The sequence below is a fragment of the Streptomyces sp. NPDC051963 genome, assembly GCF_044593495.1.
Lineage (GTDB): Bacteria > Actinomycetota > Actinomycetes > Streptomycetales > Streptomycetaceae > Streptomyces.
Map to the genome: position 1 here is coordinate 450,657 of NZ_JBIUCC010000006.1, position 57,671 is coordinate 508,327.

The 57,671-nt window shown below is 70.5% G+C and carries 47 protein-coding genes (2 of these 47 cut by a window edge); 23 read left to right on the forward strand and 24 right to left on the reverse strand.

All coding sequences use genetic code 11. The features are described from left to right. Positions 1–2,533, reverse strand: partial view of a glycoside hydrolase family 2 TIM barrel-domain containing protein gene (locus tag ACIHFB_RS26635; protein ID WP_400128116.1) — the 5' portion only. The gene continues 2,051 nt to the left of window position 1, outside the view; the window shows 2,533 of its 4,584 coding nt (coding positions 1–2,533); the start codon lies at positions 2,531–2,533; its stop codon lies beyond the left edge, outside the window. Positions 2,534–2,980: 447 nt separating this feature from the next. Between ACIHFB_RS26635 and ACIHFB_RS26640 the strand changes: the two genes are divergently transcribed. Further along, positions 2,981–3,559: a dihydrofolate reductase family protein gene (locus ACIHFB_RS26640; protein WP_400128117.1), complete on the forward strand. Its 579-nt coding sequence runs from the start codon at positions 2,981–2,983 to the stop codon at positions 3,557–3,559. 18 nt (positions 3,560–3,577) lie between these two features. Here ACIHFB_RS26640 and ACIHFB_RS26645 read toward each other — a convergent pair whose 3' ends face one another. Together ACIHFB_RS26645 and ACIHFB_RS26650 are read right to left on the reverse strand one after the other, a co-directional pair. Next, positions 3,578–4,426: a PhzF family phenazine biosynthesis protein gene (locus ACIHFB_RS26645; protein ID WP_400128118.1), complete on the reverse strand. Its 849-nt coding sequence runs from the start codon at positions 4,424–4,426 to the stop codon at positions 3,578–3,580. A gap of 171 nt (positions 4,427–4,597) precedes the next feature. Then, positions 4,598–5,482 carry a LysR family transcriptional regulator gene (locus ACIHFB_RS26650; RefSeq protein ID WP_400128119.1) on the reverse strand — a complete coding sequence of 295 codons (885 nt, stop codon included), beginning with the start codon at positions 5,480–5,482 and terminating at the stop codon, positions 4,598–4,600. A 128-nt stretch (positions 5,483–5,610) separates the two neighbouring features. On the opposite strand from ACIHFB_RS26650, the gene ACIHFB_RS26655 reads away from it, so the two are divergent. Continuing rightward, the gene (locus ACIHFB_RS26655) at positions 5,611–6,258 is read left to right on the forward strand and encodes a dihydrofolate reductase family protein (protein WP_365282945.1); all 648 of its coding nucleotides are present in this window, start codon (positions 5,611–5,613) and stop codon (positions 6,256–6,258) included. 160 nt (positions 6,259–6,418) lie between these two features. On the opposite strand, the gene ACIHFB_RS26660 is transcribed toward ACIHFB_RS26655, so the two are convergent. From ACIHFB_RS26660 to ACIHFB_RS26690, 7 genes are all read right to left on the reverse strand, one after another. Then, complete coding sequence (locus ACIHFB_RS26660; RefSeq protein ID WP_400128120.1) at positions 6,419–7,648, reverse strand: MFS transporter; 1,230 nt, start codon at positions 7,646–7,648, stop codon at positions 6,419–6,421. A 162-nt stretch (positions 7,649–7,810) separates the two neighbouring features. Next, positions 7,811–8,572 carry an Atu4866 domain-containing protein gene (locus ACIHFB_RS26665; RefSeq protein WP_365282943.1) on the reverse strand — a complete coding sequence of 254 codons (762 nt, stop codon included), beginning with the start codon at positions 8,570–8,572 and terminating at the stop codon, positions 7,811–7,813. Positions 8,573–8,653: 81 nt separating this feature from the next. Next, positions 8,654–10,051 (reverse strand): amidohydrolase family protein, encoded by a 1,398-nt coding sequence (locus ACIHFB_RS26670; RefSeq protein WP_400128121.1) that lies wholly within the window; start codon positions 10,049–10,051, stop codon positions 8,654–8,656. A gap of 173 nt (positions 10,052–10,224) precedes the next feature. Beyond that, a complete protein-coding gene (locus tag ACIHFB_RS26675; RefSeq protein WP_400128122.1) occupies positions 10,225–10,791 on the reverse strand; it encodes a flavin reductase family protein in 567 nt (188 codons plus the stop codon). A 177-nt stretch (positions 10,792–10,968) separates the two neighbouring features. Continuing rightward, positions 10,969–11,832 carry a helix-turn-helix transcriptional regulator gene (locus ACIHFB_RS26680; protein WP_400128123.1) on the reverse strand — a complete coding sequence of 288 codons (864 nt, stop codon included), beginning with the start codon at positions 11,830–11,832 and terminating at the stop codon, positions 10,969–10,971. 55 nt (positions 11,833–11,887) lie between these two features. Next, complete coding sequence (locus ACIHFB_RS26685; protein WP_400128124.1) at positions 11,888–12,718, reverse strand: helix-turn-helix transcriptional regulator; 831 nt, start codon at positions 12,716–12,718, stop codon at positions 11,888–11,890. A gap of 159 nt (positions 12,719–12,877) precedes the next feature. Beyond that, positions 12,878–13,753, reverse strand: coding sequence for a helix-turn-helix transcriptional regulator (locus ACIHFB_RS26690; RefSeq protein WP_365282938.1), 876 nt, complete (start codon positions 13,751–13,753; stop codon positions 12,878–12,880). Positions 13,754–13,991: 238 nt separating this feature from the next. Between ACIHFB_RS26690 and ACIHFB_RS26695 the strand changes: the two genes are divergently transcribed. The 4 genes from ACIHFB_RS26695 to ACIHFB_RS26710 all read left to right on the forward strand — a co-directional run bounded on the left by ACIHFB_RS26695 (position 13,992) and on the right by ACIHFB_RS26710 (position 18,943). Continuing rightward, entirely contained in the window at positions 13,992–14,663 is a 672-nt protein-coding gene (locus ACIHFB_RS26695) for a winged helix-turn-helix domain-containing protein (protein ID WP_400128125.1), read from the forward strand. After that, positions 14,660–16,018, forward strand: coding sequence for a sensor histidine kinase (locus ACIHFB_RS26700; RefSeq protein WP_400128126.1), 1,359 nt, complete (start codon positions 14,660–14,662; stop codon positions 16,016–16,018). Before ACIHFB_RS26695 ends, ACIHFB_RS26700 begins: the two co-directional genes overlap by 4 nt. Then, complete coding sequence (locus ACIHFB_RS26705; RefSeq protein ID WP_365282935.1) at positions 16,015–17,949, forward strand: glycoside hydrolase family 9 protein; 1,935 nt, start codon at positions 16,015–16,017, stop codon at positions 17,947–17,949. Before ACIHFB_RS26700 ends, ACIHFB_RS26705 begins: the two co-directional genes overlap by 4 nt. Before the next feature lie 178 nt (positions 17,950–18,127). Beyond that, the gene (locus tag ACIHFB_RS26710; protein ID WP_400128127.1) at positions 18,128–18,943 is read left to right on the forward strand and encodes an SAM-dependent methyltransferase; all 816 of its coding nucleotides are present in this window, start codon (positions 18,128–18,130) and stop codon (positions 18,941–18,943) included. A 39-nt stretch (positions 18,944–18,982) separates the two neighbouring features. Here the strand turns inward: ACIHFB_RS26710 and ACIHFB_RS26715 are convergent, their stop codons facing one another. Together ACIHFB_RS26715 and ACIHFB_RS26720 are read right to left on the reverse strand one after the other, a co-directional pair. Continuing rightward, on the reverse strand, positions 18,983–19,888 hold the full coding sequence (locus tag ACIHFB_RS26715; protein WP_365282933.1) for a helix-turn-helix transcriptional regulator: 906 nt from the start codon (positions 19,886–19,888) through the stop codon (positions 18,983–18,985). Positions 19,889–20,045: 157 nt separating this feature from the next. Beyond that, a complete protein-coding gene (locus ACIHFB_RS26720; protein WP_365282932.1) occupies positions 20,046–20,504 on the reverse strand; it encodes a MarR family transcriptional regulator in 459 nt (152 codons plus the stop codon). A gap of 275 nt (positions 20,505–20,779) precedes the next feature. On the opposite strand from ACIHFB_RS26720, the gene ACIHFB_RS26725 reads away from it, so the two are divergent. Next, on the forward strand, positions 20,780–22,348 hold the full coding sequence (locus tag ACIHFB_RS26725; protein WP_365282931.1) for a metallophosphoesterase family protein: 1,569 nt from the start codon (positions 20,780–20,782) through the stop codon (positions 22,346–22,348). A gap of 23 nt (positions 22,349–22,371) precedes the next feature. Here ACIHFB_RS26725 and ACIHFB_RS26730 read toward each other — a convergent pair whose 3' ends face one another. Then, positions 22,372–23,295: a LysR family transcriptional regulator gene (locus ACIHFB_RS26730; RefSeq protein WP_365282930.1), complete on the reverse strand. Its 924-nt coding sequence runs from the start codon at positions 23,293–23,295 to the stop codon at positions 22,372–22,374. 157 nt (positions 23,296–23,452) lie between these two features. On the opposite strand from ACIHFB_RS26730, the gene ACIHFB_RS26735 reads away from it, so the two are divergent. Genes ACIHFB_RS26735 through ACIHFB_RS26745 form a run of 3 tightly spaced genes read left to right on the forward strand, consistent with a single transcriptional unit; the run spans position 23,453 to position 25,654 of the window. Continuing rightward, complete coding sequence (locus ACIHFB_RS26735) at positions 23,453–23,764, forward strand: muconolactone Delta-isomerase family protein (RefSeq protein ID WP_365282929.1); 312 nt, start codon at positions 23,453–23,455, stop codon at positions 23,762–23,764. Further along, positions 23,761–25,032: a YbfB/YjiJ family MFS transporter gene (locus ACIHFB_RS26740; protein WP_400128128.1), complete on the forward strand. Its 1,272-nt coding sequence runs from the start codon at positions 23,761–23,763 to the stop codon at positions 25,030–25,032. The genes ACIHFB_RS26735 and ACIHFB_RS26740 overlap by 4 nt, the downstream gene beginning before the upstream one ends. A 13-nt stretch (positions 25,033–25,045) precedes the next feature. Then, complete coding sequence (locus tag ACIHFB_RS26745) at positions 25,046–25,654, forward strand: GPP34 family phosphoprotein (protein ID WP_365282928.1); 609 nt, start codon at positions 25,046–25,048, stop codon at positions 25,652–25,654. Positions 25,655–25,666: 12 nt separating this feature from the next. Here the strand turns inward: ACIHFB_RS26745 and ACIHFB_RS26750 are convergent, their stop codons facing one another. Further along, positions 25,667–26,170, reverse strand: coding sequence for a hypothetical protein (locus ACIHFB_RS26750; protein WP_365282927.1), 504 nt, complete (start codon positions 26,168–26,170; stop codon positions 25,667–25,669). Between the two features lie 347 nt (positions 26,171–26,517). On the opposite strand from ACIHFB_RS26750, the gene ACIHFB_RS26755 reads away from it, so the two are divergent. The 7 genes from ACIHFB_RS26755 (at position 26,518) to ACIHFB_RS26785 (ending at position 35,714) form a co-directional block, all read left to right on the forward strand. Then, the gene (locus ACIHFB_RS26755) at positions 26,518–27,633 is read left to right on the forward strand and encodes an aldose 1-epimerase family protein (protein ID WP_400128130.1); all 1,116 of its coding nucleotides are present in this window, start codon (positions 26,518–26,520) and stop codon (positions 27,631–27,633) included. A 32-nt stretch (positions 27,634–27,665) separates the two neighbouring features. After that, positions 27,666–28,574 carry a cyclase family protein gene (locus ACIHFB_RS26760; protein WP_365282925.1) on the forward strand — a complete coding sequence of 303 codons (909 nt, stop codon included), beginning with the start codon at positions 27,666–27,668 and terminating at the stop codon, positions 28,572–28,574. Positions 28,575–28,701: 127 nt separating this feature from the next. Continuing rightward, positions 28,702–30,306, forward strand: a complete 1,605-nt coding sequence (locus ACIHFB_RS26765; protein WP_400128131.1) for a GMC oxidoreductase — start codon at positions 28,702–28,704, stop codon at positions 30,304–30,306. A 170-nt stretch (positions 30,307–30,476) separates the two neighbouring features. Beyond that, positions 30,477–31,316, forward strand: coding sequence for an SDR family oxidoreductase (locus tag ACIHFB_RS26770; protein WP_365282924.1), 840 nt, complete (start codon positions 30,477–30,479; stop codon positions 31,314–31,316). A gap of 37 nt (positions 31,317–31,353) precedes the next feature. Further along, positions 31,354–32,832, forward strand: a complete 1,479-nt coding sequence (locus ACIHFB_RS26775) for a cytochrome ubiquinol oxidase subunit I (RefSeq protein WP_365282923.1) — start codon at positions 31,354–31,356, stop codon at positions 32,830–32,832. Beyond that, entirely contained in the window at positions 32,829–33,887 is a 1,059-nt protein-coding gene (locus ACIHFB_RS26780; protein ID WP_365282922.1) for a cytochrome d ubiquinol oxidase subunit II, read from the forward strand. Before ACIHFB_RS26775 ends, ACIHFB_RS26780 begins: the two co-directional genes overlap by 4 nt. 57 nt (positions 33,888–33,944) lie before the next feature. Next, entirely contained in the window at positions 33,945–35,714 is a 1,770-nt protein-coding gene (locus ACIHFB_RS26785) for a cation:proton antiporter (protein ID WP_365282921.1), read from the forward strand. Positions 35,715–35,739: 25 nt separating this feature from the next. On the opposite strand, the gene ACIHFB_RS26790 is transcribed toward ACIHFB_RS26785, so the two are convergent. Next, positions 35,740–37,587, reverse strand: a complete 1,848-nt coding sequence (locus tag ACIHFB_RS26790) for a glycoside hydrolase family 15 protein (RefSeq protein ID WP_365282920.1) — start codon at positions 37,585–37,587, stop codon at positions 35,740–35,742. Between the two features lie 217 nt (positions 37,588–37,804). Here ACIHFB_RS26790 and ACIHFB_RS26795 point away from each other — a divergent pair, with 217 nt between their 5' ends. The 3 genes from ACIHFB_RS26795 (at position 37,805) to ACIHFB_RS26805 (ending at position 43,120) form a co-directional block, all read left to right on the forward strand. Further along, positions 37,805–39,037 carry a DUF2254 domain-containing protein gene (locus ACIHFB_RS26795; protein ID WP_400128132.1) on the forward strand — a complete coding sequence of 411 codons (1,233 nt, stop codon included), beginning with the start codon at positions 37,805–37,807 and terminating at the stop codon, positions 39,035–39,037. Between the two features lie 208 nt (positions 39,038–39,245). Continuing rightward, positions 39,246–42,116, forward strand: a complete 2,871-nt coding sequence (locus tag ACIHFB_RS26800; RefSeq protein WP_400128133.1) for an AfsR/SARP family transcriptional regulator — start codon at positions 39,246–39,248, stop codon at positions 42,114–42,116. A gap of 89 nt (positions 42,117–42,205) precedes the next feature. Beyond that, a complete protein-coding gene (locus tag ACIHFB_RS26805; protein ID WP_400128134.1) occupies positions 42,206–43,120 on the forward strand; it encodes a hypothetical protein in 915 nt (304 codons plus the stop codon). Between the two features lie 16 nt (positions 43,121–43,136). On the opposite strand, the gene ACIHFB_RS26810 is transcribed toward ACIHFB_RS26805, so the two are convergent. Continuing rightward, entirely contained in the window at positions 43,137–46,943 is a 3,807-nt protein-coding gene (locus ACIHFB_RS26810; protein WP_400128135.1) for a WD40 repeat domain-containing protein, read from the reverse strand. 354 nt (positions 46,944–47,297) lie between these two features. Here ACIHFB_RS26810 and ACIHFB_RS26815 point away from each other — a divergent pair, with 354 nt between their 5' ends. Genes ACIHFB_RS26815 through ACIHFB_RS26825 form a run of 3 tightly spaced genes read left to right on the forward strand, consistent with a single transcriptional unit; the run spans position 47,298 to position 50,080 of the window. Next, positions 47,298–48,146, forward strand: a complete 849-nt coding sequence (locus ACIHFB_RS26815; protein ID WP_365282915.1) for a glycoside hydrolase family 16 protein — start codon at positions 47,298–47,300, stop codon at positions 48,144–48,146. A 6-nt stretch (positions 48,147–48,152) separates the two neighbouring features. Next, the gene (locus ACIHFB_RS26820; protein WP_365282914.1) at positions 48,153–48,635 is read left to right on the forward strand and encodes a hypothetical protein; all 483 of its coding nucleotides are present in this window, start codon (positions 48,153–48,155) and stop codon (positions 48,633–48,635) included. Positions 48,636–48,640: 5 nt separating this feature from the next. Next, a complete protein-coding gene (locus ACIHFB_RS26825) occupies positions 48,641–50,080 on the forward strand; it encodes a hypothetical protein (RefSeq protein ID WP_400128137.1) in 1,440 nt (479 codons plus the stop codon). Here the strand turns inward: ACIHFB_RS26825 and ACIHFB_RS26830 are convergent. The 8 genes from ACIHFB_RS26830 to ACIHFB_RS26865 all read right to left on the reverse strand — a co-directional run. Next, positions 50,070–51,059: a sugar kinase gene (locus ACIHFB_RS26830; RefSeq protein ID WP_365282912.1), complete on the reverse strand. Its 990-nt coding sequence runs from the start codon at positions 51,057–51,059 to the stop codon at positions 50,070–50,072. The two genes, ACIHFB_RS26825 and ACIHFB_RS26830, sit on opposite strands and share 11 nt — an antisense overlap. Then, entirely contained in the window at positions 51,056–51,949 is an 894-nt protein-coding gene (locus ACIHFB_RS26835; protein ID WP_400128138.1) for an SMP-30/gluconolactonase/LRE family protein, read from the reverse strand. Before ACIHFB_RS26835 ends, ACIHFB_RS26830 begins: the two co-directional genes overlap by 4 nt. Then, positions 51,946–52,578 (reverse strand): bifunctional 4-hydroxy-2-oxoglutarate aldolase/2-dehydro-3-deoxy-phosphogluconate aldolase, encoded by a 633-nt coding sequence (locus ACIHFB_RS26840; protein WP_400128139.1) that lies wholly within the window; start codon positions 52,576–52,578, stop codon positions 51,946–51,948. Before ACIHFB_RS26840 ends, ACIHFB_RS26835 begins: the two co-directional genes overlap by 4 nt. A 13-nt stretch (positions 52,579–52,591) precedes the next feature. Next, entirely contained in the window at positions 52,592–53,422 is an 831-nt protein-coding gene (locus ACIHFB_RS26845; RefSeq protein ID WP_400128140.1) for a hypothetical protein, read from the reverse strand. Beyond that, entirely contained in the window at positions 53,419–54,564 is a 1,146-nt protein-coding gene (gene dgoD / locus ACIHFB_RS26850; RefSeq protein ID WP_400128141.1) for a galactonate dehydratase, read from the reverse strand. Before dgoD ends, ACIHFB_RS26845 begins: the two co-directional genes overlap by 4 nt. Beyond that, a complete protein-coding gene (locus ACIHFB_RS26855) occupies positions 54,561–55,295 on the reverse strand; it encodes an FCD domain-containing protein (RefSeq protein WP_365282907.1) in 735 nt (244 codons plus the stop codon). Before ACIHFB_RS26855 ends, dgoD begins: the two co-directional genes overlap by 4 nt. A gap of 40 nt (positions 55,296–55,335) precedes the next feature. Next, positions 55,336–56,106 (reverse strand): SDR family NAD(P)-dependent oxidoreductase, encoded by a 771-nt coding sequence (locus ACIHFB_RS26860; protein ID WP_400128142.1) that lies wholly within the window; start codon positions 56,104–56,106, stop codon positions 55,336–55,338. 74 nt (positions 56,107–56,180) lie between these two features. Further along, on the reverse strand, positions 56,181–57,671 hold the 3' portion of the coding sequence (locus ACIHFB_RS26865) for an alpha-galactosidase (protein WP_400128143.1). Its footprint extends 600 nt past the window's final position; the window shows 1,491 of its 2,091 coding nt (coding positions 601–2,091); its start codon lies off the right edge, out of view — the gene reads right to left on this strand; the stop codon is at positions 56,181–56,183.

The following is a 57,671-nucleotide window of genomic DNA, read 5'->3' on the forward strand; positions in this document are numbered from 1 at the left end:
CGTGCACCGCCGCCATGGCGTGTGCCTCGGGCTGGACGGTGCGGTCGCTTGAGACCACCCCGTCGACGCCGCCGGTGCCGGCGCCGTAGGAGTCGTACTCGCCCTTCTCGGTGAGCCGGTCGAAGTCCAGGGCCAGTACGGCCTGGGAGGCGGGGTCGGCGTCCAGTTGCGCCGGGGTGAGCGCCCGGTGGTAGACGCGGACCTGGTCGATGGTGCCGTGGGCCATCCGGGTGGTGATGTTCTCCTGGCCGGTCTCCGGGTCGCGTCCGATGTTCACCGGCTGGGCGGAGTAGGCGACCGTACCGGCCCAGTCGGTGGCCGCCGCCTGCTTGCCGTCGATGAACAGCTTGACCGAGGTGCCGTCGAAGGTGCCGGAGACGCGGTGCCATGCGCCGTACCAGTCGGCGGGGACGTCCGCCGACGCCGTGTGCCATTCGCCGTCGCCGTAGACGAAGAACTCCAGCGTGTCCTTGTCCGCCATCTTGAGGGCATAGCTGTGGTTCCCCTTGGCGATGACCGTGAAGTCACCCGTCCAGTCGGCGGGTTTGACCCAGGCGTCGAGGGTGAGCGCGTCGGAGACCTGGTCGAGTTCCGGGTCCCGGTAGACCTCCACGAAGTCGTCGAGGCCGGAGAGTTCGAGCGCCCTGCCCTTCTTTCCCGTGACGTGGTCGGGCTTGCCCGTGACGTAGGACAGGATGTCGTTGCCGGAGGAGTCGGGGGTGGTGATCAGGGGCTGGGTGATGTTCTGTTCGGCCCAGTCCCAGATGAAGCCGCCCTGGACCTGGGGATATCGGCGTACGACGTCCCAGAACTCGCGGAAGTTTCCGAGGGAGTTGCCCATGGCGTGCGCGTACTCGCCCATGATGATGGGTTTCGTGGTGGACGCCGCCTTGGCCGCCAGGCCCGACGGCGAGGGATAGCGCGGACCCCAGACATCGGCGAACGGGGCGTCGCCGTCGGGTGAGTTGGACTGGTGGTAGAGCGGGCGACTCGGGTCGTTCGCGGTGAGGAAGTCGGCCATGGCGTAGTGCGCCTTGCCGAGCCCGGCCTCGTTGCCCGTGTCCCACATCAGCACGCTGGGGTGGTTCTTGTCCCGCTCGTACATCGCCGTGAGGCGATCCATGAACGCCTTCTGCCACTCGGGCCGTTCGGCCAGGCAGTTGTCGGGGCAGCCGTCGTGGTGGTGGGTCTCGATGTCCACCTCGTCGGCGATCCACAGGCCCTGAGTGTCGGCCAGTTCATACAGGTACGGGTCCGACGGGTAGTGCGAGGTGCGTACGGCGTTGATGTTGAGCCGCTTCATCAGGGAGACGTCGGACGCGGTGCGCTCGCGGGTCGCGTGGCGGCCGGTCTTCGCGTCGGTCTCGGCGCGGTTGGTGCCCTTCACCAGGATGCGCTCGCCGTTGACCTTGAGCTGTTTGTCCTTGATCTCGATGTCACGGAAGCCGACCGGCTGGGCGGTGGTGTGCGTGACTCTGCCGTCGGAGCCGGCGAGTTGGACGACGAGCGTGTAGAGGTTCGGGGTCTCGTCGCTCCACTTGGCCGGGGCCGCGACGTCGGCGCGAAGGGTGGCGGAGGCGGCACCGTTCTGCGGGTCCACCGAGCCCGACATCGTTGTCACCTCGCGTCCGCGAGCGTCGTACAGCGTTCCGGTGACCTTCCGCGCGCCGGAGGCCTCCTTGGCCGCGACATCCACCTCGGCCGTGAGCTGCGCGTCGCGGTACTCCTCGTCCAGGTCGGTGCCGATCGTGACGTCCCTGAGGTAGGTCCTGGGCGTCGAGTACAGGTCGACCGAGCGGAAGATGCCCGCGAACCTCCACTGGTCGTAGTCCTCCAGATGGGCTCCGGAACCCCAGCGGTGGACCTGGAGCGCGATGGTGTTCTTCCCCGGGTGCAGCCGCTTGCTGATGTCGAACTCGGCCGGGGTGTAGCCGCCTTGGTCGTAGCCGACGTAGGCGCCGTTGACCCAGAGCAGATAGCCGCTCGTCACGCCCTCGAAGCGGAGGAAGGTCTCACGGTCCCTCCAGTTCGCCGGCAGCTCGAACGTGCGCACATAGGCGCCGGTCGGGTTGACGTCGTGCGGCACCTTCGGCGGGTCGTCCGGGTACATCTCGGTCGGTATGTTGCGGAACATCGGATGGTCGAGGCCGTCCGTCTGCCACGTGTGCGGGACGCTCACGCTGCGCCAGCCGCTGCCACCGGTGTCGTAGCCCTCCTTGGAGAAGTCCTCGGGGACATCCTCGGGACGGTCCGACATGTGCAGCTTCCACGTCCCGTCGAGGGACTTGGTCCACGGTCCGTCCGACTCCGCCGCGAGCGCGCTGCGGGCGTCGGCGTACGGGGTCAACTCGGCGTGCGCCGGCTCCTGCCCTACGCCGGTTGCCTCCGGATCCTCCAGCAGGGTGTAGACGTCCGACGGGCGTGTGGGGTCATCGGCGGCAATGGCCGACGGAACGGGCGTCAGCAACGCCCCCGCCAGTGCCAGTGCGGCAAATCCTCGAAGTCTTCGTACGGCTCGGCGGAGTGGGGGCATCCGGCGTACCGCCCTTCTGGGTTCGCGAAACTACTCCGAAACAAACAGAAGCGCACGGTACCGAGCAGGTTGTGGGGTGCCAAGAGGTACGACACGAACACTTTCCCCCGTCGATACCGCGGGCGGCACCGACGGAAACGGGCGCTCCCGTAAGGGAATTCGCACTCTCAGGCATAGAGATCCGACCTATCGAAACGTGCCGCATCCGCCGCCGAAACTGACGCACCGTCGTGGAGTTGGAGAGAACCCCAGCCCTGTCGCCGCGCGCCCTGCGCAACACCCAGCCGCTCGGCATCAAGCAGTTGAACCCAACACAAAGTGGTGGGAGGAATAATCAAGAACTGTGGATTGGCGTGCCGCGCTCTTCTGCTCTCAGGGCGATGAGTTTTGCCGTGGTTTCCGGTCTCCAACCCCGAGACGCGATCAACCGCGATCGAGGAGAGCATCATGACCGCTACCTATACCTTCGACGTCTTTTCCAGCCTTGACGGCTTCGGCGGCGCCGGCGGCGACTGGACCGGCTACTGGGGCAAGCAGGGTCCCGAGCTGCTCGACCACCGCCTCGCCCTCTACCGGGACGAGCAGCGGATGGTTTTCGGGGCCAACACGTACAGGGCGTTCGCGCAGATGTTGGCAGCGAGCACCGAGGATTCCGATGTACGTGATCCCTGGGTCACACGGATGAGGAGCCTGCCGGCAACGGTGGTGTCGACCACGCTCGAAGGCCCCCTCGACTGGCCGGACGCCAAGGTCGTCAGCGGCGACGCCGTCGACGTCGTCGCCCGGCTCAAGGAGGAGTCCGAGGTACCGCTCCGCTCACACGGCAGCCTGTCGATGAACCGGGCGTTGATGGCCGCCGGACTGGTCGACCGGGTCCAGGTGACGCTCTTCCCCGTGATCACCGGTCGGACCGGGCTGGACCCGATCTTCCAGGGTGCGGCCGACTTCGACCTCGAGTTGATCGAGCACCGGACACTCGACGGCCACATCCAGGAGCTCGTCTACCGGCCCACCCTGCATGTCTGATCCAGCCGGTGGTCCTGCTCAGAGAGTGATGGTGCCGCGGACGCAGACGACGGCCGCGCCGCTGACCCAGACGGTGCCGTCCGCGTCGGCGGTCACCTCGATGCTCGCCGCCCGTCCCAGTCGCGTGCCCTGGGAGACCCGGTAGGAGGAGGGCGCGGTGCCGGTGGAGGTGAGCCACTGGCCGACGCCGGCGTTCATGCTGCCGCACGCGGGGTCCTCGGGCACGCCGACGCCGGGGGCGAAGGTACGCATCTCGAAGCGGTGCCGGGACCCTTCGGGATGGGCGCCGATCGCGCCGACCATCGCGGTCGGGATGAGGGACAGGTCGGGTTCGAGGGCGAGGACCTCCTTGGCCGTGGGCAACTGGATCACCGCCCAGCCGGGGCCGTTGTCGACCCACTGGTGCGCCACGACCCGGTCCCGCGTGATGCCGAACGCGGCCATGATCTGGTCCAGATAGGCGTCGTCGAGCGCGCCGTCGCGGAGCCGTGGCGGGGCGGCGAAGGACAGGGTGTCCTCGCCGCGGCGCACGGTGACCAGGCCCGCGGCGCACTCCTGCACGATCCGGTCGGTGTGCTGGGGCATGCCGCCGCCGTCCAGCCAGGCGCGCGCGGAGCCGAGGGTGGGGTGCCCGGCGAACGGCAGCTCACCGTCGGGAGTGAGGATCCGCAGCCGGTAGTCCGCCTCCGGGACCGTGGGGGGCAGCACGAACGTGGTCTCGGACAGGTTCGTCCAACGCGCCAGGCGCTGCATCTCCCCATCGGTCAGTTCCGTCCCGTCCAGGACGACAGCGACCGGGTTGCCGGAATAGGGGCTCGAGGCAAACACGTCGACCTGGACGAACGAGCGCGTACGCGGCGTGGTCATCAAAAGCCTGGCCTTTCAACGGGTTGCAGCGGGTTCTGCACGTCCCGCCCTCGGCGGAAGCAGGTCCATCCCAGCGGGCGTCCGCCCGGCAGGGACAGGGCCAGCCACAACAAAGTGGATTGATTGGCCAGGATCTGAGGAAGGGTCGTCGACCCCATCGCGCTGCCCTCCTCAGTCGTCGTCCGGGTTCGATACCCGGGCCTGTGCTGCCAGGATCTCGATCAGCGCGGTGGTGGCGGGTGGGTCCGGCGGGTCGCCGTATGTAGCGGCGTAGATCCGGCGGGCGTTGCCGGTGAGCTGTGTGGTGTGGATGCCCGGCGCCCGGTGAGCCTGTAACGCGAGGCCATTGAGGATGGCGACACCCATCCCGGCGGCGACCAGTGCCTGCGAGACGACCGTGTCGTCGCAGGAGTAGGCGATGCGGGGAGTGAAGCCGGCGCCTTCGCATGCCGTGATCGTGGCGGCGCGGCAGCGTTCGCAGCCGCCGACCCAGGCGGAGTCACGGTGGTCTTCGAGACGCTGACGGGGTTGGTCGCTGACGAGGTGGAGGGGGTCGTCCAGCAGGTGCGTGAGTCGGACTCCCTCCTCCTCCAGCGGAGTGTCGGCATGCCGGAAGATCAAGGCGATGTCGACGTGTCCGGAACGCAGCATCTGCAGGCCGTCGACCGGATGCGCATCGACGAGGTTCAGTTCGATTCCCGGGTACGACCGGGACAGTTCGACGGCGGCCCTCGGGACGAGGGTGCTGAGGACGGTCTGGAAACCGGCGAGCCGTACCCGTCCGGCGCGCAGGCCCACGCGGGCGGCCAGCTCGACAGATGCGGCGTCGACCCGTCCCAGGATCTCTGCCGCCCGCTGTGCCAGGAGTTCGCCTTCGGGGGTGAGCCGGATACCGCGGCCGGCTCGTTGGATGAGCCTGGCTCCGGTGACGGCTTCCAGCCGCCCCAGGTGGTGGCTGACCGACGGCTGGGAGTAGTGCAGCTCCTTCGCCGCTTCGGTCACCGATCCATGGCGGGCGACCGCCTCCAGAACCCTGAGGTGCGTCAGGTTCAGCATGGATTAAGTTTATGTATGAGACATGGGAAGAAATGGCATTAGACGTCATGGCATCGGGACGGCAATCATCGCTTCATGACGAGCTGAGACGACGAAGCTCCATCCGCAGACGGAAGGGAACGCCAGCCATGTCACTCGCCCGCGTCCACAACTTCTCCATCTCGCTCGACGGCTTCGGTACCGGCGATGTGCAGAGCCTCGACGCGCCGTTCGGCCACGCCGGCGAAAGGCTGCACGAGTGGATGTTCACCACCGGGTTCTGGCACACGATGACCGGCAAGCCCGGCGGGACCGGGGGCCTCGACGACGCCTTCGCGCAGCAGTTCGCACCCGGGATCGGCGCCGAGATCATGGGGGCCGGGAAGTTCGGGCCTCCCGGCTGGCACAAGGACCCGGAGTGGAAGGGGTGGTGGGGGCCCAACCCGCCTTTCCACACACCGACGTTCGTCCTCACCCATCACCCTCGCCCGTCGATCGAGATGGAGGGTGGCACGACCTTCCACTTCCTCGACACCTCGCCCGCCGACGCGCTCAAGACGGCCCGCGAGGCAGCGGGCGGCCAGGACGTGCGCATCGGCGGCGGGCCCACCGTGGTCCGCGACTTCTTCGCTGCCGGGCTCATCGACCGGATGCACGTCGTGGTCGTCCCGATCCTGCTCGGCCGAGGCGTGCGCCTCTGGGACGGGCTTGAGGGCACCGAGAAGGACTACGAGGTCGAGTCGGCCTCCTCGCCCACCGGAGTCACGCATGTGACGTTCACCCGCGTGGGGAGCTGAACCGCCTCAGTCGAGGACCCCGGAGCGCGGTCAGGGCCTGCGACGGTCGAGTCCACCGACACGTCCCGGGACGATCCCGCCCGGCCCGCGATCGTGAGCACGCGGCCTCGGAGATCGACCGGCGTCGCGTCGTCGCCGACCCGAGCGTGGACCCGGGTGGCTACGGGGTGCGCCGGTGATGGAGCGCCGGCAGGGCCAGGAGGACGCCGAGGACGAGGGCAGCGGCGACGACGCGCAGGATGCCGCCGAAGCCCAGGCCGGTGAGTGCGCCGGTGAGCTGCGGGCCCAGGCTGGCGCCGATGAACATGCTGCATCCGTAGAGGGCGACGGCCGCGCCGCGTGCGTGCGGGGCGCTGGTGTTGATGGTCTCGACGACGGCGGGTGCCGCTGCGGCGACGGCGGCCACGAACAGGAGCAGGGCGATGGCCAACGACACGGTGTGGCCGCCGAGAAGGGAACCGACCGCGACACTGATGGCGGCCAGTGCGAGGGCGAGGACCGCGCGCAGGGGTGCGGCCAGGCGCTGGAGCACGACGGAGAGCAGGGGGACGGCGACCAGGGCGGGCAGTGCGCCGGCCCGCAGGGCGAGGATGGCGGAGGAGTTCCCGGCGATGCTGGGCGGACCGGCGATGGCCACCGCCGTGTAGACGGCGACGAAGGCGGACATCAGGACCACCGTGGACAGGTACAGGGTGACCAGACGAGGCCGGCGCACCAGCCTCGGCATCGCCGCGAAGGCCTGAAGCAGTCCGCCGCCGGTGTCTTGGCGGAGGGTGGGCCGCAGAACCCGGCCGACGGGCAACACGCTCAGGGCCATGAGGGCGGCGCTGAGCCAGAAGACCGCGCGCCAGCCGAGTCCGGCCGCGACGGCTTGGGCGCCGATCTGCATGACGACGGCGGCTGCGAGCATTCCGCTGGTGATACAGGTCAGTGCGGTGCCGCGGCGCTGTGGCGCGATGTGGTGGACGACGTAGGAGAGCGCGGAAGGCGCGAACGCCGCGGCGGCCAGCCCCTGCACGCTGCGCAGCGCGACGGCCCAGGTCAGGTTGGGGGCCGCGCTGACAGCCAGGGTCGCCGCCGTGGCGGCCGCGAGACCGACGGTGATCACGGCACGCGATCCGTAGCGGTCCGACAGCGGACCGGCCAGGAGGAATCCGGCGGCATAGGCGAAGCCGAACGCCGTCGCCGTCCAGGTGGCCTGGCCCGGTGTCGTGCCGAGCGAGGTGGCCATGGGGTGCAGCAGGGCGAGGACGGTGTACATCTGGCCGACCATCAGGACGCCGAGTGCGGTCAGCAGTGCGATGGTCGGCGCAGCGGGGGCCCAGGCCGGAGGCTGCTCCGGCGTGCTGATCCCTGCTGCGTGGCGGGGGAGGGCGGTGGGGTGGGACATGGGGACTCCAGGAGGGGGCGTCTGGTCGCCGCCCCGCGTGTTGTGCGCGCGACACGATCGGCCGATGGCACCACCGGGATTCGGTGGGTGTCCCCGGCCGTGGCGGGACGGCCGGGGACGATGGAGAGGCATGCTCGGGAGGGAAGAGGGCTCTCAGGAAGGTCAGCCGAGCTTCATGACGTAGCCCGCGTGGTGCAGCTCGTCGCCCTGGAACTCCCCGTAGGCCCAGAAGCCGAGGTCGTCCAGGTAGTCGATCCGGTCGCCGTCGATCCAGTACCGGCCCTCGTAGGCGTGCGGGCGGCCGCCCCGGGTCTCGTCGTAGCGGCCGTCGGCGGTGAGCTCCTGGTGCAGGAAGTCGTTCTTGTCGATCCAGACGCCGACCCGCGGGCCGCCGGTCAGGTCCTCGGCTGCCGGGATGCCCGCCTCGGGCGCGGTGGCACGGCCGGGGACGTCGGTGCCGGCCCACAGGACGGGCCGGCCGGACGCGACCAGTGAACGCACCTGCTCCGGCCGCGACATGAGCGTGGCGAGGGCGCTCGGCACGTCGGCGGCGAGCTCGTCGGGCACCACCAGGAAGTCGGTGGTGTTGCCCGGCGTCAGCGTGGCGACGTACTCCGAGCGGTGGCCCCGGCCGCCGGCCAGTGCGACGGTGTCGACGACGGCGGGGGCGATGGTCATGCCGGTGCAGTCGACGACGATGGCGTTGTCGTCCTGCGCCGCGGTGATGATGCCCGGGCCGACGCCCACGAGCAGGGAACCGACGAACAGCAGGTCGGCGCCGGTCATGGTCCCGATCAGCGGATCCATCGTCAGGATGCGGGCGTTGGTGAACAGGACCGGACGCCCCTCGTCGTTGGAGAGGATCTCGTCGAGGGCCTTGGTGTTCCAGTCCATGGTGTTGGTGTTGCTGTCGGTGGTGCTCATTGCGTGCTCCTCAATGGATTGCCGGTGCAGGTTCGAGGCGTGTGTTCGGTGGCTTCGGCGACGCTGAAGCCGACGGGGCTGTCAGCCGGTGGTGGTGGTGTTCAGGACGTACTCGCGCGAGGCGTGCACCTCGTCGCGCAGGGCGGCCAGATCGACGTCGAGGACGTGGCCGTTCCACTTGCGGGGCTCGCCGTTGATGAGGACGGCGCTGATGTTGCGGGCGTCGGAGCCCAGCACGATCGTGCCGATCGGGTCGTTGAGCGGCATGTTGTTGAGATCCTCGGCCTGGATGACCAGCAGGTCGGCCTTCTTGCCCGGGGTGAGTGAACCGGTGACGCCGGCCAGGCCGTTGGTGTGAGCGCCCTGGAGGGTGGCGAAGTCCAGCACGTCGTGGGTGGTGATGCGGGAGGGCTGCTGGTCGGTGCCGTAGGCGGCGTTGACCGCGCGCATCCGCTGGATGGCGTGCAGGGCCCGTATCTGCGTGAACATGTCGCTGGCCAGGGCGACTTCGACGTCGATGCTCAGTCCCGGACGGATACCGACGGCGAGTGCCTCGTCGACTGCGGGGATCGCGGTCTCCAGGCCGATCTGCGCGTCGGAGGTCGGGGCGAGCGCCACGGTGGTACCGGTCTCCCCCATCACCTTCCATGCCTCGGGGGTCAGTCCGGTGGAGTGGATGAGGGTGACGTCGGGGCTGAGGATGCCGTCCTTGCCCCAGCGCAGGACCGCCTCCGAGGAGGACGTGCCGAAGACGGCGTCCACGCTCACTCCGATGCCCAAGTCCTTGGCGACGCGGGCGAGTTCAGGACCGTAGGCGAGGGCCGGACCGGAGATCTCGTCGGTGGCCAGGGTCGCCAGTCGCAGGGTCAGCAGTTGGTCGTCGCTGCTGAAGTACTGGTCCTTGATGCGGGTCAGGTCGCCGGGCCACTGCCGGTCCCAGTCGCCGAAGTGCGGGCCCATGGAGGCGTGCACCCCGCGGATGCCGGTGTCGAGGAGGGCCTGGATGGCGGCGTCGGAGTGTTCGCGGGTGCGGGAGTTGTGGGAGAAGTCGAGCATGGTCGTGATGCCGCTGTCGATCGCGGTCAGGGCGGCCAGGCGGGTGCCGATGTACATGTCCTGGGGCCGGTAGACGGTGGCGTACCCGGCCAGGGTGGTCATCACATAGCCGCCGAGGTCGTCGACGTCCGGCATGATCCGCCGCAGCTGGGCCTCCCAAGCGTGCCGATGGGTGTCGACGAAGCCGGGGGTGAGGATCGTGCCGGTGGCGTCGACGACCACGGCACCGTCCGCGCTGAGGTCATGTCCGACGGCGGTGATCGTGTCGCCCTCGACGAGGAGGTCGCCGTCGTCGATGACGCCGAGGTCCGGGTCCATCGTGACGACGGTGGCGCCGGTGAACAGGATCCGCCGCTGCGGGTCGGCCGACCGGCGCTGGAGCTGGTCGAGTATGGCGGCGCTGGTGGTGTCGTTGACGTTCATGGGAGGTTCTCCTCGCAGAGGTGCGGTGGGCCTGTCGCGAAGGCCTGTTGAGACCAGCGTCGACCGGTCGCGGCGGGGCAACCAGGCCGCCGTTTCCCCAGGTGCGCCACACCCACGATCGCCGTCGCCGACGTCCTGCGACGACAGGCGATCGAGGCCGCGCATGAGCCGCCTCAGAGCAGGTATTGCCACTTGGTCATGCGGGCCTTGAGGTCGATGGTTTCGCCGTCCAGCGTGAAAGTGCCGTCGCCGCGGTGGTGAAACAACCGCGGGTGCGGCTGGGACGGATCGACCCAGGCCCGTACCGGTTCGAGGACGAACAGGTTGTACGGGCCTACCAGAGAAGTGTCGGCGACCCTGCATTCGATGTTCGCGAAACACTCGGCGATCAGCGGTGCTTCCACCTGTTGCGCGGCCAGCGGGGTCAGGTCGAACTCCTGGAACTTGTCCACGTCCTGGCCCGAGCAGTTGCCGATGTCGACCGTGGTCTCGGCAAGTTCACTGCCAGGGATGGAGATGACGCATTCCCCGGTGTCGCGCAGCGCGGTGTAGCTGTGGTCCCACGGCCCGATGGTGCAGCCGATCAGTGGCGGGACGTGGCGGATCATCATGTTGAACCCGTTGGTCATCACGTTCGGGATGCCACGATGCTGTGTGGTCACCAGGATCACCGGGCCGGGCTCGATCAGTCGGTGGACCTGGTCCAAGGGGTGTTCCTGCAAGTCACTGACGCTGGTCATCGCTGGTCTCCTGAGGCGTGTTGGAATTGCCGAGGAGGCGGTCAATCGCACTTTCAGTGAATTCGCGGGACGGTGTCCTCGGCTTTTCTGTACGTCCAGTCTGGCCAGCGTTCGGTGACGTGATAAGGCCGGGTTTTTCCTGGGTGCGCGAGGGCCAGGATACGGGTGATGAGTCGCTTACTGGATCCACTCGGCTGCGCGCTGATCCTGCTCGCCCTCGCGGTCGTCCACTGGTGAGCGGAGTTCGGCGAATGCGGCCGCAGTGGGACTTGCGGGTTCGGCTTGATAGACGACCAGCTGCTGATGAGGGGCTCCATTGACGGTGAAGGCCGAGAACTGGATCTCCAGGGAGCCCACCCGGGCATGTTTGAGGTTCTTCGCCTGCCGGGTCTTGCCCTTCACATGGTGCCGTGCCCACAGCTCGGCAAATTCCGGACTCTTCCCGGAAAGGGTTTCTACGACTTCGATGATCCGCGGAGATCTCGGGTCGTGCCCGTAGGCCGCGCGGATTTCGGCAACGCACGACTGGGCGGCGTTGTCCCAGTCCTGGTAGAAGTCGCGGCCCTCCGGGTCGACGAAGACCATGCGGGCCAGGTTGTCGAACCGCTGAAAGCCACTGTGGAGTGCGGATGCAAGGGCGTTGCACGCCAGGATGTCCAGCGCCGGGCCCACCACGAAGGCAGGGGTGTCGGGCCAGCTGTCGAGCAGTCGCAGCAGCTGCGGGGCGACCTGGTCGTGGCCTGCGGGAAGCGTGCGGCGTTCCTGCGGTGCCCGGGTGAGTCTGCGCAGGTGGTCGGTGGCCTCGTCATCAAGGTGCAGGGCGTCCGCGACAGCGCCGATGACCTGGGGCGAAGGGCTGGACTCGCGCCCCTGCTCCAACCGCATGTAGTAGTCGGCGCTCACACCGGCGAGCATCGCGACCTCCTCGCGGCGCAGCCCGGGCACCCGCCGACGGCCGTGCTCGGGCAGGCCCACGTCCTGCGGCTTGAGGGCTTCGCGTCGTGCTCTGAGGAACTCTCCCAAGGGGGTGCTGTCGCTCATGTCGCAGGCCGGCCTTCCCGTTTTTGGATGCGGCGAGGGGCTGTGTGCAAGGAAGTCAGGCGGCGGTGTCCGACTCGTTGGGTGCGGCGGTTCGGGTCGGCTCTTCGAGGGGCGGCTCGGTCGACCATGTCGCCAGCAATCGCAGGGCGGTTTCGGAGGAGGAGCCGGGCTCGGTGCTGTAGATGAACAGGGTCTGATTGCTGTCGCCGGGCAGGGCGAGGGCCTGGTACGTGACGGTGAGGTCGCCGACGACAGGATGGTGGTAGCTCTTGGTTCCCTCGGTGCGCTCGTGAACCCTGCGCTCGACCCAGTACGCGCGGAAGTGCTCGCTGCGCACCGCGAGTTCGCCGACCAGTTCGCCCAGCTGCGGATCCTCGGCGTGGCGTCCGGCGTCCATGCGGAGCATGGCCGCGGTGTCCGCGGCGACGCTCTCCCAGTCCGCGTACAGCTCGCGGGCGGCGTGGTCGAGGAAGACGAACCGGCTCTGATTGCGCTCGTTCGCGGGCATGGCGTCGAAGTCGGCAATCAGTGCACGAGCGAGCGGATTGGAAGCCACCACGTCGGTGCGCCGCCCCAGGACGAATGCGGGGCAGCAGGCGGCATCCAGCGTATTCAGCAGCTGGTGGACGGCCGGGCTGACCTGCTCGGGCGGGGAGGGCGCGGGGCGCCGGGGCTGGAGGGGCCGCCGGTTCGCGAGATCGAACAGGTGTACGCGTTCGGTGTCGTCCAGACGCAACGCCGTCGCCAGAGACTCAAGGATCTCCGGCGAGGCGGTACGGCTGCGCCCCTGTTCCAGGCGCGTGTAGTAGTCGACGCTGACGCCTGCGAGCTGAGCGAGCTCCTCACGACGCAGGCCCGGGACACGGCGCCGAGCGGTCCTGGGCATTCCCGCGTCTGCGGGATTGAGCCGGCCCCGGCATGAACGGAGAAACTCTCCCAGCTCCACGATCTGGTTCATACCGCAATTCTCCGCGAGGCCCCTGGGCGTCGGAAGTCGCGAAGGTAGCCGCAATACACCCAGGAAACGATGGACCGGTCCGGCGGCTCAGTCCGGGCCGACGAGCGGGGCCGGCCGGGGAGTCGGCACCGCGGTCAGGGAACCGAGCAACGCCAGCGCGTCGGCGGAGGGACTGCCGGCCTCTGCCTGGTAGACGATGACCTGCTGGCCGGGAGCGCTGTTGACGGTGAACGCTTCGTAGTGCAGCTCCAGGTCGCCGACCTCGGCGTGGTGGAAGAGCTTGGCCTCGCGGGTCTTGCCCCGCACGTCGTGGCGAGCCCACAGCGCACGGAACTCGGCGCTCTTCATTGACAGTTCGCCGACGATCTCCATCAGCCGCGGGTCGTCGGGATCGATGCCGGCTGCGCGTCGCAGTGCGGCCACGCATGATTCGGCAGCACGGTCCCAGTCGCGGTAGAAGCGGTGCGCGGCCGGGTCCAGGAACGTCATGCGCAGCAGGTTGTCGCATGACCTGAAGTCGGTGAACAGGGCGGCCGCGAGCTCGTTGCGAGCCAGGATGTCCAGCGCGTGGCCCAGGACGAAGGCCGGCGTGTCGCTCCAGCTGTCCAGGAGCCGCCGCAGGTGCGGGCCGACCCGTTCGACGCGGGGCGCGCGACGTGTGCGGCGCGCAGTGGGGGTGGCCACACGGTACAGGTGTGCCAGGGCGTCGTCATCGAGGCGCAGGGCCTTGGCCACGGCCTCGAGCACCTGCCGCGAGGGACGCCGTTCGCGGCCCTGTTCCAGCCGCATGTAGTAATCAGCGCTCACACCGGCCAGGGTGGCGACTTCCTCGCGGCGCAGACCGGGCACCCTGCGGCGGCCGGACGTGGGCAGCCCGGCGTCCTCGGGGCGCAGTTGAGCGCGTCGTGCGCGCAGGAAACCTCCCAGCGCATTCTCGGCCAACGGGTACTCGTCTGTGTCCATGCCATCGAGGTTAGGGCGGCTCGGCGGGCTGTGGCGGGCCGAAGGGGGGGTGCGCTTCTCCCAGGAATTTCCGGCCCCTTTGGAACACTTCTCCCAGGAAACTGCTGGCCTCCCTGCTTCTCGCAATGTCACCCTCACCGAAATCACGATCCCGCCCACCGCGCCTGATCCCGGTCCACGCCGCCCGGCACTTGTGGATCACCGGGCCCGGCCGCCCGCACGGTCTAAGCTCCGGGCCATGCGCGTATTGGTCTTGGAGGACGATCCCGAACTGGGGCCCGTCGTCGCTGCTCAGCTGCGGGGTGCGGGGTTCGCGGTGGACCTCGCGCAGACGCTGGCCGAAGCGGATCTCAAGCTCTCCGTCAACCGCTACGACTGTGTCGTGGCCGACCGCTCGGTCCCGGACGGCGATTCGCTCATGCTGCTCGCGGAGCACCGGCGGCAGGGATCGGCGCTTCCCTTTCTGCTGCTGACGGCGCTGGACTCGGTGAGCGACCGGGTGGCCGGCTTCGAGCACGGGGCGGACGACTACCTGGTCAAGCCCTTCGCCTTCGCCGAACTGGTCGTACGGGTGCGTGCGTTGTGCCGCAGGGAGCAGCCCGCGCGGCTGCCGGTCCTGCGGGCGGGTGATCTGGAGGTCGATCTTCCACGGCGCCGTGTGTCGCGGGCGGGCGTGCTGCTCAGCCTGTCGGCCAAGGAGTTCGCGGTGCTGGAGGTGCTGATGCTGCGCGCGGGTGAGGTGGTGACGCGCACCGAGCTGATCGAGAGCTGCTGGGACGAGGCGACCGAGCCGATGTCCAATGTGGTGGACGTCCTGATCGGCCAGCTGCGCCGGCGGCTCGGGCCGCCCGATCCGATCGGGACGGTGCGCGGCGTCGGCTACCGCCTGGGCGACGAGGCGCAGGCGTGATCCGCCGGGACCGAGCGTCCTCGCTCTCCCCCGCCGTGGCCCGGCTCCGGCGTACCCGGCGGTTGATGACGCTCCTGTTCGCCTCGACGACCGCCGCCTGTCTCGTCGTACTCGCCGCTGTCGCCGTGCGTATCGATGCCCTATCCCGCCGCTCCGGCCTCGACCACGAGGTCGGGAGCCGTGCCACCGGCCTTTCGCGGGCGGTCTGGTTCGATGCGGGGACGCTGCACCTGGAGCCGTTGCGCGAGGACGAACTCGCCCAGGGCGCACAGGTGTTGGCCGTCCTGGAGGCGGTGCCGGGACAGGCGCCGTCGGTTCGGCACGTCGTTCCCGCGCGCTCCGGGCTGCCCGATCAGGACCGGCTCGACCATGTCTGGCGAAGCGTCCTGGAAGACCAGGGGACCGTTCTGGTCAGCGCACCTTCCGCGGACGGCGGGCGGCTGAGGTGGGCGGCGGCTCCGGTCTGGGACGACGACCGGATCGGTGCGGCCGTGCTCGTCGGCACGGAACTGGCGCGCAGCGAACACGATCACCAAGTCCTCGTGCGATGGCTGGCCCTCGGTTGCACGGCCCTTGTCTGCTGCGCGGCAGCCGTCGGCCATCTCCTCTCCGGCCGGGCCATGCGTCCCGCCCTGCGCGGGCTGGGGCAGCAGGAGCAGTTCCTGGCGGAAGCGGCGCACGAACTGCGTACGCCCCTGGCGACGTTGCGGCTCGTGGTGGAGCGAGGTGGCTCCTCCGACGAGGCCCTACGGCTGGTGGACCGACTGAGCCGCCTGGTCACCGGACTGCTCGCCAGGGCCCGCATGGAGGCCGGCGCGCAGCAGGCCGAGCTGATCCCCCTGCGCCTCGACCAGCTGGTGGAGACCACCGTCGAGGAGCTGCCGGACCACGACAGCGTCACGGTGAGCGGCGAGCCGGTGGTGGTGCACGGGGACCCGGACCTGCTGGCCCAGGCGGTACGGAACCTGGTGGAGAACGCCCAGCGGCACGGTGGGCCTGCCGGGTCGCCGGTCGAGGTCACCGTCGCACCCGGCCTCGTCACGGTCCGCGACCACGGCGCGGGCGTGCCGCTCGCGGACCGGGAGCGGGTCTTCGCCCGGGGTGTCACCAGGGGCGACACCAGGGGTGCCACCACACGTTCCGGACCCGCCTCGGGAGCCGAGGGATCCGATGCTCCCTCGGGAACAGGCGCAGGGCTGGCCATCGTCCGCTGGGTCGCCGAGCTCCATCACGGCTCCGCCCGACTCACGGACGCTCCCGGAGGCGGTCTGCTCGCCGAGCTGCGGCTGCCGCCGAGCCCGTCCCCGGCATCCTCATCTTCATCTCATGAAGGCCCGGGCACCGTGGGCGCATGATCTCTCTGCGCAACCCCCGGCTGCTGATCGGCAGCGCCGCGGGACTCGGCACCCTGGTCCTCGTCGGGAGCTTGCACGCCCTGTCCTACGGCGGTGACGGCACGCCCCCTTCGACCGAGGTGGCGATCCGGGTCGACCAGGTCGGCTATGTCCGCGGCGAGGCGAAGCGGGCCTACGTCATGGGGCCCTCGGCGGCTCTCGCGGGCGCCCGCTTCAAGGTCGTCGACGCCAAGGACAAGGTGGTCACGGCGGGCAGACTCGGAACCGTCACCGGCCGCTGGAACGCCAGGTACCCCTCGGTGCGCAGCGCCGACCTCTCCGCGCTGGACACCCCCGGCACCTACCGCTTCGTCCTGACCGGCACCGCGGCCGGCCGCTCCCCCGCCTTCCGGATCGCCGATGCCGATGAGCTGATGGCCCCGCTCGTCCGCGACAACGTCCGCTTCCTCCAGGCGCAGCGCGACGGAGCCGACGTACTTCCCGGCACCCTCCGGCACGGGCCTTCCCATCTGACCGACCGGGACGCGACCGTCTACGCCGAGCCGCGCTACGACGACGAGGGCAACGAGCTGCTCGACGACCGACTGACCCCGACCGGTGACCAGGCCGACGTCTCGGGCGGCTGGTTCGACGCGGGCGACTTCCTCAAGTTCACCGCCACCACCTCCTACTCGGTCACCGAACTCCTGCTCGCTGAACGCGACTTGCCGGACATGACGGAGCTCTCGGCCGAGGCCTCGCACGGGCTGGCCTGGCTCGACCGGATGTGGGACGAGGACAGCGAGACGCTCTACGCCCAGGTCGGCATCGGCGTGGGCAACGAAGCCGTACGGACGGATCACGACGTATGGCGGCTGCCGGAGGCCGACGACCGGCTCAGGGTGTCGCCCGGTGACCCGGACTACACGATCAAGCACCGGCCGGTCTTCCGCGCGGCCGACCCGGGCGAGGCGATCAGCCCCAATCTGGCGGGCCGGGTGGCCGGGGTCTTCGCGCTCGCCGCACAGCGCGCCGCCGCCACGGACGAGGCGGCGGCCCAGGAGTGGCTGGACAAGGCCGCTGCCGTCTACGACCTGGCCGACGCCGACCACAACCCCGACGAGCCGCTCGTCACCGCGTTCCCGGGCGCCTTCTATCCCGAGGACTCATGGCAGGACGACATGGAGTTCGGCGGCGCCGAACTGGCCCTGGCCGCACGGGAACTCGGGGACGACCGGGAGGGCGACTGGGCCGACGCCGCGGCCGGATGGGCCGGCGACTATCTGGACTCCGACGTCAAGGGCACCCTGAACGTCGCGGACGTCAGCGCCCTGGCCCACGTCGACCTGGCCACCGTCCTGGACGGCACCCGCACGAACGGCATCGGGGCCGAGGAGCTGTACGAGGACCTGCGCCGCCAGCTGGACGACGGTGTCGCCCGCGCCGGGCACGACCCGTTCGGGGCCGGTGCCGTCTACGACGACTTCGACGCCGTACCGCACACGTTCGGGCTGGTGGCCACCGCCCGCCTCTACGCCAAGGCCACCGGAGACAGCCGCTACGCGGCCTTCGCCGGCCGGCAGCGGGGCTGGGCCCTCGGTGCCAACCCGTGGGGCACCAGCTTCATGATCGGCGCGGGTGAGGTCTATCCGCATTGCCCGGAGCACCAGTCTGCCAACCTAGCGGGGAGTCGCGACGGCAGCGGCGCCATCCTGCGGGGCGCGGTGGTCAACGGCCCCAACGAGGCCTCGAAGCTGGAGGAGTTGAACGGCTTCCCGACCATGAAGAAATGCTCCGCCGCCCCACCGTCGGGGGCCTGGACCGACTTCGACGGCAAGGGCGCACGGTACGTCGACGACGTGGGCGCCTGGCAGACCGTGGAACCCGCACTGGACTTCACCACGACGGCGCTGCTGGCCTTCGCCCTGACCGCACAGACCGACGGCGAGTAGCTCGGTTGCGTCCCCGGCGCTCACCGCACGGACCGACTCAAACCAGCCAACGAGTGGCCGAACAAGGCAGGTTGGGGCCGACGATTCACATGAGCCGAGCGCGGAGGAATAGCGTGGGTGACCACGGCCGGTGTTCGACGGTTTCGTGGTTTCTCACCACGTACACACAGGAGCGTCCATGACCAATGAGGCAGAGAAGTCCGCGCAGGAGGCGCTCGCCAAGATCGATACCTCCGTGCCGCAGTCGGCCCGGATCTGGAACTACTGGTTGGGCGGCAAGGACAACTACGAAGTCGACCGAGTGGCCGGCGACGCGTTCCGCACGATCTTCCCGGGTATCGAGACCGGAGCGCGTGCCGCACGGTACTTCCTCGCCCGCGCCGTTCGTCACCTGGCCGCCGAGGAGGGCATCCGGCAGTTCCTCGACATAGGCACCGGCCTGCCCAACGTGGACAACACCCATCAGATCGCGCAGCGGGTGGCCCCCGAATGCCGGATCGTCTACGTCGACAACGACCCGTTGGTGCTGGCACACGCCCGCGCGCTGCTCACCAGCACCCCGGAAGGTGTCACCAACTATGTCGACGCCGACCTGCGCGACCCGAGCACCATCGTGCGGGAAGCCGGAAAGACGCTGGACTTCGACCAGCCCGTCGCCCTCATGCTGATGGGCATCCTGGGCCACATCGAGGACCACGACGAGGCATGCTCGATCGTGCGCCGGCTGGTGGACGCCCTGCCCGCCGGAAGCTACCTCGTGCAGTACGACAGCACCGACACCAGCAAGTCCTATGTCGAGGCCATCCAGCAGTACAACGAGGGCGGCTCGATTCCGTACATCCTCCGCAGCCCCGAGCAGATCGCGCGCTACTTCGACGGTCTGGAACTGCTCGAACCGGGCGTGGCGTCGTGCTCCCGCTGGCGTCCCGACGAGAACGCCTGGGGTCTGCCCGCGGAGGTGCACCAGTACGGCGGTGTCGCCTTCAAGCGCTGAGACCCGCCAGACCCGCCGACCGGCGGCACGCGTCGCGGGTCAGGTGTCCTGGAGGATGCGATGGAGAATCGTCGGAGTCTCGTCCGGCGATTCGGCCTCGACCACGAGGCGGTTCATGACATCCCAGTAGCACTCGATCTCGGCCGGCTTGTCGGGGTAGAGGGCAGTGGTGAGCTGTTCGAGGCAGACCATGTCGGGCAACTGACCGCCGGGCAGGCGCAGGATGGTGACCGGACCGCCTTCCGCGGCGTACCCGCCGGCGGTGAACGGCATGACCTGGACGGTCACCTGCGGGAGTCGACAGACCTCGATGAGATGCCTGAGCTGGGCGCGCATCGTGCTGGTGCCGCCCACCGGGCGACGCAACGCCGCCTCGTCGATCACGGCCCAGAACTGCACCGCCGGCCGACGGTCCAGAATCCGCCGGCGTGCCATGCGTAGCCCGACTCGACGCTCGATCTCCTCCGCGCCGGCGCCCGGGTGAGCGAGCCGGATCGAGGCACGCGCATAGTCGGGGGTCTGCAACAGGCAGGGAACGCGTTGGACCTCGAAGCAGCGGATGAGACTCGCTGCCTGTTCGGCTCCGAGGTAGGCCTGCATCCAGGTGGGCACCACGTCGTTGTAGTACCGCCACCAGGCAGGGGTGTTGGACTCTTCGGCCAGAGCCAGCAAGGTGGCGCGTTCGGCGTCGTCCGTCACTCCGTAGAGGGTGAGCAGGTCGGCCACGTCCCGCAGTTTGAACCCGTGCCGACCGCCCTCCAGCCGGCTGATCTTGGACCGGGAGGCGCGGATGAGATGCCCCGCGGCCTCACGGCTGATCTGCTGTTCCTCGCGCAGTCTGCGCAGCCGTGCGCCCAGCACCAGACGCGGCATCATCGGGCCGGCCGAACCGCCGTCCAGAACCCGGTTGTCGGACGATGTATGTGCGGCCTCTTTGACGCCCATCGACATGCTCCCTGTGGTGAACGCGGCTCTGCACGTGTGCAAGCGCCACGGCCAGCCATCCTAGGGGCTGACGGATGCATGATCTCCAACTCGCAGGAATGACCTTCGACTTGGACGGATCACGGGAGCAGGAAAGGTGCTGCCCGCTCCGCCTGCCCTAGGCGGGCAGATGGCGCGCGACGGAGTCGTTCAGTCGTGTGAGGCAGGCCGCCAGGGTCCGGAGATCTTCGTCGGACCAGTCCGCCAACGCCTCGCCCAGCAGGTGCGAACGCCGGGCGGACGCCATGGCGAGATGGCGGCGTCCGGCGTCGGTCAGCGCGACTCGACGGATCCGCTGATCGACCTCGTCCCGGACACGTACGACCAGGCCGTCCTCCACCAACTGGTCGACGACGCGCGTCGCTCGGGCGCGATCGACCAGCAGCAGTGCCGCGATGTCGGACAGTTGTGGCGGTGGCGGGGAGCCGGCCTCGACAAAGCGCAGCACCCGGTAGGCGGTTGGTGAAACGGAACCCGGCAGCCTGTCCAGGAACCGCTCCCGGACCAGGGGTCCGTAGAACCCGTACCGGCCGTGCCGCAGTTCCTGCATCGCGTGGTCCAGCCCTCGCACGCTCATCGCTCGCTCGTCCACATGGCCAGCCTGGTGCCTGGCGCGTGAACACCACAACCGTCCCAGTCGCCGAAATGGTTGTCCGGGTTCGTGTTCACGTCGATTGCCGGTAGCGGTCCTTGCCGGAGTGTTCACAACTGACAGGTGTCGGGCGGATCTCAGCGCGTGGGACGTTCGCTCACATGACGACGACATCGGCAGGCGGCGATCACTCCGCCGACAGTGCGAGGCCTGAGTCCGGACAGCGAGAGAGGGCCCAGGAGCGGGGCATTCACCCCGGCGTGAGCCGGCGCGCCGTGCTGGGAGCGGCAGGTGCGGCGGCGGGAGCGACCGCCCTCGTCGATCCGAGGCCGGCGGCGGCATCTCCCGCGCTGTGGGTCCGGCCGGAGGGGTCGGGCATGCCGCCCGTGAGCGGCCTGCATCTGCAGTTCGGCGCCGACGCCGCACGCGAGGTCGTCGTGTCGTGGCAGACGCCGGTGCCGGTGCGACGGCCACGGGTTCTGCTCGGCACGCCGACCCACGGGATGGGCAACGAGACCGACGCCCGGACCTCCTTCTACAAGGACGCCCAGTCCGGCCAGACGATCTACGTCCACCACGCCCGGCTGGACCGACTGCGGCCCGGCACGGACTACGTCTATGCCGCGGTCCACGAGGGGGCGACGCCCGAACCGGGATCCTTCCGCACGGGGCCGAGCGGCAGGGCGCCCTTCACCTTCACCAGCTTCGGCGACCAGGGCACCCCCACGGTCGGCAAGCTGGACGGTCCCATGCCACCGAAGATCACCGCGAAGCTCACCTACCTCAACGACAACCTCGGCTCGCCGTACGCCAACGACGTGACCACCGCCGTCGAACGGATCGCACCGCTCTTCCATCTCGTCAACGGCGACCTGTGCTACGCCAATCTCGCCACCGACCGACTCCGCACCTGGGCGGACTGGTTCGAGATGACGAGCCGGTCCGCGCGTTTCCGGCCCTGGATGCCGGCGGCCGGCAACCACGAGAACGAACTGGGCAACGGGCCGATCGGGTTCGGGGCCTACCAGACGTACTTCTCGCTGCCGGGCCACGGAGGTGATCCTGAGACCCGAGGGCTGTGGTACGCGTTCACCGTCGGCTCGGTGCGGGTCGTCAGCCTGGCCAACGACGACGTGGCCTTCCAGGACGGCGGCAACTCCTACATCCGCGGTTACTCCGGCGGGGCCCAGCGCCGCTGGCTGGAGGCCGAACTCGCGCGCACCCGGGCCGACGACGACATCGACTGGATCGTCGTGGTCATGCACCAGGTCGTCATCTCCACCGCCGACCACCCCGGCAACGGCGCCGATCTCGGCATCCGCCAGGAATGGCTGCCGCTGTTCGACGAGTACGGCGTCGACGTGGTCGTCTGCGGTCACGAGCACCACTACGAACGATCACACCCGATCCGCGGTCATCAGCCCAACGACACCATGACGCCCGACCCGGCGGCCACCCGCACCGACCTCGTCGACACCACCGACGGAACCGTCCACATGGTGATCGGTGGCGGAGGCACCTCGATCCCCTCGATGGACGTCCTGTTCGACACTCCCCAGTGCAACGTCATCACGGGTGTCGGACCCGCCGGTGCCAACGGCAAGAAGTCCCCGGTCTACGTGACGGAGCCGGCGCCGTGGTCGGCGGTTCGCGACCGCGTCAACCCCTATGGCTTCGTCGCCTTCACCGTCGACCCGGGCACCCGGCCCGGTGGGCGCACCACGATGGCGGTGACGTACTACGCCGTCACCGGTCTCTACGGCCAGGTGGAGGCGGTCGACACCTTCACCCTTCAGCGGGCTCGCAGTGACGGTACGAAAGCGCGCTGAGTCACGACGTCCGGCACGGCCGGCTACCGCCGGTACGGGTCGTCCTCGGGCAGCCAGGCGTCCGGACCGTGGATTCCGAAGTCCGCGTCGTCCTCGACGAGCGCATCGACGACGGCGAGGGCCGCGGCGCTGACTTCGCTGCGGCGCCACACCAGGGACCAGGTCCAGTAGATCCGCGGTGCGACGACGGGGCGTTGGACCAGGTCCGGTGGTAGTGGAGTGGTCTGGCCCTTGGGCGAGTTGATGACCGGGCGGCCGATGCGGCGGACGTGGTCGAAGAACGCGGGTCCGGTGATGCCGCCGTCGGAGATGCGGACCGCCCGGGCCCCGGTGTCCCGGGCGACTTCTTCGGCGTAGGCGTTCCAGGACGACCAGGAGGTGGTGTCCTTGTCGAGGAGGACGACGGTGTCGCGGGCGGGGACGTCGCCGGTGTCGTCCCCCGTGGCCACCGCGTAGAGCCGGTCCGCGCCGATGAGCCGGGCATGCAGGCCGCGCGGCTCGAGGTCCTCGGTCCGTACCCAGCACACCGCGAGGTCGAGGCTGCCGTCGGCGACCCGGGCCGCCTGAGTGTGCGAGGGGGCGACCCAGGCGTCGACGTGGACTTGGGCCACCGCGCCGGTGCGGGCGTTCAGGTCCGGCGGCAGCCAGTTGACGTAGCCGAGCCGGACCGGTTCCGATCCCGACAGTCGGCGGGCGCGGTTCTGGAGGTCGTCGGCGCGTTCCAGCAGGGCGCGGGTGTGCGGGAGCAGGGCGGCACCGGCGGGGGTGAGGGACACCGAGCGGCGGTCCCGGTCGAACAGCCGCACACCGAGGTCGCGCTCGAGTGCCTTGATCTGCTGGGACAGGGAGGGGCCCGCGATCAGCAGGCGCTCGGCGGCCCGGGCGAAGTTCAGCTCCTGGGCGACCGCGACGAAGTACCGCAGCTGGCGCAGTTCCACGCCCGTCATGGTACTTCGCTGGGAGGCTGCGCCTATCACCAGCGAGGCCCCCGGTCGTGGCGCCCGCCGGGCCGACGGGAGGACGATAAGGGCTGGGAAGGCCGACGCCGGGCGCCCGCCACGGTCCTTGCCCTTGCCGCGACGCCCCACCGAACGGAGCAGGACCATGCGAGAGTTCCTGGTCGAGATCACCACCACGATCCCGGAAGGCACCAGCCAGGACGAGGTCGACCGGCGGCGCGCTGCGGAGTCCGTCCGGGCTCGGGAACTGGCCGCGACCGGCCATCTCGCGCGGCTGTGGCGTCCGGTCGGCGAGCTGCGCAGTCTCGGTATCTGGCGAGCCGGCGACGAGGAGGAACTCCACGAGAAGGTGCTCGGCACGCTCCCGCTGCGTCCGTGGATGGCCTTCACCGTCACCCCGCTCGAATCCCACCCCAACGACCCGGGCCGGTCCGGTCTCCCACAGACCGGTTCATGACCGTACGACGCCTGCGCGCCTCCCCGGCCCGAGGAGGTGCCCTCCACTCCCCCTGGGGTCATGTCGCGCAGGGCGCCGCAGCTCTCGCCGCAGGCATGGGAGTCGGCCGGTTCGTCTACACCCCGATCCTTCCCCTGATGCACTCCCAGGCCGGACTGTCCACGGCAACGGGCGCGAACCTCGCCACGGCGAACTACGTCGGATACTTCCTCGGCGCCCTCGCCGGCATCCTGTCCCCCGCGCTGGTCCGCTCACGTGCGACGCTGCGTACCGGCCTGGCCGTGCTGAGCGTGAGCCTGGCCGCCATGCCCGCCGCCCAGGAGGCCGCCGTATGGATCGTTCTGCGACTGTGCGCCGGGGTGAGCAGTGCCCTGATCTTCGTCATCGCGGCCGGGTCCCTCTTCAGCCGGCTGCGTGAGCACCCCGCTCACCTGCCCGGCTGGGCGTTCGGCGGAGTCGGCGCGGGTATCGCACTGTCCGGACTCCTCGTCCTCGCGCTGCGTTCGGTCGCCGACTGGCGGACGGCCTGGTGGGCCTCGGCCGCACTCGCCGCGCTCCTCGCCGCAGTCGCGTGGAACCTGCGCCCCGAAGCCGCACCGACGGCAGCCGCGGCATCCGGCGCGGCGGCGGCCGAGGGGCCGATGCTGCGCAAGCGCCGGTGGTTCGGTGCGCTGTTCGCCTCCTACGTCCTGGAAGGTGTCGGCTACATCGTTGCCGGCACCTTCCTGGTCGCCGCGATCGAGCAGAGCTCACCGGGCTGGATCGGCAGTGGTGCCTGGGTCCTGGTCGGTCTTGCGGCAGTACCGTCCTCGGCGCTGTGGGCCCGGTTCGGGCGCCGCTGGTCCCGCCCCGATCTGCTGCTCGCCGCGCTCGTCATCCAGGCGGTCGGCATCGCACTGCCGGCCGTGGTCCCCGGGGTGGCGGCCGCACTGGCCTCCGCGGTCCTGTTCGGGGCGACCTTCATCGGTATCAGCACGCTGGCCCTGGCCACCGGGGCCCACCTGCGGTTTCCCCGCTCGGTCGCGCTGCTGACCGCCGGATACTCCGTCGGACAGATCCTCGGTCCGCTGGCCGTGACCCCGCTGCTGCACCATGGCTATCACCAGGCGCTGATCCTGGCCGCCGTCGTCGTGCTCGCGGCCGCCTGCGCCGCCGCCGTGCTGCGCATCGGCTTCCCGCACCACACGGTGGTGGTACGGGAAGCCACACCGATACGATCACCCGCTCCGACGGACGACGACCCGGCCGCGGACCGCCGACGCCTCTGACAGGGAGTCCGACATGACCACACCACGGGACCTGCTGATCGTCACCCTGGAAGAGGCCGCCGCCGACCACCACACCGAACAGGGCGACGTCTCCCTGGCCCTCGCCGGAGCCGAACTGCTCGACCTCGCCGACGCCCGCGCCCTGACACTGGACGACGACCGCATCGTCCCCGCCCCGCCGCACGACCTGGGTGACCGGCTGTTGAACGAGGCGGCGGCGTCCCTCACCCGGCAGGCACCGTACGAGTCCGTCGAGGACTGGCTGTGGCGCCGCGGGCGCGGCCTGCACGCGGCCTATCTCGCCGCCCTGGAGACGGACGGAGACGTCACCCGGCAACGCCGCCGCTGGATCCCCCTGCGCACCGACCGAACGGCCCTGCCCGACTCACCTGCCCGGCGCCACGCGGCCGAGCGCCGGGCATCGGGCGACCCCGTCCTCGCCTCTCTCGCCACCGCCGTAGGGCTCGGCGACGAGCCGTCCGAAGACCTCGCGGACCTCACCGACGAGACGGTCGTGACCGTACTGGCGGCCGTCAGCGAGGCAGTGACGGAACTTGCGGCCGTACGGCAACGGCGAAGCGTCGAGGACGCCGCGTTCGACAACATCTGGCGCGGCCCGTGACAAGCCCGGCGGCTACGACGAACTCGGCGCCGGGGTCGGTCCCATGCCCCGCAATTGCTGGATGTTCCCGCCGATCTTGGTGCGGAACTCCTCCAGCATCTTCGGCTCCTTCGCGCTGACGATCCACCGGGTGCCGACCAGGTACTTGCCCCCGTACATGGCGGCGGAGTCCAGCCAGGTCTGCTTGTACGTCTCCTCGGGGAACGTGGTGATGAGGTAGTCGACCTTCGGCGTGTGGCAGAGGCCCTGGCGCAGTTCCTCCGCATCGATGCGGATCTTGGCCTTGCACCCGGTCAGGGAGGCGATCACCTCGACCTTTGCCGGTGCCACGACTCCGGCCGCGGGGGCAGCGGACATCTTCGACGGTTTGCCGCTCCCCGCCGCGTCGTCCTCGCCGCCGCTACAGGCCGTGGCCAGTGGAAGGAAGGCCAGGCTCGCGGTCAGTGCGGCGCCACGCAGGAGGCGGGCGGTGGGCAGGGGGTGACTGGTGCGTCCTCGCGGTTGCTGCTGTGGCACGTCGCCTCTCCGTATCCGGGCTCGTCCTGTCCGCGGCGGCGGCCAGGGCTACGACAAGGGGTACGGGTGACGGTTGTTGCCTGTTCACACGTAGCCGCAGTACTTCCCGGACGGTGTCCGTCCCGGCAGCCGAAGTGCGTGTGCAGGCTCCGTGGCCGAGATTGGAACCAGCAGATGTCTCATGGGGCTGAGCCCCCGCACGGAGGCCTGTGCCATGACGAGTCATGCTCGACCGCACCGGACGGGGACGGATTCATCGCCCCTGGTGCTCGTAGTCGGGGTGGCGGGAGCGGGGAAGACCACCGTGGCGCGGCTTATCGCCGATGTGGATCGGGGGCCCTGGCTGGATGCCATCGGAGCCCGGCTGGACCGCGAGACAGCCGGAGCCGGACGAGCGCCCGCTCGTGGTGGAGATCGACCAGCGACCGGAGGCCGTCGCGGATGCGGTGCTGTCGCTGATGCACCAGGCACCCGCCCCTGGCCGTGCACCGACCGGAGCGGTCACGGACCGCCTCATACCGTCCGAGGAGCCACGTATGTCCCCCAGTCCAACAGGCGAGCAATGGGAGCTGCGCCGCGGCGGACAGCGTGCCGTCGTGGTCCAACTCGGTGCGGCTCTGCGCCACTACGAGGTGGACGGCCGGCCGGTCCTGGACGGATTCGCCGCCGACTCACGCATTGCCGGTGGGCGTGGACAACTTCTCGTCCCCTGGCCCAACAGGGTCAGAGACGGTCGATACGAGTTCGACGGAGCGGACCTGCAACTCGCGCTGACCGAACCGGAGAAGCACAACGCGATCCATGGACTGCTCCGCTGGACCCCCTGGCGGCTGCTCGCCCGCAGCGATGACACGGTGAGGCTGGGCACCTTGCTCCTTCCGCAACCGGGCTACCCGTTCACGCTGGACGTGGTCGCCGAATACAGGCTGGGACCCGACGGCTTCGAAGCAAACATCTCCGCCACCAACGTCGGGGACACGCCCGCTCCCTACGGAGTGGGGCAGCACCCGTATGTGACGGTCGGCACCGACTCGGTCGACAGCGCGCTGCTGACCGTTCCCGCCCAGTACTGGCTGCCCGCCGACGACCGGGGTCTGCCGACCGGCCGGGAGCCCGTCGACGGCACCGTGTACGACTTCCGCACCGAACGTCCCATCGGTGATCTGCGGCTGGACACCGCCTTCACCGAACTCGGTCGCGACGCCGAGGGCCGGGCCCGCGTACGGCTGGCGCACCCTTCCGGGTCGCGGGGTGTCGATGTGTGGCTCGGCGACAGCGCTCGGTACGTCCAGGTGTACACCGGCGACACGTTGGCCGAGCCCGACCGTCGGCGCCGTGGTGTCGCGGTGGAGGCCATGTCATGTCCAGCTGACGCGTTTCGCAGCGGCACCGATCTCACCGTCCTGGAGCCGGGCCGCGGCCATGTGCTCCGGTGGGGGCTCAGCCCATGGGGAGCCGCATGAACTCACAACCACCGTCTGCGATCACGAAGTTGATGACCGAGGACGAGTTCCGGAAGCTCTACGCACGGCTCCGCGAAGCGACACGGACCGACGATCCGCGCGGAGCGCTCCGTCATCTGACCCCCGAGCGAGTCGTGGCCGCTGCCGCGGAGGTGCGGACCGGGCACACGGTGTCGCTCGCCGCGCCGGTGGAGACCCGGCCGGGCCCGGACAACCCCGAGCCCGCGGTCCACCGTATGACCGGACCTGCTGCCGGTGACCTCGGGGCGGACGGAGTGCACTTCGCCGTCGACCACTTCGCGATGAACGTGCACGGGGACGCCGACAGCCATCTCGACGCGCTCTGCCACGTGCTGTACGACGGTGAGCTGTACCACGGGGTGCCCGCGAGCAGTGTGACGGCTCAGGGCGCCCGTTCGCTCTCCGTGGCCCTGGTCGAGGACGGCATCGTCGGCCGCGGCGTACTGCTGGACATCCCGCGGCTGCGTGGCGTGCGCTGGCTGGAACCGGGCGACCATGTGACCCCGGGTGACCTGACCGCCGCCGAGGCCGCGCAAGGGGTCCGGGCCGGCCCGGGAGATCTGCTGCTCGTCCGGGTGGGCCATCGCCGCCGCCGCGAAGAACTCGGCGCGTGGAATGCGGCACAGGAAAGAGCCGGCCTTCATCCGACCGCCGCGGAATTCCTGGCCGAGCGGAAAATCGCCGTCCTGGGAAGCGACGGCAACAACGACACCGCTCCCAGTGCGGTGGCGGACGTCGCCTTTCCCGTACACGTACTGGCCGTGCACGCCATGGGGGTACATCTCATGGACTACCTGCAATTCGAGGAGCTGGCGCCCGTCTGTGCGGATACGGGCCGCTGGAGTTTCCTGTGTGTGGTCGCCCCACTGCGGTTGCCTGCGGCAACAGGATCTCCCGTCAACCCGATCGCCGTGCTGTGACCGCGGGGCGAAGGCGGCAGCGCCTGCCCCCGGTCGCCGTTCACCGGAAGGACGGATACGTTCGAAGGGGTGGGAAGGCAGGGTCTCCGTACCGCGGAGGGACAGGCCCTGGAGCAAGCGCAGGGCCGTGAGCGCAAGGACGGTGGTCGCCGTGGGCGACTCCACCCACTACGACGTCATCATCATCGGCAGCGGCGCCGGCGGCGGCACGCTCGCCCATCGGCTCGCTCCTTCCGGAAAACGCGTGCTCCTCATCGAGCGCGGCGACCATCTGCCACGTGAACGGGACAACTGGGACTCCACCGCCGTGTTCGTGAAGGGAAAGTACCGGGCCCCGGAATTCTGGCTCGACCGGCACGGCAACGAATTCCCGCCCGAGGTCAACTACTACGTCGGCGGGAACACCAAGTTCTACGGTGCGGCCCTCTTCCGGCTGCGGCCCGAGGACTTCGGCGAGATCCGCCATCACGGCGGCCTCTCGCCGGCCTGGCCGATCCGGTACGAGGACCTGGAGCCGTACTACACACAGGCCGAGCACCTCTACCTGGTCCACGGGCGGCACGGCGAGGACCCGGGTGAAGGCCCGGTGAGCGCTCAGTACGCCCATCCGCCCGTGGAACACGAGCCACGCATCCAGCAGTTGAGCGACGACCTGGAAAAGCGCGGCCTGCACCCCTTCCACCTTCCGATCGGCGTCAACCTGAGTCAGAACGACGACGGAGGGGCCACGCACTCCAGCGTCTGCATCCGGTGCGACCGGGTGGACGGCTTTCCCTGCCTCGTACGCGGCAAGTCCGACGCCGAGGTGATCTGTGTGGAGCCGGCGCTGCGGCACCCCAACGTCGAGTTGGTCACCAACACGCACGTCGTACGGCTGGAGACCGATCCGACGGGGCGCAGCGTCAACACGGTCGTCGGCCGCCGCGCCGACGGCTCGGAGGTCCGGTTCTCGGCGGATGTCGTGGTGGTCTCCTGCGGTGCCGTCAACTCCGCGGCCCTGCTGCTGGCCTCGGCCAACGAGCACCACCCCGCCGGACTGGCGAACAGCTCCGACGTGGTCGGCCGCTTCTACATGCGGCACAACAACCTTGCCCTGATGGCCATTTCGAAGGAACCCAACGACACCCGGTTCCAGAAGACCCTGGCTCTGCACGACTGGTACTTCGGCGCGGACGACTGGGAGTTCCCGCTGGGCGGCATCCAGATGCTGGGCAAGTCGGACGCGGAGCAGATCCACGGCGAAGCCCCCAGATGGGCCGGCGCACTCGCCCCCGACATGCCCTTCGAAGTGCTGGCGCATCATGCCGTCGACTTCTGGCTGTGCGGCGAGGATCTGCCGCTGCCCGTCAACCGGGTCACCCTGGACGGCGACGGCCGCATCCACCTCGCTCTCGACGAGGGGAACAACGTCGAGGGTCTGAAGCGGTTGAGGCACGAACTCCAGCACATGCTCGGCGACTTGGGCATGCACGAACACCGGCTCTTGTCCCGCAGCATCTACCTGCACAAGGGCATGCCGATCGGCGCCACCGCTCATCAGGCGGGCACCGTACGCTTCGGCACCGACCCGGCTGCCTCCGCCCTGGACGTCAACTGCAAGGCGCATGACCTGGACAACCTGTATGTCGTCGACACGAGCTTCTTCCCGAGCATCGGTGCGGTCAACCCGTCGCTGACGGCCATCGCCAACGCTCTGCGAGTCGGTGACCATCTGCTGGACCGACTGGGCTGACTGGGCTGACTGGCGGCAGCGCTGGTCCGACCGGGCGAAAAGTTCCGCCCGACGGCCCAACCGCGGCTTGGTCGAGCGCCCACCGCCCTGGGCACGGTGGTTGCTTGACCCTTGTTCCGGACCGGGTGCGGACAGGTATCCGGAGCCGCGCGGCAAGGAGACAGGGGAACGTGGAGTCCACGCCAGAAGTACCTCAGGACGTCATTCCGACGCAGCTGCTGAAGGGTCAGAAAGCCCTCGTCACCGGGGCCAACTCCGGCATCGGCAAGGCCACCGCCATCGGGCTGGGACGGGCCGGCGCCGATGTGGTGGTGAACTACGTCGCCGACCGGGACGCCGCAGAGCAGGTGGTCGAGGAGATCGCCTCGTTCGGGGTGCGCGCTGCCGCCCACGAGGCGGACGTGTCCGATGAGGACCAGGTCACGGCGATGATGGACCGGATGCGCAAGGAGTTCGGGACGATCGACATTCTGGTCGCGAACGCCGGCTTGCAACGCGACGCGCCGTTCACCGAGATGACCCTCGCTCAGTGGCAGAAGGTGCTGGACGTCAACCTCACCGGCCAGTTCCTGTGCGCCCGGGAAGCCACCAAGGAGTTCCGCCGCCGCGGAGTCGTACCGGAGGTGTCCTCCTCCGCCGGAAAGATCATCTGCATGAGTTCGGTGCACCAGCTCATCCCCTGGGCGGGCCACGTCAACTACGCCTCGTCCAAGGGCGGCGTGCAGATGATGATGCAGACCCTCGCCCAGGAGCTCGCGCCGCACAAGATCCGGGTCAACGCGGTCGCCCCCGGAGCCATCCGGACACCGATCAACCGCAGCGCATGGGAGACACCCGAGGCCCGGGAAGATCTGCTGCGGCTCATCCCCTACGACCGGATCGGCGACCCTCAGGACATCGCCCACGCCGTCGTCGCCCTCTCCTCCGACCTCATGGACTACGTGGTCGGCACCACGCTCTACGTCGACGGCGGGATGACCCTGTTCCCCGGCTTCGCCACCGGCGGCTGACCTTCTCCTGTACGTCCTGAACAGTGAAGGCTCCCGCATGCACACCTCGGTCCAACTGCTGGCGGACACGCCGGCCCAACTCCTGCCCGCCCGGGAGCTCATGGCCTTCACCCTGGCCTCCCACATCATCCTGGTGCCCCTGGGCGTCGCGCTCCCCTTCATCACCTTGGTCATGCACTACCGGGGGCTGCGGCGCAACGACGCGACCGCGCTCCTGCTGGCGCGCCGCTGGTCGGCCGTCATGGCGGTGCAGTTCGCGGTCGGTGTCGTCACCGGCACCGTGCTCTCCTTCGAGTTCGGCCTGCTGTGGCCGGGACTCATGGGCAGGTGGGGTGATGTCTTCGGCATCGGATTCGGTGTCGAGGCATGGGCCTTCTTCCTCGAGGCCGTGCTCATCGCCATCTACCTGTACGGGTGGCGACGGCTGAAGCCGCGTACGCATTTCCTGCTCGCGCTGCCGCTGCCGGCCACCGCCCTGCTCGGGGCCTTCGGCATCCTGGCCGCCAACTCCTGGATGAACACCCCCCAGGGCTTCTCCCTGGACGCCGACGGCGATCCCGTCGACGTGAATGTGTGGAAGACCCTCTTCACGCCGATGTTCGGACCGCAGTACTGGCACTTCGTGGTGGCGATGCTGCTGACCGCGGGCTACATGGTGGCCGGCGTCTACGCCGTCGGATGGCTGCGCGGTCGCCGCGACCGCTATCACCGGCTCGGCTTCGCCGTTCCCTTCACCATCGCCGCGGTCGCCACGCCGGTGCAGTTCGTCCTGGGTGACTCCATCGCCCGGTCGGTGTTCCACAAGCAGCCGGTGAAGTTCGCCGCGATGGAGATCGTCTGGAAGACCGACACCCGTGTGCCGGAGTACATCTTCGGCCGTCTGCACCCGGACGGATCCGTCTCGGGCGGCATCAAGATCCCGCTGCTCGACTCCGTCCTGGCCGGGTTCAGCCCGAACACCAAGGTCGTCGGACTGACGTCGGTTCCCGCCGACGAACGGCCGACGGCCACCCAGGCGACCATCGCCCACTGGGCCTTCGACATCATGGTCGTCATCGGGTCCGTCCTGGTACTGCTGGCTCTCTGGTACGGCCTGGTCTGGCTGCTGCGCCGCCGGCTTCCGACCTCGAAGTGGTTCTATCGCAGCGCGGCGTGCGCGGGCGTGGCCTCCGTGGTGACCGTCGAATGCGGCTGGATCGCCACCGAGGTGGGACGCCAGCCCTGGATCGTCTACCAGAACATGAGGGTCGCGGAGGCGGTGACCTCGACCCGTTCCGCCACCCTGTGGGTCACGCTCGGCCTGGTGATCGTCGTGTACGTGTTCATCTTCGGCTCGCTCCTCGTGGTCCTGCTCCGGATGCGCACCCGATGGCGGTCGGCCGACGAGCAATGGGCGGCGGGGCACCCGGCCCATGCGCCGGAGGCGGACAGCCCGTACGGGCCGAGAGCGCCGGTGCCCGCCGGCGACACCACCGGAGGCAGTGGAGCCGACCCGGCCGAGGACGGCCGGTCATGACCGCCGACGTCGTCGCCGTGGTGCTGCTGCTCGCCGTGGCCGCGTACGCCTGCGCGGGCGGCACCGACTACGGGGCCGGTTTCTGGGACCTCACCGCAGGAGGTGCGGCTCGCGGCAGACGTCCCCGGTGGCTCATCGACCACGCCATGGCGCCCGTGTGGGAGGTCAACAACGTCTGGCTGATCTTCGTCTTCGTCATCATGTGGACCGGCTTCCCGTCGTTCTTCCAGATCGTGTTCTCCGCGATGTGGCCACCGATGGCGCTGGCGGCCGTGGGCCTGGTCCTGCGCGGCGCGGGCTTCGCGTTCCGCAAGGCCACCCGGCGGCTGCTCGGCCGGCGCCTGTACGGAGCCGTGTTCGCCGTGGCCTCGCTCATGACGCCCTTCTTCCTCGGCGCGGCCGTCGGCGGAGTCGCCTCAGGCCGGGCGGCAGCGGGCAGCGAGGCAGGGGCGGACGCCTGGTCCAACCCCACTTCGATCATGTTCGGGCTGCTCGCCATCGCGACGACGGCCTTTCTCGGCGCGGTCTTTCTCTGCGGCGACGCCCGCCGGTTCGAGGCCCCCGATCTGATCGGCTACTTCCGGCGTCGCGCGCTGGCCGGTCTCGCCGTGCTCGCAGTACTGGCGGTGATCACCCTGTTCGTCACCCACGAGGACTCCCCTCACGTGTGGCACGGGCTCACCCACGGCGTGGGACTGGTCTTCGTCGTCGTCGCGGGGGCGGCCACCTTCGTCACGGCGTGGCTGCTGCTGCGGACACCGGGCAACTGGGCCCGCGTCACCGCCGTCGGGGTCGTCGCGTCCGCTGTCCTCGCCTGGGGCATGGCACAGCGCCCCTACCTCATCCCCACCTCGCTGACCGTGGCCGACGGGGCGGGCGCGTCCGGCACGCTGACCTGGCTGCTGGTCGTCACGCTGGTGGCCCTGGTGATCGTCGTGCCGGCCGTCGTCCTGTTGTACTGGCTGGACACCCACGGCGAACTGGAAGCGCTCACCGACGCCGATCTACGCAAGGGAAGCGGCGCGGACGGGGACGGCACGGCCAGGACCGACTGACGCCCCCGCCCCTTCGTTGCATCGCATCGCGCCAGGACCCCGACGTAGGAAGCCGCTGTGACCGACGACCAGATCCTTCTCGGACTCGCGCTGACCGTGGTACTCGCCACCGGCTCGCAGATCCTGGCGAGCAAACTGCGTGTCCCCGCCCTGATCCTGCTGCTGCCCGCCGGCTTCGCCGCCGGCGCACTGACGGACGTCATCCACCCCGACAAGCTGATGGGGGCGAACTTCTCCGCCCTGGTGTCCCTGGCCGTCGCGGTGATCCTCTACGACGCCGGCCTGGGCCTCGACCTGCGCAACCTCACCGGGCGGACGCGCTGGATCGTGGGCAGGCTGCTGATGCTCGGGGTGATGGTGACGTTTCTGGTCGTCGCCCTGCTGGCACCGGCGCTGTTCGACATGCCGCTCAGAGTGGGCGCGATGCTGGGCATGATCCTCGTCGTCTCGGGACCGACCGTCGTGGGTCCGCTGCTCGACTTCGTGAAACCGAATGACAAGGTGCGACGCATCCTGATCTGGGAAGGAACTCTGACCGACCCGATCGGCGGCATCCTCGGCGCACTCGTCTTCCACGCCATCGCCTCGACTCATCGCGTCGACGTCGGCCGCGGCTACCAACTCGGCCAGTTCGGCATCAGCCTCGCCGTCGGTCTGATCGGCGGGGCGGTGGGGGCCGCGCTGCTGTGGTGGACGCTCCGCACTCTGCGGCTCGGCGAGACCCTGGGCACGCTGGCGCAACTGGCCACGGTGATCGCCGTGTCGGCCGGCTGCGACATCGTCCGGGACGACACGGGACTCATCGCCGCGATCGTCACGGGACTCGCCGTGACCAACATCCCCGGCTTCGACATGCCCGCTCGCCGGCCCTTCTTCGAGACCCTGGTGCAGCTGATCATCGGACTGCTGTTCATCTCCATCTCGTCCACCGTCACCCCGTCCTCACTGGTGCCCGTACTGCTTCCCGCCCTCGCTCTCATCGCGATCCTTGTCCTGGTGGTGCGTCCCCTGGTCGCCTTCGCCGCGACCGCGCGTTCGGACATGACCCGGGGTGAACGGGCTTTCGTCGGCTGGATGGACCCTCGCGGCATCGTCGCCGCCGCCACGGCGTCGGCCTTCTCCGCCAGTCTCGTCGACCAGGGAGTGGACGGGGCCACCCGGATCCTTCCCGTCACCTTCCTGGTGATCGTGGGAACCGTCCTGCTGTACGCCCTGACCGCGGCCCCGGTGGCAAGACGGCTGGCCGTCGTCAAGCCCTCGGGTACGCGCGTCCTCCTGGTGGGCGGCAAGCCGTGGGTGGTCGACATGGGACGGGCCCTGCGATCCGCCGGACTCGACGTGCTGATGTGGGCGGGGCTCGACGAGGAGCGGAGCAGGATCAAGGATGCGGGGATCCAACTGGCCAGGGGCGATCTGCTGGCCGCGGCCACCAACCCCGGGGCACGGCTGGAGGGAGTGACGGCCGTGCTCCTGGCCACGGACGACGACGACTTCAACGCACTGGCCTCGGTGGTGATGCAGGACAACGTCGAGGGCCCCGTCTACCGAGTCGGCCCCCCGCACAAAGGCTACGGCGTCGTCGCGCCCTACACCGGCGGCGCCATCCTCTTCGGCAGTTCGCTCGTCCGGCACACCCTGGCGGAGCGTTACGCGGGAGGGGCCCGCTTCCTGGTGCAGCCCTCCTCCGCCCCACGGCCTCCCGACCACGACACCCTCTTCGTGGTCCGGGCCGGCCGCCGGCTGGAGCCGGTCACCGAGAACCGGTCGATCACGCCGCAGGAGGGCGACAGCGTCGTACTGCTCGGCGCCGCCCCTTCCCCGCGGTGAGCCTCGACGCCGGCTCCCCCTCGGACTACTTCCCGCTCTCCCGTGCCTGGCGGAGACGCGCGTCCAGGGTGATGGCCGCGTCGATCAACGCGAGGTGGGTGAAAGCCTGGGGGAAGTTCCCCAGTTGTCGCCCTGTCAGGTCGATCTCCTCGGAGTACAGGCCCAGGTGGTTGGCGTACGTGAGCATCTTCTCCAGCACGAGCCTGGCCTGGTCCGTCCGCCCGGCCCGGGCCAGGGCGTCGACGTACATGAACGTGCACAGGGAGAAGGTGCCTTCGGAGCCGCGCAGTCCGTCCGGCGACGCCTCGGGGTTGTAGCGGTAGACCAGGCTGTCGCTGACCAGTTCACGGTCCATGGCCTCCAGGGTGGACGTCCACATCGGGTCGTCCGGGGTGATGAAGCCCACCGTCGGCATCCGCAGCAGGGACGAGTCCAGCACGTCACTGCCGTAGTGCTGCACGAACGCCTCGCGTTTCGGATCCCATCCCTGGGTCAGCACCTGGTCGTAGATCCGGTCGCGCTCGGCCTCCCAGCGCCTACGGGCCGCGGGACGGCCGCTCGCGGAGGAGAGCCGCAGGGCGCGGTCGAAGGCAACCCAGGACATCACCCGGCCGTAGGTGAAGTCCTTGCGGCCTCCGCGGGTCTCCCACAGTCCCTCGCCGGCCTGGTCCCAGTGGTCGACCAGCCATTCGAGGAGTGTGTGCAGTGAGGACCAGCCCTTGGTGTCGAGCTGTATTCCGCGCCGGTGTGCGAAGTAGATGCTGTCCAGCGCCTCGCCATAGATGTCCAGCTGGATCTGGTTCGCGGCTCCGTTGCCGATGCGCACGGGAGCGGAGCCCTCGTAGCCCTCCCAATGCTCCAGAATCTCCTCGTCCAGGTCGGAGGAGCCGTCGACGCGGTACATGATGTTCAGCGGTCCGGTCTCGGAATTGCCGCCGATCTCTTCCTTCACACGATCGCGCAGCCAGCCGATGAACGCCGTCGCCTCTTCTTTGAAGCCCAGACCGAGGAGGGCGTAGACCGAGAAGGAGGCATCGCGGATCCAGGTGAACCGGTAGTCCCAGTTGCGCTCACCGCCCAGCTGCTCCGGCAGACCCGCCGTGGGAGCGGCCACCAGAGCCCCGCTCGGCGCGTACGTCATCAGCTTCAGCGTCACCGCCGAGCGTTCCACCGCCTCGCGCCAGCGGCCCGAGTACCGGGACTGGCCGAGCCATGACCGCCAGAAGTGGATCGTCTCCTCGTGGAGCCGCTGGAATTCCGAGACGCGGAATATGTGGGGCGGCCCGTCGGGCGACGACTCCAGGATCACGCCGCGCTGCTGGCCGGCCCTCAGCGGCAGCGAGAAGCGGAGGTCCCTGTCTCCCGACAGCAGGTTCAACAGCCGCTCGTCCTCCGGCTCACGGACGGCGTGAACGGCCAGCTCCAGTCCCTGCGAGGCGAAAACCGCTCCGTGCTCGCCGAAGCGCAGCTCGTGAGGTTTGCGGCCGTAGTCGAAACGGGGGGCGATCTCCCCCTCGAACGTCATGCTGCCACGCACACAACGCAGCATCCGGACGAGGCGATGGCGGTCGGTCGCGACGGCTCCGGTCACCGGCATGAAGTCGACCACTTCACCCGTTCCGGACTCCGTCATGAAGCGGGTTATCAAAATGGCGGTATCCGGAAAGTACAACTGCTTCGTCGCGTACGCCGTGTCGGCGGGCCGGACGGTGAAGTGGCCGCCCTTTTCCCGGTCCAACAAGGCACCGAACACACTGGGTGAATCGAAACGGGGGCAGCAGAACCAGTCGATGGTGCCATCGGTGGTGACCAGAGCCGCCGTCTGAAGATCACCGATCAGACCGTGGTTCTCGATCAGCGGGTATGTGTCCATCGCGAGCCTGCTTTCACCCGGGGAGAGCTCCGGACCGATCCAGCGACGTCACCCGACCAGCTTACGTGGGGAGCCGTCGACGGTCTTGCTGAGCGAATTCAGCGGCTGGACGGGCCGGTGTCGGGCCGCTGCGGACGTCCGCTCCATGCTTTAGCGTGGTCTTACGATGATGTCCTGGGCCTCCGCTTTCCGACTGCGGCAGTACACAAAAGCGAGCTTGTGGATCCTGCCGCTGTTCGGAATCGTGCTGGGTGTCATTCTTGCCGAATGTGCCGTCGCCGCCGACGGAGCGGACTGGCCGCCGGGCGGCTGGCGTTACTCCGCGACCACCGCGAGCGGCGTACTGAGCGCCATTGTCGGGGCGATGGTGGCACTGCTCGGTTTTGTCGTGACGATCGGCGTTCTCGTCATTCAGCAAGCGACCGGAACGCTGTCTCCGAGATATATGCGCCTGTGGTACAGGGACCGGCTTCAGAAATCAGTGCTGGCCACCTTCACCGGGACGTTCGCGTTCGCTTTCTCCCTGCTGCGCAGCATCGAGTCGAATTCGGTGCCGGACCTGGGGGTCACCCTCGCCGGCGTGGCCGTCGCGGTCAGTCTGTTGCTGCTGCTCATCTATCTCAATCGCTTCACCCACAATCTCAGACCGGTGGCCATCGCCGATCTCGTGGGACGCATGGGCGAGGACGTCTTCGCCCGCGGTGCCGTGAAACTCCATGATGCTGAGCCGCACGACGGTGAACCCCTACCGTCGCGCGACCCGGTGACCGTGGTCCGCTCACCGCGCGGCGGAGCCATCCAGGCCTTCAACACAGCGGGACTGGTGGCTGCCGCGGCGCGCCATGACTGCACCTTCGTCGTGCCCTACCTCATCGGGGACTACGTACCTCCCGGAGCAGTCCTCGTCGAGGTCCGGGGCGGGACGTCCGTGCCCGATCCCCGGATCGTGATCGGTCTCATCGCCCTGGGCCCCGAACGAACCATCGATCAGGACCCCGCCTTCGCCCTGCGGGTTCTCGTGGACATCGCCATCCGCGCCCTCTCCCCGGCGGTCAATGACCCCACCACGGCCGTACAGGTGCTCAATCACATCGAGTCGTTCCTCACCAGGATCGGTATGAGACCGCTGCCGGGTCGCTATGTGCTGGCGGACGACCACGGCCGGCCGCGCCTCGTGCTCCGGGGACGTGGCTGGGCGGATTTCCTGGAGCTCGCCGTCTCCGAGATCCGCGACTACGGGGCGACCTCCGTACAGGTCTCCAGACGGCTGCGCGCCCTCCTCGACGGCCTGCTCGGCACTCTGCCACCGACGCAACGAACAGCGGTACAGGCGGAGTTGGACCTGCTGCGCCAGTCGGTGGAGCGGTCGTTCACGGACCCGGCCCACCGAGCCGTCGCACAGCGGGCGGACCGTCAGGGCATCGGCGGAGGCTCCCGGCCTCCCCGGTGACGAGCTCGTCCGGCGATGGGCGCTGACGCGCGCGAAGTACATGCCGGCCGGTGGCTCCCCTCGTGGTCACCGGCCGCTGACTGCATGGTGTGGCGTGAATGTGGGCGGGAACCTTGCGAAAACCTTGCTTCACTGGTGAGCGTGGGTCGGCCGGCGGGGCGGGCGGCCACCCGGTGCGCGGTTGTGCAGAGTGACTTCGGGGATGGGCATGACGGAATTTCTGCTGCTGGGCACGGTCGAGTTACGGGACGCGGACGGCGCGTCGGTGGATCTCGGCCCGGCCAAGCAGCGCACGGTCCTGGCCGCGTTGCTGGTGGACGCGGGCCGCTGGGTGGCGGTGGAGACGCTGATCGACCGGGTCTGGGGGGAGGACGTGCCTCCCCAGGTGCGTCCCTCGCTCTACGCGCACATCGCACGGATCCGCCGGTTGCTGGCAGCCATGGCCCAACCTGCCGATGCGGGAGCGGACGGCGCGGCGGCGGGCCCGCAGCTGCGGCGGGGGCCGGGCGGGTATCTGCTCGACATAGCGGCTGATCGCGTCGATGTGCACCGGTTCCGGCAGCTCGTCGAGGAGGCCCGCGGTGCGGAGTGCACGGATGCCCAGCGGGTGCTGATGCTGCGTCAGGCGCTCGGGTGGTGGCGTGGTGAACCGCTGGCGGGCCTCGCGGGTGCCTGGGTGGAGCGCACCCGCGAGAGCTGGGCGCAGGAACGCATCGACGCGGTGCTCGCGTGGGCCGAGGCCGAGTTCCGAACCGGCAATCACGCCGGGGTGACCGGTGCGCTGACCGCTCTGGCCGCCGAGTATCCACTCGTCGAGCCGCTCACGGTGGCGCTGATGCGGGCGCTGCACGCCGCCGGGCGCGGCCCGGAGGCCCTGGCCTGTTACTCCGCACTCCGGAAACGGCTGGCCGAGGAGCTGGGCACGGACCCGGGTGCCGAGGTACGGCAGGTACATCAGGCGATCCTCCGCGGCGAGTCCGCCCCGCCCGCCGCACGCGATCTGGTGGCGCCGGGACCGGCCGTCCCGGCGCAGTTGCCTTTGGAGGCACGGGGGTTCACCGGCCGGAAGGAGGAACTGGCCCGCCTGGACGGGATCCTGGCCGGTTCCTCGAAGCGGCCGGCCGCCGTGGTGGTCTCGGCGGTGTCGGGGACGGCGGGGGTGGGCAAGACGGCGCTCGCGGTGCACTGGGCCCACCGGGTGGCCGACCGATTCCCGGACGGCCAGCTGTATGCGAACCTGCGCGGCTTCGACCCGTCCGGGGCCGCCATGGCACCCGATCAGGCAGTGCGGGGCTTCCTCGACGCACTGGGCGCTCCGGCCCAGCGCGTCCCCGTGGACCTTCAGTCGCGGGTGGGCCTGTACCGGAGCCTGCTCGCCGGACGACGGGTGCTGGTGGTGCTGGACAACGCCCGCGATGCCGAGCAGGTCCGCCCGCTGCTGCCCGGCTCTCCCGGCTGCCTGGCCGTGGTGACCAGCCGCAACCGACTCACGGGCCTGGTCGCCGCCGAGGGCGCCCACCCCATCGCGCTGGACCTGCTCGCACCGGCCGAGGCCCGCGCCCTGCTGGCCCACCGGCTCGGCGAGGACCGGGTCGCGGCCGAACCGGACGCCGTGCAGGAGATCATCACGCGGTGCGCCCGGCTCCCGCTGGCCCTGGGCATCGCCACCGCCCGCGCCGCCGCCCACCCCGGCTTCCCCCTCAGCGCCGTCGCCGAGGAGCTCCGCGACAGCCACGGCAGCCTCGACGCCTTCGCCGGGGGCGACCTCACCACCGACGTACGGGCCGTCTTCTCCTGGTCCTACGCCGCCCTGGCCCCGGAGCAGGCCCGGCTGTTCGCACTGCTGGGGCTGGCTCCCGGCTCCGACATCGGGCTGCCCGCGCTCGCTTCCCTCGCCGGGCTGCCCGGGCCGGCCGCCCGCGCCCAGTTGCGTGCCCTGGAGAACCTGCACCTCGTCGATCAGTACGAGCCCGGCAGATGGCGCATGCACGACCTGGTGCGCCTCTATGCCGCGGACCGGGGCCGTCAGGACCTCGCGCCCGAGGAGCAGGAAGCGGCGCTGCGGCGACTGGTCGGGTTCTATCTGCACACCGCGTGCGGAACCCTCCGGCTGATGCCGCTCGACGACACGCCTCCCGAGCTCGGCGATCCCGGGCCCGGCTGCCGACCGCAGCGGCTGACCACCCACGCGGAGGCGGTTGAGTGGCTGGCCGGCGAGCTGCCCAACGTCCTCGCCGCGCAACGCCTGGCTTCCGACCGCGGCTGGCGGAGACTCGTGTGGCAGTTCGCCTGGAGCCTGGACCAGTTCCACGGCCTGCTGGGTCACGTCCACGACAGGGTGGCGATGTGGCAGGCCGCCCTGGCCGCCCTCGACCACGACGACGAGCTCGGCGTTCACATGAGGGTCCACCGGCGGCTCGGACACGCCGCGACCCACACCGGATCGCACGATGAGGCCAGGAAGCACCTGGGGCATGCGCTGGACCTGGCCGAGCAGGCCGACGATCACGGAACTCAGGCCCGCATCCATATCTCGCTCGCGCAGGCGTACGGGCAACAGGATCGCCTCCGTCCGGCGCTGGAACACTCCGAGCGCGCCCTGCGGCTGCTCCAGGAACTTGAGCTGCCGGCGGTGAAGGCCGCCGCGCTCAACTCGGTGGGCTGGTACAACGCCCGGCTCGGCCGCTACGGGCAGGCCCGCGTCCACTGCGAGGCGGCACTGCCGCTGGCCCGCCACGCGCGGCACGAGAGCATTGAGGCCGACATCCTGGACAGCCTCGGCTACATCGCCCACCACACCGGCCACCACGAGGAAGCGGTGGACCACTACCGGCTCGCCGTGGCCCGGTACCGCGGCGCCGGTTCGGACCGTTGGGCCGCCGACACGCTCGACCGCCTGGGGCACGCCCACCGAGCACTCGGCGGCTTCGAACAGGCGCGCAGCACCTGGGAAGAGGCCGCCGCCATGTACCGCGACCAGCTCCGCCCCGCACTCGCCGAACGGGTCCAGCGTCAGCTCGACAACCTCGAACCCTCGCGGCCCCCGGGGGTTGTTCACGACCGGGGACCGGGTGACTGAACAATCCGTGCCGCGTTGAACTGGACCTGCGGTGCCGGCGTCCGGCCCGCGAAGCGGAACCGGGTCACAGCACGGAGAGAGGTCGTCGGATGTCGAAGAGAGGGAGCGTCGCCGTGGTGGCCGCCGGGCTGGTACTGGCCGTCGGCGGCTGCGGGGGCGGGGGCGGCGCGGACGACAAGGCCGACGCGTCGGCGGGCAAGGTGTCGGCCGAACCGACTCCGACACGCACGCCGTCCGAGCAACTGGTGCAGTGGGTCGGGGACATGTGCGAGTCGACGATCGCGATCGAGAACCTGCGGACCGAAAGCGCTGCGGATCTCAAGGAGATCCGGAACTCGGACGACGGCGAACTCCCCACCCAGTCCCTCGCCGTCGGCTACCTCGCCGGGACACCGTCGTCGGTGGAGGACGTGGAGAGCGACCTGGACGACCTCGCCCCGTCGGGCGTTCCCGCGGCCGACCGGCTGCACGACGCCTGGCTGAAGAAGGTGCAGGGCGTCGTGACCGACCTCGACGGGATCTCTCCGAGCGCGGCCTTCGACGACGCCGAGGGCAGTGTCACGGGCGTCGACAAGCTCGTACAGTCCCTCACGTCGCCCCAGCCGGACCTGCTCGCGCTGACGAAGAAGGACCCGCAGCTCGCGGCCGCGTATCAGCGCGCGAAGCAGTGCGCTCCGGGCTGGACGCCCGACGAGGGAGCCGAGGAGGGGGACTCGCCCGCGCCCGATCCCACCGGCCCGCTGCCCAAGGCGGCCGACGGCAGGAACACCGGCGCGTGTTCGGACGGCGAGTGCGAGATCCTGGTGACCTCCACGGCGGACATCACGGCGAACGGGACGAGCGTGCATGTCTCCGTGGGCGACGACTACGTCACCTTCCAGACGGCGGGCACCCTGATGCAGCTCGGCGGCGCGGGCGGTGAGGCCGGGTTCGGCGACACGCTGAAGGCGACCGTCGTCGCGCACAACAAGGACGGCGCCGTGCTGAAGTTCACCACCCCCTGAGCGACCCCGCCGGACGCTAGCGTCCCCCGCACACGTCCTGGTACCCGAGTTGCGGCAGGCGCTCCTCCCATTCGGCGCGGGTGAGGACGCCGCCGGTGCTGTCGCAGACGTAGTCCGCCGCGCGGTCCGCGTCCAGGGTCCACACCCGGGCCGTCAGGTCGTAGCTCGCGGAGGCGAGGGCGTCGCCTTTCCGGTTGAAAGCGACGGAGGTGACGGTGTCGACATGGCCGGTGAGTTCCTGGCCCGCGAGCTCGGCACGGGCCGGGTCGGACACGTCCCACAGCCGGACCGTGTGGTCGCCGCCGGCCGTCGCCAGCGTCTTCCCGTCCGGAGCGAAGGCCACGGACTTGACCGCTCCACGATGTTCGGCCAGCTCCTCCCCCAACGGACGTACGTGATCCGCCCGTTCCACGTCCCACAGCCGGACCGTACGGTCGTCGCTCGCGGTCGCCAGCGTCTTCCCGTCCGGGGCGAAGGCCACCGCGTTGACCTGCTCGTCGTGTCCGGTGAGGGCTGCGCCGGCGGGCCGTGCGGATGCTGCGCCGCCCACGCGCCACAGCCGCGCCGTGTTGTCCCAACTGCCGGTGGCCAGGGTACGGCCGTCGGGGCTGAAGGCCACGGAGGAGACGGCGTCCGTGTGGCCGCGCAGTGGTTCGCCGAGCGGCTGTACGCGGTCCGGCCGTCGGGCGTCCCACAGCCGCAGCGTGCCGTCCTCGCCGCCGGTGGCCAGCGTGCGGCCGTTCGGGGCGAACGCGACGGCGAAGGTGCCGCCTTCGTGCGCGTTCAGCGGTTCCGCGAGCGGGGTGGGACGTTCGGGCGCGGAGACGTCCCACAGCTGTACCGTGCCGTCCTTCAACCCGCTCGCCACCGTACGGCTGTCCGGGGAGAAGGCGACGGCCGGCACCGCCTCCTCGTGGCCGAGCGTCCGCAGGATCCGGCGCGGGTGGTCCGGACGGCGTACGTCCCACAGCCGGATCAGCCCGTCGTCGGTACTGGCGACGGCGAGGAGACGGCCGTCGGGGCTGTAGGCGACGGCGGTCAGGGGGTTGGTGAAGTCGGTGAGGACGGTCGGCGGCCGGTGCCAGAGGAGGACGCTGCCGTCGGCGCCGGTGCTGGCGAGGCTTCGTCCGTCGGGGCTGAAGGCCACCTCCCACACGGCCTCCGTGTGGCCGGTCAGGGGCTCCCCGAGCTGTAGCGGGTAGGCGGGGTTGGCCACGTTCCACAGGATGGGCCGGTCGTCCTCGCCCGCGGTCGCCAGGGTCTCGCCGTCGGGGCTGAAGGACACCGACATCACGGGCGCGGTGTGTCCGGTGAGCGGTTCTCCCAGCGGTTCGACACGGCTCGGGTCGGACGCGTCCCACAGCCGTACGGTCTCGTCGTAGCCGCCCGTGGCCAGCGTCCGGCCGTCCGGGGAGAACGCCACCGTCCAGACGGGGGCGGTGTGTTCGCGCAGCGGCTTGCCCAGCGGTGCGATCCCGTCGTCCCCGCTGAAGTGCCACAGCCGTACAGTGCCGTCGTAGCCGCCCGTGGCGAGGGTCTCCCCGTCCGGGGCGAACGCGACGGCGCGGACGCTGCGCGAGTCGGCCTCGACCGGTTCGCCGATCGGCGTGGGAGCGGCCGGGTCGCCGAGGTCCCACAGTCGTACGGTCCCGTCGTCGCCGGCGGTGGCCAGCGTCCGACCGTCGGGCGCGAAGGCGACGGAGACGATGTTCTCCTCGTCGTGGCTCACCAGCGGCCGGCCGACGGCGCGGGGCCGGTCCCGGTCGTGTACGTCCCACAGCCGGATGGCGCCACCATCCCCGGTGGCCACCAACAGGTCGCGGTCGGCTGCGAAGGCGATCGCGCTGACCCGTGCCGTACCGAGCCGCAGTGGTTCGCCCAACGCCCTCCCGCCGGTGTCCCACAGCCGGACCATGCCGTCATGGCCGCCGCCGGCGAGGGTGCGGCCGTCGGGTGCGAACGCCACGGAGCTGCCGACGCCGTCGTGGCCGGACAGCCGGGTCGCCAGCACCCGGCCCGCGTCCGAGGCCAGCCGGGTCCGCAGGTCCGGGGTGGACCGCATGCGGTACGCGGCGACGTCCAGCCGGGCGGCCACCCCGGCGTGGGTGTCGCGGACCCGGTCGGCCTCGGCGGTGAGTTGGCCGAAGACGGCGTCGTCCCGTTCGGCCTGCGCGGTGGCGCGCGCCTGGAGGGCGACGACCGCGGTGCCCGAGGCCAGCAGCACCAGCGCGGCGAGTACGGCCACGACCGTACGGCGCAGTCGCGCGGTACGGTGCCGGCGGCGGAGCGACGCGGTGAGGAACTGCCGTTCCAGCGGGGTGAGTTCGTCGCTGCGGCGACCCTCCGTCGCGATGTCGCGCGGGAAGGCGTCGCGGGCGGCGGACAGCCGGGATCCGGCGAAGAGCGCGGCGTTCTCCCGGCCGAGCGCCTGCCAGGTGCGGGCACCTTCGGAGAGCGAGCGGTGGACGCGCAGCCGGTCGCGTTCGGCGTCGATCCATGCGCGCAGCCGGGGCCAGGCGGTGATGAGGGCTTCGTGGGCGAGGTCGACGGTGCCGTCGTCGAAGGTGATCAGGCGGGCGCGGACCAGGCGTTCCAGCACGACGCGGGTGTCGTCGGGGCCGCCGAAGTCGAGCTCCGCGTGCTCGGTGGGACGACGCGTGTCGGGTGTGCCGTCACCGGGGGCGACGAGGCGGAGCAGGATACGGCGGGCCAACTCGGCCTGCGACGGGGTGAGTTCGCCGTAGACCTGCTCGGCCGTACGGACGACGGCGCCGCGCAGTTCGCCGGCCGCTTCGTACGCCTTCTCGGTCAGGACGCGGCCGTTGCGGTGGCGCCAGGTCTCCAGCAGGGCGTGCGACATCATCGGCAGTCCGCCCGGTGCGCCCTCGACCTCGTCGAGGAGGCGGTCGGTCAGGGAGCGTTCGACGATCAGGCCGTCGGCGGCGGCCGGGCGGACGATGGCCTCCCGCAACTCCGTGCGGCTCATCGGCCCCGCGAGCAGCGTGGCCTCCTGCAACGCGGCCGTGAGGCCCGGATGTTCGGCGCAGCGGCCCAGGAAATCCGCCCGTACGGCGATGACGACGCGCAGTCGGCTGTCGGCGTCGAGGGCGGCGACCAGGCGGTCGATGAAGGTGTCCCGGTCGGCCGATTCGGCGCCGAGGGTGTACAGCTCCTCGAACTGGTCGACGATCAACCAGGTGTCGGCGTCGGTGTCGGGTACGGGCAGGAGCCGGTCGGCGTGGGTGCGCAGCGGGTCCGCGCCGGGCGTGAGGATCCGTACGGCCGCCGGGGTGGTGTCCCGGCCCCCGTCGCCTTCGCCGTCGCGCGGGGTGCGCAGCAGGGGGATCAGACCGGCCCGCAGCAGCGAGGACTTGCCGCTTCCGGACGGGCCGAAGACGGCGGTGAAGCGGTGCTTGCGGTTCAGCTCGGTCAGCCGCTCCACGAGCTGGTCGCGGCCGAAGAACAGTTCGGCGTCGCCCGGTTCGAACCGGGTCAGGCCGCGGTACGGCGGCCGGGAGGTGTCGTCGTCGGCCTCGGTGACCAACTCCGCGGACGCCTCGCGCCAGCGCCGCTCCCACTCGTTCACGTCGCCGCCGCACGCCTTCACGTAGGCGAGCGTCACCGCCCGGCTCGGCAGTTGCTTCCCGGCCGCCGCCTGCGACAGAGCGGTCACCCCGTACCGCGCCCGCTGCGCCATCTCCCGGTAGGTGGGTTTCCCCGCGGACTCGCGCAGCGCGCGCAACTCGGCGGCGAACCGTGGCACCGGTCCCGCCTCCGGGTCCAACTCGCCCTCGGTGCGCCCCGGCCCTGGTTGTCCCGACACGTGCCCGCCCTGCCTTCGTCCACCCCAACAGCGACCAGGCCATCACCCGGCGCATCCGCACGGGCGCCCACGGTAGGGAGCGGCAGGGGGCTGCCGCAATGCAACTTCCGGCGTATCGGCAGGCGTGGTACGGGCGTTCACCTGATCCTCACGGTTCCTCCCGACCCCAGCTCCGTCTCTTCGTACCTTCAGGTTGTTCAGCGCCGGGAGAGGACCTGCTGAACAACGGCGTACGGCGGTCGAATGACCAAGGGGCGTGGCCACTACGGGCCATGGCGCGGTCCGAGCCCAGCAAGGGGGGAGGGCTTGGGCCGCCCCCTTGTCCGCACACGCACAACAGGCTGAAGGGGAGTCATGTACGGACGACTTCGCGCCCGGCATCTCGCCGCGGGCTTCGGCGCGGCGGGACTCGCGGTGACGCTCACTGCGACCACCGTGAACGCCGTCCCCGCCGATCCGGCGACCGCCGCCGAACGGTACGGCTGGGGCGACCCGTTGCCCGACTGGTCCGACGAGTTCGACTACGGCTCCGAGGCCGAACCCGCCGTACCGGACCACGACAAGTGGCGTCTGGCGGGCGGCGGACCCGACCAGTGCTGGCCGGGCCACAGCGACAACGGCCGCCGCTGCGACGTCAACACCCGCGTCGTCGGCGACACGCTGCGCATGACCGGGGACGCGAACGGCGACACCGGCTGGCTCGCCTCGCAGTTCGGACAGCGGTACGGCCGGTGGGAGGCCCGCGTACGCTCCCGGGCCACCGCTCCCGACAACGGGCGGCAGTACCACCCGCTGCTGATCCTGTGGCCGGACTCGAACGAGCACCCTGAGGACGGCGAGTACGACTACCTGGAGAACGGCGCCCCCGGCGAGAGCTGCGCCGAGGCGTTCCTGCACTACCCGCACCCGGAAGGCGTGCCCGTGCAGCAGGAGTTCGCGCAGAAGTGCGGCGTGGACCTGTCCCAGTGGCACAACGTCGCCATCGAGTGGACCCCGGACCAGCTGCGCGGCCTCATCGACGGCGAGGAGTGGTTCCGCTTCGCCGACGGCGCCGACGCGGACCGCGACTGCATCCAGTGCGCGCCGTCCATGCACCAGACCATCCAGCTCGACAACTTCCACGGGGACGACCTGCAGAGCGCTGTCTACGAAGTGGACTGGGCCCGGGTGTACGACCTGCCGGACAACGAAAGCGTGAGGTGATCCGCGATGCAGAGTTCTCCCTATCAGCCCGAGCAGTCCGGGGCGCCCGGGACGGTGCGCATGCCCGGGGCCCTCGTCTTCGTTCTCGTGATCGTCGCCGCCCACGCACTGGGCACGGTCATCGGCGGCTGGGTGGTCATCGACGAGAACCAGAACAAGCAGGAGCACGGTCAGGATCTGCTCATGCCGATGAGCATGGCGTGGTTCGTGGCGCTGTTCTGCTGGGGGCTGGCGGCGCTTCAGATCGTGTGCGTCGTACTGGCGCGCAGGCGCCGCTCCTGGATCCGTGTGGTGCTCATCGTGTGCCTGTCCCTCCTCGCACTGGGGACGGTCTTCGGCTTTCTCGGGTCGCTGACCTCCGGGGCGCCCAACCTGGCGGTGTTCGTGATCGCCGGTATCGATGTGGCGGCCCTGTGGATGGTGAGCGGCGAACAGGGCCGCCACTACTTCGCGGTGCGCAACCCGACGTCCACTTCGTCTCAGGGGTGACGGGCATGGACTCTCCGACGTACGAACACGCCCCTTTCGGACCGCCCGACGAGCCTCCGACGCCGCTCAGGACCCGGCCCCCGGCCGACCCGGTGGCCGCCGCGCTCGGCAACGCCTCGCTGTTCGGCATCGGCTATCTGCTGCTGGGGCACTGGTGGCTGGCCGTGTTCGCAGTGGTCGGCACGGTCTGGCTCCTCAACGTCGCCGCCTCGACCGCCGACACCTGGGCGGAGATCCTGCTGGTCGCCTGGTGGGTGGCGGGTATGGCGCACGGCTGGTCCCTGCCACACGGGCGCACGGAGCACGTCGTACGGCGCGGGCAGCGGGTCGGCACGCTTGCCGTCGCGCTCGCGGTGCTGCTGACGGCCGTGCTGCTGCGCGTCGACGCCCACGGCATCGAGGACCGCGTGAACGAGGCCCGGGAGCGCGGCGACTGCGAGGCGGCCGTGGCCGCGCAGGACGAGGTGGGGTTCGGCCAACGTCTGGCGGGCGCAACGGTGGTCGAGCCCGGCAAGGCGGTGGTGGAGGCGTGCAACCAGCTGGAGCGGGCCGCGTCCCGGCTGGCCGCCGGCCGGAGCGGGAGCGTCGAGGACCTGGAGCGGGGCTTCGGCATCCTCGCGGGTGTCCTGAGAGAGCCCGGCAATGAGCAGACCGTCAAGACGGTCCTGGACGCCTTCCTCGACGGCCTGCCCACCCAGGACTCCTGCAACACCGCCGACATCACCGAATGGCTCCGCGACCGCGAGCCCACCCGCGACGTGCTCGACCGTTCCGCCACCAACGCGACGCGTACGGAACCCGCCGCGTTGGTGGGATGCGGCGACGACCTGATGGCCGAGGACGACTGGCAGGAGGCGCGGACCCGCTATCAGCTCCTCCTCGACGAGTACCCGGACGACACCCGCACCGAAGTGGCACGCGGTGGTGTGCGGAAAGCCACCCTCGCCATCGAACTGGAGAAGGTTCGCGGGCTGGTCGGGGACACGTACGACGCGACGTCCGGGTACTGCGAGACGCCCGCCAAGTACAGCGGTGCCCCGGCGTACCGCAAGGGGTTCAACCGCGCGCTGTTCCTCGGCGACACCGAGTACACCGGCCGGCTCCCCGGCGACTGGCGCACCGGCGACCCGACCAAGGCCTCGCTCGTGGTGTGCGCGGACACGGCGGAGAACGGGGCCGCCGTCGAGACATGCCAGTACGAGAACGACAAGTCCCCCTACTTCCCCTACTCAGTGACCTTCTACAAGGTGAAGGTCCCGCTGAAGGTCTACGAACTGCGCACCGGAAAACGCCTCGACCCGCGCGAGGTGCAGATCAGCGGCGGAAGCTGCCCGAGCGTCCTGCGCTACGAGTACTACGGCATCGACCTCGGGCCGGGCAACGAGTTCGTCTCCACCGCCAAGTCCGACGTACGGGACGCGTTCTGGCCGGTTGTCAAACGGTGACCCTCGCCCTCTCCGCCCACTCCTGGGCGGAGAGGGCGAGAAGACTTTCCCTCTCCTTCTCCTCGGGCAACGGACCGTGGTCCCCTGTCACTTCGAGGGCGGAGACCGCGGTGATGTGACCCAGTCGCAGCGCGCGCTCCGCCGTCGCGCCCCGCAGGAGGCCGGCGAGGAAGCCGGCGGCGAAGGCGTCACCGGCGCCGACGGCCTCGACGACCGTCGTGCGCAGCGCCGGCACGGTGTACACGGCCTCCTCGGTGAGGGCGGTCGCGGTGTTCGCGCCGTCCTTGACGACGAGGATGCGAGGACGGGGAAGCAGCGCCCGGATGCCGGCCGCCGTCAGGTCCTCGCCCCAGAGGTCCTGTGCCTCGTCGAGGCCGACGAAGACGATGTCCGCCCGGTCGGCCAGCCGGCGCAGTACGGACGGTGCTGTGCCGTCCGGCCACAGCGCAGGGCGGTGGTTGACGTCGAAGCTCACCGCGTACGGCCGTTCGTCTGCGGGGGTGTCCAGTGCCCGCGTCACCAGTTCCCGGCACGAGTCCGACAGGGCCGGGGTGATGCCGGTGAGGTGCACGAGCGAGGCCGTGCGCACGCAGGGACTGTCCAGCGCGTCGGGACCGAGGGCCGAGGCGGCCGATCCGGCCCGGTAGTAGTGGACGCGCGTCCCTGCGGGGCCCGGGTCCTTCACCAGCAGGCCGGTGGGGCGGTGCGGGTCGGTGCGTACGTGTGACACGTCCGCACCGGCGGCGGCGACCGTCGCTCGTACCCGCCGGCCCAGCGGGTCGTCGCCGACGGCCGAGAGCCAGGTGGCGGAGATGCCGTGGTCGGCGAGGTACATGGCGACGTTCGACTCGGCTCCCGCCACCGAGAGCCGCAGGTGTTCGGCGTTCAGGAGGGGGATCGGCGGATCGGGGGCCAGCGCCGCCATGGTCTCGCCGATGCAGACGACCGGGCCGGGTTCGGGCCGCCATGGGTGGGTCATGCCGGCTCCCCGGCTGACGGAGGAACCGGGGCGGCGTGCGGCCGCCAGGCGGGCGTCGGTGTGCCCGGCACGTCCACACGAGCGGTGAACAGGGCACCGTCATGGCGTCCGGGTGCGGCCAGACCCACGCGGGCGGTCGTGACATGGAGGACATCGCGTTCGAGGCACACACCGGCGGGCTGGTGCGCCGGCAGCCGCAGGGTGCGCTCGAGCGTGCCGTCCGGCAGGTAGCGGCGCACGGTGCCGGTACCCCAGACGGCGATCCACACGGCCCCTTCGACGTCGACCACCATGCCGTCGGGACTGCCGTCGCGCACCGTCACGAACTCCTCCGGTGCGCCGAGTTCGGCGGTCACCGGGTCCACGGGATGGCGCCGGACGACGCCCCGGCCGCTGTCGGCCAGGTACATGAGGCTGCCGTCCGGGGTGAACGCGGGTCCGTTGGGCACCGTGATGCCGTCCAGGACGCGGACGACCGTGCCGTCCCGGTCGACACGGTAGAGGGAGCCGGCGCCGTCGTCGGCGTCGTAGCCCATGCTTCCGGCCCAGAACCGGCCGGACGGGTCGGCCACCCCGTCGTTCATGCGCATACGTCCGGTGGAGTCGTCCTCCGGACGTGCCAGCCAGCTGACCGTGCCGTCGGCGCGCAGCAGACAGATGCCGGTCCCCGCGGCCGCGATCCAGGTGCCGGCCTGGCCCGCCACCGGCGCCACCGCGCCCAGCGGGACGGGGAGTTGGGCCACGGTGTGCAGCGGCGCCGCCGGATCGTCCGGTGCCGCGAGAAGGCGGCCGGCAAGGATGTCCACCAGGACGACGCCGGTGCCGGTCCAGCGGATGCCCTCGCCGAGTTCCAGCCGATCGGGGCGGACGGGGTGAAGCTCAGCGGTCACGGACCCGCCTCCTGTACGAGGCCGCGGAAGACGCGGGCGCGGTCTCTGAGAGCGGAGATGCTGCCGCCGTCGGCGGCGTCGCCGACGAGGGGGGAGCCGACGCCGACCGCTGTCGCTCCGGCCGCGAGGCAGGCGCGGGCAACGGCTTCATCGACCCCGCCCACCGGTACGAACGGCACGTCGGGGAACGGACCGAGCAGGGCCTTCAGGTACGCCGCTCCCCCGGCCTGCGCGATCGGGAAGATCTTCAGCGCGGCCACGTCGAGAGCCTGCGCGGCGATGACCTCCGTCGGGGTCATCACGCCGGCGAGCACGGGCATGCCCAGCTCCCGCGCCGCGGCGACGCCCTCCCCGAGGCCGGGGGTGACCGCGAACGTGGCGCCGGCGCTGTGGGCGGCGCGGGCGTCGTCGGCGGTCAGGACGGTGCCGACGCCCAGGGGCAGGTCCGGTCCGAGGGAACTTCGGGCGCGCTCGATGACGGTGAGCGCGTCCGCGCCCGAGAGCGACACCTCGATCAGTTCGATGCCCTCTTCCGCCAGGACGAGGACGGTGCGCAAGGCGGCGTCGGCATCTTTTCCGCGCACGACGGCGACCAGCCGATGGGCCGCCAGGGCGGCTGGGAGATCCACGAACCAGGCTCCTTTACATGTGGGGTGAGCGGCAGCGGCAGGCCGCGGTGAGGGTGAGCCGCCAGCGGACCTCGCCCGACTCCGGCACCCGGGCTGCGTCTTCGGGCCCGGCGTCGGCGAGGTCGAAGACACGGCCGAGCATCGGCTCGACTCCGGTACTGCGGTAGGGATGCGCTGCGGGATAGCCGCCGAGGTTGCGCCACAGGGCGGTCGACACGGGTTGCCCGTCCGCCTGGATTTCCAGGGCCAGCCGGTCGGCTCCGTCGTGGACGCAGCATCGCGCGGTGTCCACGACGGCCCCGACCGCGGTGCCGTCGTCCGGGCCGAGCCGGTCCAGGGGCAGTCCGTGCGGTGCGGGCCACTGGCCCTCGATCCACGGTGCCCCGGCGGGCCAGTCCTGCTTGAGGAGCGGGGCCGCCTCCGGGAAGAGGCGGGTCGTCGCGCCGGAGCGCATGCCGAGGATGGCGTCCTCGGAGAGGTCCAGCAGCGCGTGCGCCGCCCAGACGAAGCGGAAGCCGGGAGTGGCGGTCAGGACGTAGTCGGCCTCGGCGCCGGCCGTCGTACCGCGGATGGTGCGGCTCAGCGTGAAAGTGCCGCACTCTACGCGTTCGGTGTCCCCCTCCCGCGTCCATGCGCGTGACCAGGCGGCTCCGTGGTCGGGCCGGCCGCGGACGGTGGGGACGCACTCCTCCAGCCCGCCCGCGTCCACGAACTCCTCGTCCGGTGCGACGTTCTCCCGTTCCGGCGCCGGGCGGTGCCAGAGCCATTCGCGGCCGGGTGAGCGCAGGGAGGTCCAACGCCCGCCGTGCTCGGGGTCGGTGACGATGTCGAGCACCGCCGTCACCACTCCGCGAAGGAGCCGTCGGGGTGGCGCCAGACGGGGTTGCGCCAGGCATGACCGCTGCGGTCGGCCGCGCGTACGGCCGCCTCGTCGACGGTGATGCCCAGGCCGGGGGCGTCGCCCAGGGGTGCGTGGCCGTCCACGAACCGGAACGGGGCGGGGTCGACGAGGTAGGACAGCAGGTCGGCGTCCTTGTTGTAGTGGATGCCGCGGCTCTGTTCCTGGATCAGGAAGTTGGGGGTGGCGAACGCGACCTGGAGGCTGGCCGCCAGTGCGATCGGGCCGAGCGGGCAGTGCGGGGCGAGCAGCGCGCCGTAGGTGTCGGCGAGCGAGGCGATGCGGTGCACCTCGGTGATGCCCCCGGCGTGGGACAGATCGGGTTGGGCAACGGCGATGCCGGCGGTGAGCGCGGGCAGGAACTCGCCGCGCGAGTAGAGGCGTTCGCCGGTGGCCAGCGGCACCGGGCTCGCGGCGACCAGGCCGGGCAGCAGGTGGCCCTGTTCGGGGACGACGGGTTCCTCCACGAACAGCGGGTGCAGCGGGGCGAGTTCGGCCAGGACACGGCGGGCGCTCGCGGCGGTGAAGCGGCCGTGGAAGTCGACGGCGACGTCGCGGTGCGGGCCGAGGATGTCGCGGGCGGCGGCCACCCGGGCGACGACCGCCGCCGTCTCGGCCGCGGTGGCGACCGGGGAGGTGGCGCCGGCGCCGTTCATTTTCACCGCGGTGAAGCCGGCCTCCACCTGGGCGGATATCTGCTCCGCGAGCTCGGCGGGCTCGTCGCCGCCGACCCAGGCGTACACGCGGACGCGGTCGCGCACGGGGCCGCCCAGCAGGGCGTGCACCGGGGCGCCGTAGGTCTTGCCGGCGATGTCCCACAGGGCCTGGTCGAGGCCCGCCACAGCGCTGGAGAGGACGGGGCCGCCACGGTAGAAGCCGCCCTTGGTGAGCACCTGCCAGTGGTCCTGGATACGCAGCGGGTCCTGGCCGACGAGGTACTCGGCGAGCACGTCGACAGCGGTGCGGACGATCTCGGCGCGGCCCTCGACGACGGGTTCGCCCCAGCCGACCACGCCGTCGTCGGTCTCGATCCGGCAGAACAGCCAGCGTGGCGGGACGAGGAAGGTTTCTATGCGAGTGATCTTCACTGGCCGCCGGAGCCTTTCGTGTCGTCGGGGCCGATCCGGTCCAGATCGCGGCCGGCCTGGTCGAGCAGGGCCCGCATCGCTCGTTCCGCGGCTCGCGCATCATGGTCGCGTACGGCGTCCAGGACGGCCCGGTGGGCGGGTACGGGGTCCTGGCTGTGCGGGTGGCTGTGCACGATGCGGTCGCGGTGGGCCAGGCCCGGCTCGATGACCATCTCCATGCGTTCGAGGAGTTCGTTGTGGGTGGCGGCGAGCAGGGCACGGTGGAAGGCGAGGTCGGCGTCCACGGCGACGGCCGGGTCGGCGCCCGGTCCGGCCATCGCGTCCAGGGCGGCCTCCAGGGCCACCAGGTCGGCGTCGGTGCGGCGCTCGGCGGCCAGGCGCACGGCGGCCGGTTCGATGATGGCGCGCACCTCGGCGAGATTGCGCAGCAGCGTCCTGTCGGCGTCGGTGGTCGGGTCGCCCTCGAACTGCCAGCGCAGCACGTCGGCGTCGAGCAGGTTCCAGTCGGCGCGGGCCCTCACGAAGGTGCCGCGTTTCTGGCGGGCGTCGACCATCCCCTTGGCGGCGAGCACCTTCAGGGACTCGCGCAGGGCGGTGAGACTGACGTCCAACTCGCTCTGCAGCGCCACCAGATCGAGCGTGGCTCCCTCGGGGATACGTCCGCCGAGGATGCGGCGGGCGAGGGCTTCCACGGTCTGACCGTGTACGCCGCGGCGGGCGTAGGGCGTCATGTCGTACAGCCTTTCTGCTTCGGGGTGGGCACGGCGGTCGTCATGCGGAGGCCTTCACGACGCTCCAGCCCCCGTCCACGACGAGGCTCGTCCCGGTGATGAAGGACGCCTCGTCGGCGCTCAGGAAGGCTATGGCCGCGGCCACTTCCTCGGGGGTGCCGAAGCGGCGGGCCGCCGTCTCGGCGACGCTGCGCTCCCGTTCGTCGGCCGGCACCCGGTCCCAGGCCCCGGTGAGGACCGGTCCCGGCAGGACGGTGTTGACGCGGACCTCCGGCCCGTACTCCACGGCGAGCTGACCGCACAGCGACAGCAGGGCACCCTTGGACGCCGCGTAGGCGGGGTGTCCGGGGATGCCCATGTGGGCGTGGACGGACGAGGTGAGGACGACCGCCCCGCGGCGGGCGCGCAGGTCGTCGAGGACCGCCCGGAAACCGAGGAAGGCCGCGGTGACGTTGACGGCGAGCTGCCGCTGCCAGGAGTCGAGGGACAGTTCGTGGGCGGGGGCGACGTCGACGGTGAAGGCGTTGCTGATCAGCACGTCGACGGGTCCGTGGGCGTGCGCGGCGGCCACGATCCGCCGCCAGTCGTCCTCCGCGGAGACGTCCGCGGCGACGAATTCGGCCCGGCCTCCGTCCTTGGTGATCCGCTCGGCGACGGCCGCGCCGGATTCCTCGGCGATGTCGGCGAGCACGACGGCGGCGCCCTCCTGCGCGAGGCGTTCGGCGGTGGCCGCTCCGATGCCGGACGCGGCGCCGGTGACCACGGCCGTGCGGCCGGTGAAACGGGCACCGCTGCGGCGTGACTGGTCCATCGTGGGGTTCGGCTCCTTTGCGTACGTGGTCCGCGGAAGGACGGACACGGGCAGAACATATGACGTACGTGGTTCTACTGACGTGTCAGTACCACCAGTTCGGCGTCGTGATCGGCTCTCCAGGCGAACGGCAGCCCGTAGTGGAGCAGGTGGGCGCCCGTATAGGTGGTCGTGGTGGCGAGGTCGCGGTACGTGGCGGCCGGGTCGAGACCGCGCAGCCGCAGTCGGGAGGGGCGGCCGGGGACGAGGGGGGCTCCGTCCAGGCTGCCGGTGCCGAGGGCGGCCACGACGGTGCGGTGTCCGTCCGGGGCGTCGTACTGCACTCCGCAGGTGGCGTCCTGCGGGCTGCCCAGGAGGCGGGCCTCACCGTGGTGGATGACGTCGCGCACCTCCTTGTAGCGGGCGATCCACCGGGCGGCCTCGGCGCGCTGGTCCGGGGTCCAGGCGCGCAGGTCGGCGCCGATGCCGAGGACGCCGCACATGGCGGTGACGAAGCGGAAGGCGAGGCTGCGCGGGCGCGGGTCGAACACGCCCGGGGCGTCGGTGACCCAGGAGCTCATCACATGCGGTGCGTGGGCGTGCAGGAAGCCGTACTGGATGCTCAGCCGGTCCAGGGGCGCGGTGTTGTCGCTCGGCCACACGACGTCGGTGCGGGCGATGGTGGCATGCTCGATTCGGCCGCCGCCGCCGGCGCAGCCCTCGATGGTGACGTGCGGGTGAGCCGAGCGCAGATGGTCCAGTACGCGCAGATAGCCGTGGACGTGCTCGGCGTCCAGGTCGAGGCGGTCGGCGGGCCCGGCGCCCGGTCGGCCGCGTTCGGTGGGCGGGCGGTTCATGTCCCACTTGAGGTAGTCGATGCCGTAGCCGGTCAGCAGCCGGTCGAGGGTGGCGAGGACGAATTCCTGGACATCGGGACGGCCCAGGTCGAGCAGCAGCTGGTTGCGCACCAGACGCGCCGGGCGGTCGTCGATCCGGTAGGCCCACTCGGGGTGCTCGGCATACAGCCGGCTGCCGGGGCTGACGGCTTCGGGTTCGACCCACAGGCCGAAGTCGAGACCCAGCGCGCGCACGTCGTCGACGAACTGTCCGAAGCCCTGCGGGAACGCCGCCGGGTCGGGGTACCAGTCGCCGAGTCCCGCGGTGTCGTCGGTGCGGCCGGTGAACCATCCGTCGTCGACGACGAACAGCTCGGCCCCGATGTCCGCGGCGGCCTTGGCCAGTTCCAGCTGCTGCGCGGCCTCGACGTCGAAGCCGGTGGCCTCCCAGGAGTTGTAGAGGACCTTGCGGGTGCGGTGCAGACGGTCCCCGGCGAGCCGGCGTTCGTAGCGGTGCCAGACGCGGGACAGTCCGTCGAGTCCGTCCGGGCTGAACGCGCAGGCGAGGCGGGGCGTGGTGAGGGTGTCGCCGGGGGCCAGGAACACCGATCCCTCGTGCGGCACCCGTCCGGCGCGCACCCGGACCGCTCCGCCGGGTTCGGCTTCCGCGGTGATGTGCCAGTTGCCGGGCCACTCCAGGGCCACTCCGTAGGCGGGGGCGTCGTCCGTCGTGAGGTCCTGCACGGCGAG

Coding starts and splice junctions, on each gene's coding strand:
- ACIHFB_RS26640 (WP_400128117.1), top strand. CDS start 2,981: ATGACCGCTACCTATACCTTCGACGTCTTTTCCAGCCTTGACGGCTTC.
- ACIHFB_RS26645 (WP_400128118.1), bottom strand. CDS start 4,426: ATGACCACGCCGCGTACGCGCTCGTTCGTCCAGGTCGACGTGTTTGCC.
- ACIHFB_RS26650 (WP_400128119.1), bottom strand. CDS start 5,482: ATGCTGAACCTGACGCACCTCAGGGTTCTGGAGGCGGTCGCCCGCCAT.
- ACIHFB_RS26655 (WP_365282945.1), top strand. CDS start 5,611: ATGTCACTCGCCCGCGTCCACAACTTCTCCATCTCGCTCGACGGCTTC.
- ACIHFB_RS26660 (WP_400128120.1), bottom strand. CDS start 7,648: ATGTCCCACCCCACCGCCCTCCCCCGCCACGCAGCAGGGATCAGCACG.
- ACIHFB_RS26665 (WP_365282943.1), bottom strand. CDS start 8,572: ATGAGCACCACCGACAGCAACACCAACACCATGGACTGGAACACCAAG.
- ACIHFB_RS26670 (WP_400128121.1), bottom strand. CDS start 10,051: ATGAACGTCAACGACACCACCAGCGCCGCCATACTCGACCAGCTCCAG.
- ACIHFB_RS26675 (WP_400128122.1), bottom strand. CDS start 10,791: ATGACCAGCGTCAGTGACTTGCAGGAACACCCCTTGGACCAGGTCCAC.
- ACIHFB_RS26680 (WP_400128123.1), bottom strand. CDS start 11,832: ATGAGCGACAGCACCCCCTTGGGAGAGTTCCTCAGAGCACGACGCGAA.
- ACIHFB_RS26685 (WP_400128124.1), bottom strand. CDS start 12,718: ATGCCCAGGACCGCTCGGCGCCGTGTCCCGGGCCTGCGTCGTGAGGAG.
- ACIHFB_RS26690 (WP_365282938.1), bottom strand. CDS start 13,753: ATGGACACAGACGAGTACCCGTTGGCCGAGAATGCGCTGGGAGGTTTC.
- ACIHFB_RS26695 (WP_400128125.1), top strand. CDS start 13,992: ATGCGCGTATTGGTCTTGGAGGACGATCCCGAACTGGGGCCCGTCGTC.
- ACIHFB_RS26705 (WP_365282935.1), top strand. CDS start 16,015: ATGATCTCTCTGCGCAACCCCCGGCTGCTGATCGGCAGCGCCGCGGGA.
- ACIHFB_RS26710 (WP_400128127.1), top strand. CDS start 18,128: ATGACCAATGAGGCAGAGAAGTCCGCGCAGGAGGCGCTCGCCAAGATC.
- ACIHFB_RS26715 (WP_365282933.1), bottom strand. CDS start 19,888: ATGGGCGTCAAAGAGGCCGCACATACATCGTCCGACAACCGGGTTCTG.
- ACIHFB_RS26720 (WP_365282932.1), bottom strand. CDS start 20,504: ATGAGCGTGCGAGGGCTGGACCACGCGATGCAGGAACTGCGGCACGGC.
- ACIHFB_RS26730 (WP_365282930.1), bottom strand. CDS start 23,295: ATGACGGGCGTGGAACTGCGCCAGCTGCGGTACTTCGTCGCGGTCGCC.
- ACIHFB_RS26735 (WP_365282929.1), top strand. CDS start 23,453: ATGCGAGAGTTCCTGGTCGAGATCACCACCACGATCCCGGAAGGCACC.
- ACIHFB_RS26740 (WP_400128128.1), top strand. CDS start 23,761: ATGACCGTACGACGCCTGCGCGCCTCCCCGGCCCGAGGAGGTGCCCTC.
- ACIHFB_RS26745 (WP_365282928.1), top strand. CDS start 25,046: ATGACCACACCACGGGACCTGCTGATCGTCACCCTGGAAGAGGCCGCC.
- ACIHFB_RS26755 (WP_400128130.1), top strand. CDS start 26,518: ATGCCATCGGAGCCCGGCTGGACCGCGAGACAGCCGGAGCCGGACGAG.
- ACIHFB_RS26760 (WP_365282925.1), top strand. CDS start 27,666: ATGACCGAGGACGAGTTCCGGAAGCTCTACGCACGGCTCCGCGAAGCG.
- ACIHFB_RS26775 (WP_365282923.1), top strand. CDS start 31,354: ATGCACACCTCGGTCCAACTGCTGGCGGACACGCCGGCCCAACTCCTG.
- ACIHFB_RS26780 (WP_365282922.1), top strand. CDS start 32,829: ATGACCGCCGACGTCGTCGCCGTGGTGCTGCTGCTCGCCGTGGCCGCG.
- ACIHFB_RS26790 (WP_365282920.1), bottom strand. CDS start 37,587: ATGGACACATACCCGCTGATCGAGAACCACGGTCTGATCGGTGATCTT.
- ACIHFB_RS26800 (WP_400128133.1), top strand. CDS start 39,246: ATGACGGAATTTCTGCTGCTGGGCACGGTCGAGTTACGGGACGCGGAC.
- ACIHFB_RS26805 (WP_400128134.1), top strand. CDS start 42,206: ATGTCGAAGAGAGGGAGCGTCGCCGTGGTGGCCGCCGGGCTGGTACTG.
- ACIHFB_RS26815 (WP_365282915.1), top strand. CDS start 47,298: ATGTACGGACGACTTCGCGCCCGGCATCTCGCCGCGGGCTTCGGCGCG.
- ACIHFB_RS26820 (WP_365282914.1), top strand. CDS start 48,153: ATGCAGAGTTCTCCCTATCAGCCCGAGCAGTCCGGGGCGCCCGGGACG.
- ACIHFB_RS26825 (WP_400128137.1), top strand. CDS start 48,641: ATGGACTCTCCGACGTACGAACACGCCCCTTTCGGACCGCCCGACGAG.
- ACIHFB_RS26830 (WP_365282912.1), bottom strand. CDS start 51,059: ATGACCCACCCATGGCGGCCCGAACCCGGCCCGGTCGTCTGCATCGGC.
- ACIHFB_RS26855 (WP_365282907.1), bottom strand. CDS start 55,295: ATGACGCCCTACGCCCGCCGCGGCGTACACGGTCAGACCGTGGAAGCC.
- ACIHFB_RS26860 (WP_400128142.1), bottom strand. CDS start 56,106: ATGGACCAGTCACGCCGCAGCGGTGCCCGTTTCACCGGCCGCACGGCC.